The organism is Maridesulfovibrio bastinii DSM 16055, from assembly GCF_000429985.1.
Lineage (GTDB): Bacteria > Desulfobacterota > Desulfovibrionia > Desulfovibrionales > Desulfovibrionaceae > Maridesulfovibrio > Maridesulfovibrio bastinii.
This window is the reverse complement of sequence record NZ_AUCX01000025.1, coordinates 1-50,178: the sequence shown is the minus strand read 5'-3', so window position 1 is coordinate 50,178 and position 50,178 is coordinate 1. Positions and strand designations below refer to the sequence as shown.

At 43.2% G+C, this 50,178-nt stretch carries 44 protein-coding genes and 1 tRNA gene; 16 read left to right on the top strand and 29 right to left on the bottom strand.

The window, feature by feature from the left end:
- Positions 1 to 19 precede the first annotated feature (19 nt).
- Positions 20 to 95: transfer RNA gene (locus G496_RS0112855), tRNA-Ala, on the bottom strand.
- Positions 96 to 108: 13 nt separating this feature from the next.
- On the opposite strand from G496_RS0112855, the gene G496_RS20945 reads away from it, so the two are divergent.
- Positions 109 to 345: a hypothetical protein gene (locus G496_RS20945; protein ID WP_027179632.1), complete on the top strand. Its 237-nt coding sequence runs from the start codon at positions 109 to 111 to the stop codon at positions 343 to 345.
- A gap of 13 nt (positions 346 to 358) precedes the next feature.
- Here the strand turns inward: G496_RS20945 and G496_RS0112845 are convergent, their stop codons facing one another.
- The 9 genes from G496_RS0112845 to G496_RS0112805 all read right to left on the bottom strand — a co-directional run bounded on the left by G496_RS0112845 (position 359) and on the right by G496_RS0112805 (position 13,829).
- On the bottom strand, positions 359 to 3,499 hold the full coding sequence (locus G496_RS0112845) for an HD domain-containing phosphohydrolase (RefSeq protein WP_169725762.1): 3,141 nt from the start codon (positions 3,497 to 3,499) through the stop codon (positions 359 to 361).
- A gap of 272 nt (positions 3,500 to 3,771) precedes the next feature.
- Positions 3,772 to 4,626: an ABC transporter permease gene (locus G496_RS0112840; RefSeq protein ID WP_027179630.1), complete on the bottom strand. Its 855-nt coding sequence runs from the start codon at positions 4,624 to 4,626 to the stop codon at positions 3,772 to 3,774.
- The gene (locus G496_RS0112835) at positions 4,626 to 5,459 is read right to left on the bottom strand and encodes an ABC transporter permease (protein ID WP_034633253.1); all 834 of its coding nucleotides are present in this window, start codon (positions 5,457 to 5,459) and stop codon (positions 4,626 to 4,628) included. The genes G496_RS0112840 and G496_RS0112835 overlap by 1 nt, the downstream gene beginning before the upstream one ends.
- 18 nt (positions 5,460 to 5,477) lie before the next feature.
- Complete coding sequence (locus G496_RS0112830) at positions 5,478 to 6,560, bottom strand: ABC transporter ATP-binding protein (RefSeq protein WP_027179628.1); 1,083 nt, start codon at positions 6,558 to 6,560, stop codon at positions 5,478 to 5,480.
- A gap of 76 nt (positions 6,561 to 6,636) precedes the next feature.
- Positions 6,637 to 7,695, bottom strand: coding sequence for an extracellular solute-binding protein (locus G496_RS0112825; RefSeq protein WP_027179627.1), 1,059 nt, complete (start codon positions 7,693 to 7,695; stop codon positions 6,637 to 6,639).
- 183 nt (positions 7,696 to 7,878) lie between these two features.
- Positions 7,879 to 11,136, bottom strand: a complete 3,258-nt coding sequence (locus G496_RS0112820) for a S8 family serine peptidase (protein ID WP_027179626.1) — start codon at positions 11,134 to 11,136, stop codon at positions 7,879 to 7,881.
- 218 nt (positions 11,137 to 11,354) lie between these two features.
- On the bottom strand, positions 11,355 to 12,125 hold the full coding sequence (locus tag G496_RS19735) for an ATP-binding cassette domain-containing protein (protein WP_051295032.1): 771 nt from the start codon (positions 12,123 to 12,125) through the stop codon (positions 11,355 to 11,357).
- Positions 12,115 to 12,816: a GTP-binding protein gene (locus G496_RS0112810; protein WP_027179625.1), complete on the bottom strand. Its 702-nt coding sequence runs from the start codon at positions 12,814 to 12,816 to the stop codon at positions 12,115 to 12,117. Before G496_RS0112810 ends, G496_RS19735 begins: the two co-directional genes overlap by 11 nt.
- The gene (locus G496_RS0112805; protein WP_027179624.1) at positions 12,813 to 13,829 is read right to left on the bottom strand and encodes an ABC transporter substrate-binding protein; all 1,017 of its coding nucleotides are present in this window, start codon (positions 13,827 to 13,829) and stop codon (positions 12,813 to 12,815) included. The genes G496_RS0112810 and G496_RS0112805 overlap by 4 nt, the downstream gene beginning before the upstream one ends.
- A 403-nt stretch (positions 13,830 to 14,232) precedes the next feature.
- On the opposite strand from G496_RS0112805, the gene G496_RS0112800 reads away from it, so the two are divergent.
- Positions 14,233 to 15,069: a cytidylate kinase-like family protein gene (locus tag G496_RS0112800; RefSeq protein WP_027179623.1), complete on the top strand. Its 837-nt coding sequence runs from the start codon at positions 14,233 to 14,235 to the stop codon at positions 15,067 to 15,069.
- A 2-nt stretch (positions 15,070 to 15,071) separates the two neighbouring features.
- Here G496_RS0112800 and G496_RS19730 read toward each other — a convergent pair whose 3' ends face one another.
- The 10 genes from G496_RS19730 to G496_RS0112750 form a co-directional block, all read right to left on the bottom strand.
- On the bottom strand, positions 15,072 to 16,376 hold the full coding sequence (locus tag G496_RS19730) for an APC family permease (protein ID WP_051295031.1): 1,305 nt from the start codon (positions 16,374 to 16,376) through the stop codon (positions 15,072 to 15,074).
- A gap of 62 nt (positions 16,377 to 16,438) precedes the next feature.
- On the bottom strand, positions 16,439 to 18,931 hold the full coding sequence (ptsP, locus tag G496_RS0112790; RefSeq protein WP_027179622.1) for a phosphoenolpyruvate--protein phosphotransferase: 2,493 nt from the start codon (positions 18,929 to 18,931) through the stop codon (positions 16,439 to 16,441).
- Between the two features lie 51 nt (positions 18,932 to 18,982).
- Positions 18,983 to 19,612, bottom strand: coding sequence for a dihydroxyacetone kinase subunit DhaL (dhaL, locus tag G496_RS0112785; RefSeq protein WP_027179621.1), 630 nt, complete (start codon positions 19,610 to 19,612; stop codon positions 18,983 to 18,985).
- Between the two features lie 168 nt (positions 19,613 to 19,780).
- Positions 19,781 to 20,839 (bottom strand): dihydroxyacetone kinase subunit DhaK, encoded by a 1,059-nt coding sequence (dhaK, locus tag G496_RS0112780; protein WP_027179620.1) that lies wholly within the window; start codon positions 20,837 to 20,839, stop codon positions 19,781 to 19,783.
- 238 nt (positions 20,840 to 21,077) lie between these two features.
- On the bottom strand, positions 21,078 to 21,545 hold the full coding sequence (locus G496_RS0112775; RefSeq protein WP_027179619.1) for a methylglyoxal synthase: 468 nt from the start codon (positions 21,543 to 21,545) through the stop codon (positions 21,078 to 21,080).
- A gap of 388 nt (positions 21,546 to 21,933) precedes the next feature.
- On the bottom strand, positions 21,934 to 22,782 hold the full coding sequence (locus G496_RS19725; protein WP_051295030.1) for a glycerophosphodiester phosphodiesterase: 849 nt from the start codon (positions 22,780 to 22,782) through the stop codon (positions 21,934 to 21,936).
- 58 nt (positions 22,783 to 22,840) lie between these two features.
- A complete protein-coding gene (locus tag G496_RS0112765) occupies positions 22,841 to 23,620 on the bottom strand; it encodes an amino acid ABC transporter ATP-binding protein (protein ID WP_027179618.1) in 780 nt (259 codons plus the stop codon).
- A gap of 32 nt (positions 23,621 to 23,652) precedes the next feature.
- Positions 23,653 to 24,741 carry an amino acid ABC transporter permease gene (locus G496_RS0112760; protein ID WP_034633233.1) on the bottom strand — a complete coding sequence of 363 codons (1,089 nt, stop codon included), beginning with the start codon at positions 24,739 to 24,741 and terminating at the stop codon, positions 23,653 to 23,655.
- Between the two features lie 2 nt (positions 24,742 to 24,743).
- Positions 24,744 to 26,120 (bottom strand): amino acid ABC transporter permease, encoded by a 1,377-nt coding sequence (locus tag G496_RS19720; protein ID WP_027179616.1) that lies wholly within the window; start codon positions 26,118 to 26,120, stop codon positions 24,744 to 24,746.
- Positions 26,121 to 26,249: 129 nt separating this feature from the next.
- Positions 26,250 to 27,263 (bottom strand): amino acid ABC transporter substrate-binding protein, encoded by a 1,014-nt coding sequence (locus G496_RS0112750; protein ID WP_027179615.1) that lies wholly within the window; start codon positions 27,261 to 27,263, stop codon positions 26,250 to 26,252.
- Between the two features lie 299 nt (positions 27,264 to 27,562).
- Here G496_RS0112750 and G496_RS20645 point away from each other — a divergent pair, with 299 nt between their 5' ends.
- Complete coding sequence (locus G496_RS20645; RefSeq protein ID WP_051295029.1) at positions 27,563 to 28,276, top strand: GntR family transcriptional regulator; 714 nt, start codon at positions 27,563 to 27,565, stop codon at positions 28,274 to 28,276.
- Positions 28,277 to 28,338: 62 nt separating this feature from the next.
- Here G496_RS20645 and G496_RS19710 read toward each other — a convergent pair whose 3' ends face one another.
- Both G496_RS19710 and G496_RS21605 read right to left on the bottom strand, forming a co-directional pair.
- Positions 28,339 to 29,646: an acetolactate synthase large subunit gene (locus G496_RS19710; protein ID WP_342665382.1), complete on the bottom strand. Its 1,308-nt coding sequence runs from the start codon at positions 29,644 to 29,646 to the stop codon at positions 28,339 to 28,341.
- Positions 29,601 to 29,921, bottom strand: coding sequence for a thiamine pyrophosphate-binding protein (locus G496_RS21605; RefSeq protein WP_342665381.1), 321 nt, complete (start codon positions 29,919 to 29,921; stop codon positions 29,601 to 29,603). The genes G496_RS19710 and G496_RS21605 overlap by 46 nt, the downstream gene beginning before the upstream one ends.
- 389 nt (positions 29,922 to 30,310) lie before the next feature.
- Here G496_RS21605 and G496_RS0112735 point away from each other — a divergent pair, with 389 nt between their 5' ends.
- Positions 30,311 to 31,252, top strand: a complete 942-nt coding sequence (locus G496_RS0112735) for an ornithine cyclodeaminase family protein (RefSeq protein ID WP_027179614.1) — start codon at positions 30,311 to 30,313, stop codon at positions 31,250 to 31,252.
- Between the two features lie 58 nt (positions 31,253 to 31,310).
- On the opposite strand, the gene G496_RS19705 is transcribed toward G496_RS0112735, so the two are convergent.
- Positions 31,311 to 31,634: an STAS domain-containing protein gene (locus G496_RS19705; RefSeq protein WP_051295028.1), complete on the bottom strand. Its 324-nt coding sequence runs from the start codon at positions 31,632 to 31,634 to the stop codon at positions 31,311 to 31,313.
- A gap of 257 nt (positions 31,635 to 31,891) precedes the next feature.
- Positions 31,892 to 32,881 carry a DUF362 domain-containing protein gene (locus tag G496_RS0112725; protein WP_084407570.1) on the bottom strand — a complete coding sequence of 330 codons (990 nt, stop codon included), beginning with the start codon at positions 32,879 to 32,881 and terminating at the stop codon, positions 31,892 to 31,894.
- A 605-nt stretch (positions 32,882 to 33,486) separates the two neighbouring features.
- On the opposite strand from G496_RS0112725, the gene G496_RS0112720 reads away from it, so the two are divergent.
- From G496_RS0112720 to G496_RS0112705, 4 genes are all read left to right on the top strand, one after another.
- The gene (locus tag G496_RS0112720) at positions 33,487 to 34,362 is read left to right on the top strand and encodes an AraC family transcriptional regulator (protein ID WP_027179612.1); all 876 of its coding nucleotides are present in this window, start codon (positions 33,487 to 33,489) and stop codon (positions 34,360 to 34,362) included.
- Positions 34,363 to 34,676: 314 nt separating this feature from the next.
- Positions 34,677 to 35,807 (top strand): MBL fold metallo-hydrolase, encoded by a 1,131-nt coding sequence (locus G496_RS0112715; RefSeq protein ID WP_051295027.1) that lies wholly within the window; start codon positions 34,677 to 34,679, stop codon positions 35,805 to 35,807.
- A 14-nt stretch (positions 35,808 to 35,821) separates the two neighbouring features.
- Positions 35,822 to 36,970 carry an aldo/keto reductase gene (locus G496_RS0112710; RefSeq protein WP_084407569.1) on the top strand — a complete coding sequence of 383 codons (1,149 nt, stop codon included), beginning with the start codon at positions 35,822 to 35,824 and terminating at the stop codon, positions 36,968 to 36,970.
- Positions 36,971 to 37,017: 47 nt separating this feature from the next.
- Positions 37,018 to 38,151, top strand: coding sequence for a DUF362 domain-containing protein (locus G496_RS0112705; RefSeq protein ID WP_027179609.1), 1,134 nt, complete (start codon positions 37,018 to 37,020; stop codon positions 38,149 to 38,151).
- A gap of 110 nt (positions 38,152 to 38,261) precedes the next feature.
- Here G496_RS0112705 and G496_RS19700 read toward each other — a convergent pair whose 3' ends face one another.
- Positions 38,262 to 39,167, bottom strand: a complete 906-nt coding sequence (locus G496_RS19700; RefSeq protein WP_051295026.1) for a type 2 periplasmic-binding domain-containing protein — start codon at positions 39,165 to 39,167, stop codon at positions 38,262 to 38,264.
- Positions 39,168 to 39,410: 243 nt separating this feature from the next.
- On the opposite strand from G496_RS19700, the gene G496_RS19695 reads away from it, so the two are divergent.
- From G496_RS19695 to G496_RS0112680, 4 genes are read left to right on the top strand one after another with little or no spacing between them, the layout of a single operon-like run.
- On the top strand, positions 39,411 to 39,887 hold the full coding sequence (locus G496_RS19695) for a MarR family winged helix-turn-helix transcriptional regulator (protein ID WP_084407568.1): 477 nt from the start codon (positions 39,411 to 39,413) through the stop codon (positions 39,885 to 39,887).
- Positions 39,888 to 39,897: 10 nt separating this feature from the next.
- A complete protein-coding gene (locus G496_RS0112690) occupies positions 39,898 to 41,931 on the top strand; it encodes an FUSC family protein (protein WP_027179608.1) in 2,034 nt (677 codons plus the stop codon).
- Complete coding sequence (locus G496_RS0112685) at positions 41,918 to 42,124, top strand: DUF1656 domain-containing protein (protein ID WP_027179607.1); 207 nt, start codon at positions 41,918 to 41,920, stop codon at positions 42,122 to 42,124. Before G496_RS0112690 ends, G496_RS0112685 begins: the two co-directional genes overlap by 14 nt.
- Positions 42,121 to 43,026: an efflux RND transporter periplasmic adaptor subunit gene (locus G496_RS0112680; protein ID WP_027179606.1), complete on the top strand. Its 906-nt coding sequence runs from the start codon at positions 42,121 to 42,123 to the stop codon at positions 43,024 to 43,026. Before G496_RS0112685 ends, G496_RS0112680 begins: the two co-directional genes overlap by 4 nt.
- Before the next feature lie 30 nt (positions 43,027 to 43,056).
- Here the strand turns inward: G496_RS0112680 and G496_RS19690 are convergent, their stop codons facing one another.
- Positions 43,057 to 44,121, bottom strand: coding sequence for an acyltransferase family protein (locus tag G496_RS19690; RefSeq protein ID WP_051295024.1), 1,065 nt, complete (start codon positions 44,119 to 44,121; stop codon positions 43,057 to 43,059).
- Positions 44,122 to 44,540: 419 nt separating this feature from the next.
- Between G496_RS19690 and G496_RS0112670 the strand changes: the two genes are divergently transcribed.
- Complete coding sequence (locus G496_RS0112670; protein ID WP_027179605.1) at positions 44,541 to 45,344, top strand: YkgJ family cysteine cluster protein; 804 nt, start codon at positions 44,541 to 44,543, stop codon at positions 45,342 to 45,344.
- Positions 45,345 to 45,909: 565 nt separating this feature from the next.
- Here G496_RS0112670 and G496_RS19685 read toward each other — a convergent pair.
- The 3 genes from G496_RS19685 to G496_RS0112655 form a co-directional block, all read right to left on the bottom strand.
- Positions 45,910 to 47,253 (bottom strand): SH3 domain-containing protein, encoded by a 1,344-nt coding sequence (locus G496_RS19685; protein ID WP_169725761.1) that lies wholly within the window; start codon positions 47,251 to 47,253, stop codon positions 45,910 to 45,912.
- Positions 47,254 to 47,494: 241 nt separating this feature from the next.
- A complete protein-coding gene (locus tag G496_RS0112660; protein ID WP_027179604.1) occupies positions 47,495 to 48,661 on the bottom strand; it encodes an iron-containing alcohol dehydrogenase in 1,167 nt (388 codons plus the stop codon).
- 169 nt (positions 48,662 to 48,830) lie between these two features.
- On the bottom strand, positions 48,831 to 49,061 hold the full coding sequence (locus G496_RS0112655) for a hypothetical protein (protein WP_027179603.1): 231 nt from the start codon (positions 49,059 to 49,061) through the stop codon (positions 48,831 to 48,833).
- Between the two features lie 87 nt (positions 49,062 to 49,148).
- On the opposite strand from G496_RS0112655, the gene G496_RS21505 reads away from it, so the two are divergent.
- The 3 genes from G496_RS21505 to G496_RS21495 all read left to right on the top strand — a co-directional run.
- A complete protein-coding gene (locus G496_RS21505) occupies positions 49,149 to 49,487 on the top strand; it encodes a transposase family protein (protein ID WP_245577922.1) in 339 nt (112 codons plus the stop codon).
- The gene (locus tag G496_RS21500) at positions 49,484 to 50,032 is read left to right on the top strand and encodes a transposase (RefSeq protein WP_245577921.1); all 549 of its coding nucleotides are present in this window, start codon (positions 49,484 to 49,486) and stop codon (positions 50,030 to 50,032) included. The genes G496_RS21505 and G496_RS21500 overlap by 4 nt, the downstream gene beginning before the upstream one ends.
- Positions 49,992 to 50,178 (top strand): transposase (locus G496_RS21495; protein ID WP_245577923.1); only part of this gene is annotated, 187 nt, incomplete at its 3' end. The genes G496_RS21500 and G496_RS21495, both read left to right, overlap by 41 nt.

Below are 50,178 nucleotides of genomic sequence, written 5' to 3'. Positions count from 1 at the left end.
TCTAAGTCCTTGAAATATCTGGTGGAGCTGGAGGGAATTGAACCCACGGCCTCTTGAATGCCATTCAAGCGCTCTCCCAACTGAGCTACAGCCCCGCTTTGTGTGGAAATGGATTTATTAAATACAGCTCAACATGTCAACAATTTTAATTTGATAACCATCAATTTTCTACTTTGGTCCATCAATATATCGAGAGAACTTCTTGAGCAGAGTATTTTTGCCACTTTCAAACAGTCTGATCTGGTGTATCTTAATTTAAAAGATCAGATGCAGGTCCATATCACCGGACCTTCCAAAAGCCATTACGGTTATAACTTCAAGGCAATCTCAACCGGTAATTATTAAAATCGACTATCTATCATAGTTCCTTAAGATATTTATTAATATCTACTTGATCAATCTGTTCCGGCGCAAGAAATTTCATTGTATATTCCTTATAGATTCCCGTTTCAAGGAACAGTCTGAAAACATCAGCATCCAGATGCTGGTCTTTGACCATAAGGATCATAATATCGAGAGCTTCGCTCAATGATTTAGCCTTTTTATATGGACGATCGCTTGCAGTAAGCGCTTCAAAAACATCTGACAAGGCGAGAATCCTTCCCGGCATTGAGATCTGATCGCCTTTCAACTTTCTAGGATAACCAGTTCCGGCAAGAGTTTCATGGTGAGCTCCGGCGTATTCAGGAATTTTGGTTAGATTAGACGGATAAGGAAGCTCCTCAAGCATCACAATAGTGGCAATGATATGTTCATTAATTTTATAGCGGTCTTCCGGTGTCAGTGTACCCTTTTGTATGCACAGGTTATAGACTTCACCAAGATTATACATATTTTCGGGCGGCTTCATCGCAAATCGGCCTTCACTGCCTGTTTTTACAGCAGAATCAAATCTTTCTATAATATGTTCAGGCCTATCGGAAAGTAATTTTTCCTCGTGCGGAAGTTCCGGCTCATCCGCAGGATACCTGAGCTTTTCCAGATGCCCGAGGCCAAGTCTGTCATCAAGATATCTGACCCAAGTTTTCTCGGAAATTTTATGAATACGTTCAATTTTCTCATTATCCATAAACTCGCTGCCTTCATTGCATTCAGCAATGAACGCAAAATCATCCCGTATTTCCTGCTGTTTTTCGAGAAGTGTTTTTCTCAAATCAAGAACATCGGAATCAGTCACGCAACGATCCCGCCAGTAATCTACTTCGGCATCCCTCAGCAGGACTTCAAATCTCATACGAATTTCATGGATACGGTTGTAGATCGTTTCAAGCTTGGTCGCTTTATCAACTATATATTCCGGGGTTGTGACTTTACCACAATCATGCAACCAGGCTGCAACGCGAAATTCACGCCACTCATCATCCGTGGAGAGATTAAAACCGGCAAAAGCCTCATCGGAATTCTCGTTTGCGGCCTTGCCAATCATCATGGCAAGCTCCGGCACACGTTCGCAATGACCTCCTGTATAGGGAGATTTATGGTCAATAGCTGTGGCAATCAGCCGTATAAAAGAATCCATCAGCTCATGTGTAGCGTTTTCATATTCGCTTATGGATTCAGACATGGCTACCATGTGTGCCGACAAATCAACTATTTCAGTAATATTGCTGCTGACAGGTACAACTTCATTATAACGTCTTTCTTTGACCTTTATACTCTCGCCCATCAGAGCTTTTATTGGATTCACAATTAGTCTGGCTATGAACATTACCAGCGGAAGGAAGAATATAAGAAGACACAGGGTAGCTATAACTGAGAAGCGGACTTTTTCCATATAAGGCTTCAGGGTTGAAGACAAAGGAACTATAAATCCAAGATATTCATCATGCCCGTATAAAGATTGAAGGCGGGAAACATAGACAAAATGTTTTTTACCATCCAGCTTTATTGTCTTAAGACGCCCTCTCAACCCGACATCTTTAGTCATTGTCAAAAATTCCGGGTAAGGAACCGAGCCCATCTGAGTGGATAAATTTGATTTTTCCGTCCCCATACTGAAAGACAGCCATTTCTCGTCCAGCTTCTTATAATCTTCATCAGTTAAAAGATTCATGACCTTCGTCAGCAGGCCAGCCAGTACAGCTTTTTCAGGACGAACCAGAAAATGGAGTCCTTCCCCACCATCAACATTAAGCTCAGGAAGTATTGGACCGAGCTTAAGGCTTTTCAAAAAATATGCGGATTGCAGGAACTTGAAGACAGGCGCACTATCAACAGTGGCATAAGCTTTACCAGCCATTACCGCTTTTAAAGCGTCCAGAGATGTCTTTACATAATGCAGCCTGATATCAGGATAATTCTTTTTCAAAAATTTGGCTGTAGCCCAGCCTTTAGGAATGGCAACCTTCTTACCTTTCAGCTCGGCAAGGGATTTAACTGTCACCCCTTTTTTGGTTACAGCAATCTGGGGCATGCGTAGATATTCCGGTGTAAAAATTCCCATTTTCTGCCGCTCAGGTGAATCAAACAGCGAATGCAGAAGGTCCAGTTCTCCTTTCTGAAATAGTTTTACCAGAGTATCCCAGTCAAATCCGTTAACATACTTAACTTTAAGCCCTATTTTACCAGCCAGAAGATTAAGCAGATCAATGGAATATCCTCTTGGGCTGCCACGCATGGCAAAGTCAAATGGAGGCCAGTTTAATTCATTTGAAGCAGTAATCGTTGTTGTTTTTGCAAGGAACTCTTTTTCTTCAGCATTTAAATCGATATTAACTCTGCTTATTTTCTCAGCCTTAATTTTAACTTCGGCTGCTTCAGCGGTAACATCGCCATTTTCTTGAAATAAAAATACTTTACTATTGGGTATAAGCCTCTGATTTTTTAAAAATCTGGTCATGCTGGCTAAAGAAATATCCACAGCAACAACCTTATGACCATTGTTTACAGCTCTGGCATAGGTCACTCCGGGTGAGTGCAGGTAGGAAAACATATACGGGCTGGTTTTGATTATTCCTTTCGATGCGGCAGCCTGAAGAAACCACGGTCTTGTGCTCGGATCATAGATTCCGGCTTCTTTGGTGCTGAATCTGACTTTCATGTCGGCATCAATAAACGATGTGACTTTTATTCTTTTACCATTCTCTTTATAAATTCTGATGGCAACCCAGCGGTCAACAGGAGCAGCCCCAATCTCCCGGCGCACACTTTCAGAACTCTCAAGGTTTATAACTTCAAAAAAATCGCCATTATCACACCCTATGTAAACCGCATAATAATTAGGAGCGTCTTTCATTGCTGACGAAAGCAGAGGGAGAGAAACGCAGTTCTGAAATGAATCAGAAAAATCTTCTATGGAGTCAATACTGCCCAGCATATTGACTATATTAGCACTCTGTCTATCCAGAGCATGAATTCTCTCGCTTACTTTTTCAGAAATACCAAGAAAGGATTTTTCCGCTGCTGTTTTGGCAAGGTCACAACTGAAATAAAACTGCAATCCGAGCACAAGGCTTACGGTAATGCAGACGACAAGCAGAAACATTGACAGGACTGTCACTCGGAGAGAAACCGTTTTATCTCGCAATATATTAAACATTACCGTACCTTACAACTAAAACATACAAGCATTACATAAAAATGAACAAGCAGCCTTTCGAAAAGAAAATTTGTTGTAAAAGCAAAAAAATATCTGGTAATTCATTACATATATAGCAGCTGTATAACAAGAAAATAATAAGATTAATAAAAAGGGAATCCCCACATATACAGTCATAAACAAATCTGCACATGCGGGGAATTTCTCATAAAAATAATAATGATATTTTTTATTCAGTCAGTCTTTCTACAAAGATATAAATTGGCAAGAGCAACAATAGAAGTACCTAAAATCAACATCAGTGAAACTGCATTTATAACAGGAGTACTACCATCTCTAACCTGTAGATACAGATTTATTGGAAGAGTAGGTTCAGAACCGACAAGAAATAAAGTTGTATTAAAATTTTCAAAACTCATCAGAAATGCAACAGCACCTGCTCCTGTAATAGCCGGTCTTAAAAAACGTAAAGTTACATAACGTATCACCTGAAATTCAGTGGCCCCAAGATTAAGAGCTGCTTCTTCATAAGAATGGTCAAATTTACGCAGTCTTGCAGAGACTACAAGCGTTACAAATGTTGTAATAAATGAAAACTGCCCCAAGACAACGAGCCAGAAGCTGGGACGAAAAAGTCCTATATCAAGACCAAGATTATCCTCAAAAAATGTTCCGGCAGTATTTGAAGCAAATAAAAGTGAAATACCAAGAATGACTCCCGGAATAACCAATGGCGCCAGCATCAGAAAATAAAGAATCCCTTTGAATCTGAAATTTTCTTTTTCAAATAAAAAGCTGGCGCAGGTACCTACAACCACACAGAGAATTGAAACACATGCCGCGGTTTCAAAACTCGTCAGGATGGACCTCATCATACTCGAATCCTGAAACAACCCTATCCTTTCAGGACCAGCTGAAACAAACCAGTCTGTGGTGAATCCCTGCCACGGAAGATAGGGAAAATCAGAATTATTAAAAGCAAGTATACAGGTAATTACCAGCGGGGCAAAAAGGAAAACAAAATAAAGAATTATGAAAAAATTAAAAGAGCGGCAATAGGCTTTACTCCGGGGTAAAGAACGAATCATCAGGCAACCTCCCCCAGTTTCTGTCCGGTCAGTTTAAGCCCGACCCAGATAATAAGTGAGCTAAGGAGCAAAAGCAGAAAACCGAAGGCGGCTCCCTGATTCCAGTTGAAGCTGGCAATAAACTGATTGTAAATCTGCTCCGTAAACCACAAGGAGTTCTTACCGCCCATCAGATTCGGGGTCAGGTAATTCCCAAGAGCCAGCATAAAAACAACTATACATCCTGAAGTTATTCCGGGTTTACAGTGTGGAATTATTATCTTTCGCCATATAGCCAGCTTTCCGGCACCAAGATCACACGCCGCTTCAATTAAACTGTTATCAAGGCTTTCCATGACGGAAACCAGCGGGACAATCATAAAAAGCATTGAGGTGTAAACAAGCCCCATAATCATAGTTGCATCATTGTAGAGCATCTCTATAGGAGAATTTATAAGCCCTGCCTTGAGCAATATAAAATTGATGACCCCAGATTCCCGCAAAAGAATCATCCATCCATAAACCCTTACAAGTTCGCTGACCCAGAACGGCAGAAGCAAGAGGACCATCAAAGTTCCCCTGATTCCGGGTCTGGCCAGTTTCGCTATATAAAAGGAAACAGGCAGAGCAAGCACAAGACAGATAACGGTTGTAATAACTGCATAGCCGGCGGTTCGAACAAAGGTAAACCAGTAGATTGGCTCCGTAAAAAAGTTTTTGTAATTCTGGAGAGTCCAGACCATATCTCCGTAATCGTTTTCACCTCTGAAACTCATGGTCAGCAGATCGAGATGAGGTAGGACAATAAGCAGTAACAACCAGCACAGCACAGGAGTTAAAAATACCCAGAACATTATCCTGAAATTCTTCACCTAGACCTCCGCCTTGAAGCACACCCCTGAATCAGGGAGCCAGCCAACTGAAATATTATGACCGGGTTCAATATAATCAAACTGGCGATTCTGGGGCAGGCTTACTATAAGCTCGCGATCATTCCCTGTTACTGTCAGTAAACGACTGTTGGCTCCATCAAAGAGAATACTTTTAACGGTTACCCTGAAAATATTCATTTCCGAGGTTTGATCCGGTTCAATCAGCATTGCTTCCGGCCTCAAGAACAAGTCCGCCTTTTCCCCTTTTATAAAACCGTGCTGCGACCTTATATTAAAGGTGTATCCCTCCGGAGTAGCCACAGTTACTTTATTTTCACAACTGTCTATAATTGTGACTTCCCAGCGGTTATTCTCACCCACAAAACGGGCAACAAATGGAGTTTCCGGGTTTCCATATAAATCTTTAGGTGAACCAACCTGTTCAAAGCATCCTTTATTCATAACAGCAACTTTGTCGGACATAACAAGTGCTTCGGACTGATCATGGGTTATATAAACAAAAGTTGTTCCGACTTTGGACTGCAACTTTTTCAATTCAACTTTCATTTGCTCCCTCAGTTTAAGATCAAGAGCTCCAAGTGGTTCATCCAGAAGCAGAACCGATGGCTCCAGAACCAGACAACGGGCGATAGCTACCCGCTGCCGCTGCCCTCCTGAAAGCTGGCTGACCTGTTTTAAACCGTAACCGGGCAGCCCCACCCTTTCCAGAACAGCTTCAATTTTAGATTTTATAACCGCAGATTTAAATCCGCGACGCTTTAATCCAAAACCGATATTTTCAGCAACATCCATCATTGGGAACAAGGCCAGGTGCTGAAAAACAAGATTGACAGGACGTTTGTTCGGAGGGACTCCAAGCATACTTTTGCCCCGGATTTCAATATCCCCTGAAGTCGGCTCCTCAAATCCGGAAATCATCCTTAGAAGTGTGGTCTTTCCACACCCGGAAGGACCGAGTATTGAAAAGAAAGAACCCTGAGGAACATCAAACGAGACATTATCCACAGCCTGAAACTCACCGAAAGTCTTTAGCAATGCGCGTATTGAGAGATCATTATTCATTTACAGCCGGTCTCTTTAAAAGATTAAGGCCGGAACATAATATTTCCGGCCTATATTACAACATGTGGGAGCCGCTTTAGTCGGCAGCTTTAATTTTATCGAGTACTTTTCCTTCCATGCTTTCAATTTTAGAAGGAACAGGAGGATACCAGTTGATCTGATCAATTACAGACTGGGGGAATGAGCGTGAAAAGTTGGCAGCTACTTTTTTATCAGTATACTTGATAGCTCCGATAGAGGCGGTGGCGCATTTTTCCTGAGAGGTAAAGTATCCTGCATTTTCAGGACGCATCATAAAATTAACCCATTTATAAGCGGCAGAAACATTTTTGGCTTTGGCAGGAATTGCAAAGGTGTCTATCCAGCCTAAAGCACCTTCAACAGGAGCTTTGAAGTCAATATCGCTGTTATCGGCATGAAGTTTCCAGCCGCCATTATCCCAGGCCATGGCTACATAAACTTCACCTGAGCGCATGGACTCAAGAAGGGAGTCACCATTGGCCCAGTAATTTTTAACAAGTGGTTTAGCCTTGATAAGTGTTTCAGCAATGTTATCCAGCATCGACTTGTAAGCTTCCGGACGGCTGTAGAGTTCAAAAGGATTGTATCCGAGAGCAAATCCCATAGCTATCAGGGTAGGTCTTTTAAGGCGGTAACTGATGCGTCCTTTATACTTGGGGTCAATTAGAGATTTAAATGATGCAGCTTCAGGAGCTTTGGAACTGTTGACAACAAGACCGGAGGTTCCCCAGCAAAAAGGCACGGCGTAGGAGCTTCCCTTTACAAGGGTATTCTTTTTAACCGCAGCAAGCATTGAGGGGATAAAAAGTCCTGAATCAATTTTGGAATAATCAAAAGGCTGATAAATTTTATACTTGGCCTGAACAGAAGAAATTCTATCCTGAGAAGGCTGAGCCAGATCAAAACCTGCTCCGCGGGTAGCTCTCAGTTTTGCAATCATTTCTTCATTGTTTGAATATGTAACCTCGACGTTGATACCTGTTTCCTTTTCAAAAGCATCCACAACTTTTTGCGGGGCGTATCCTTTCCATGTCAGCAGTTTTAAAGTTTCGGCCTGAGCTGATCCCGCCCATGCCACCATTACCAGTAGAATAAGAAACATTAACCTTTTCATTGAGAGAAACTCCATAGTGTTATTAGTAAACGGCCGAAATTGATAATTTCATCATTTACTTCTGCCAACTGGTTTAAACAACAGAGCAATGTCACAATAAGGCTACGTTCATGCTACAATTCATAATAAAAAAGGCCGGCGAAAACTTCGCCGGCCTGAATATCCATTAAGTACAATCAAAAATTATAAATTTCTTTTTCTTCTAAAGGCGATTCCACGCAGCAGCAGTGAAACAACCGCTATAATTATAAGCATTGCGGTTCCATAATCATGACCATATCCGATGACACAGCCGCCTGAACTGCCGGATGACGAGCTAAGTCCCAGAATCTGCGGGTCCTCAATGGTTCCAAAAGTTCTATCGGAGTCATACTCACCGTTATCTTTTAAAACTGAAACCACATAATATGTGGAATCCCTGTCGAGAGTTTCAACCGGGTTGATGAATCGTCCGCTAATGTCGGTCAACCACCAGTTGCCGTCAGAATAATCTTCAAACTCGGCATAATTGAACAATTTATTAGTTCCGTTATCAAAAAGTCTGGCGAGTTTTAACCACTTCGGAGTCAGTTCCGGCAGGTCAGTTACTGCATACCTGACACTGATGGTGCTGTTTACCGTTGTCTGAACCTCAAAGTAAGCCTCATCTCCGTAAACAGTTGTCAGAGATGTGCCGTAATTAGAGTTCACTGTGCTGACATCGTTCGGGTAGCAGTTTTCTGTCAGTAAAGTTGCTATCGGAGAATTTACCTGAGAAGGATTCAACTCAACGTCATCACTTATAGAAGGTTCATCTGCCAGAGCACTCACAACAAGAGCATACGGTTGTGGTCCCTTGGGAATATTATGTGCGCTCACTTCAACTGTATAGGTTCCAACTTCCGGCTCAGGTATTTCCACAGAGACAACGTTATTTACACGGTCAAAATCTGATGAAGGTGCGTTTAATCTGAAAAATCCCATAATTGCCGGAGTAATCGGCACCGTGGTCCAGGCATCGGACTCATAAGCTAATCCCTTGCCGCTGTCTGCTCCAACGTAGATTCCAAGATTCTCGTTACTTTTTTCAACTGAGATAAGAATATTTCCTTCATTGATAACGATACCAACCGGAACAGCTGTCTCACCAGTCGGTATATAAGCATAATCTTTTCTAAAGAGTTCTCTGCCGACAGTCCCGTTGGAATAACTATAGACGACAACAGAAACGGGAGAAGCGATACTTTCATCATTACTGAAAGCAAGACCTACTGATTCGAGAGTTACAGGATATGAAGTAAAAGAGGATGGGTCTATGGAAAGGGCAATCTTGTCAGCGGAGTAAAAGCCAGTAGCAGTATTTACATACATCTCCCTGACTATTGTTCCCAGGTCACGGGCATTGTTAGGGTAAACCCAGGTATTGTCAGGTTTCTTAATTCTAAGATCAAGATCATTTACAAGTCCTCCTAACGAGACCTCCGATCCCGGATAGTCTGTCCAGTCAAGCGTGGCTTTAAACGGTTTCTGACTGCTGCCAACAGTAAACTGAAAAGTTTTTGAATAACTGCTATCAGCAGGAGCTTCGGTATCTATGTCGTAATAATAAATCTTAAAATCACTATCAGCATTCACAGATGATTCGAAATCAACCCTACCATGCCCCTGAGAATTATCAGGCATTGAAAGAACTTCCTGCTCATTACTCTCACCATACTGCCCCGGAACCAGAGATTCCGCTCCGTTTAAAAGAGCTGCCTTGACAAGCGCCGCACTGGGATCAGCAAATCCCTCTTCTTTCATTAAATATTCACGCATGATGACCGCTGTTCCGGCAACCAGTGGAGTAGACATGCTGGTTCCTCCCATCCACTGGTAATAGTCATTATATGCGCCCCATCCCTGTCCGGATGTAGCTGAACTCTTTGTAGAAAGTATATTGGTTCCCGGAGCCACAACGTCAGGCTTGAATCTGCCGTCAATTGTCGGACCGCGGGAAGAAAAGGCTGCAATGCCATAAGGTTTGTCTGAAGTAAGGTCAGATTTAACTGGTTCCCCATAAGTTCTGAAAGTTCCCCAGCTGTCACTTGCATAGCCTTCCGATTCCCCCATACGGTAAGATTCGCTGGCACCGACACTGAGACAATTTTTTGCACTGGCAGGAGTGTCACTGCTGTAGGGATCGATTATGCCATTCATGTCTTTATCTCTGCCTGCGTTCCCGGCAGCAAAAAGAACGAGATAATCTTTGTGATTCCACATAAACAGGTCAACGTCTCTGCATTCACTGCTGTATCCGCCCATACCGGAACTTCCCCAGCTGTTGGAGCAAACTCTTGCTCCGGCATCGTAAGAAGGCTGAAATAAATTGGCAAGATTAGCTGGAATACCCGCAAGATTACCGTTTACATCGGCCATTGCAGTAAAATAAAGCTCTGCCTTCGGGGCAGCACCGGCAAAACATGTATCAGGAAAATAGTTGTTGGACGGTTCGGAACCGGAGCGCATTCCATTGCCGACGGCAATACCCGCGACATGGGTTCCATGCCCGGCATAATCGACTGAACTTGCACCACTATTGACATCATATCCGACAACTCTTGACCCACTGTTTCCGTCACTAAAATCCAGATGCATATTAGCTGTGTTACCGGTATCAAGCCCGGTATCACATATAGCCAGAATCTGTCCTTCACCATATAAATTACCGCCGGAAACAGGCCACTCTATCTCCTGAGCTGAACGGAGTCTAATAATCCCGGTTGAAATATTATTATTGATGTGATGCGAGGGCTGTTTTTCAATACTTTTAATTCCGCTTATCGCTTTAAGCCCTTCAATATTTTTCATTGGTATTCTGATGTCTATAACAACACTTCGCTCTGAAGAACTGTCACTATCAACAATTGCTCCACGAGAAATAATTTCATCGACCAATGAATCCACATCGACATCCGGGAAAGCTATTATCCTGAGTTTTGCGTAACTATCCTGTTTCTGAAGTTCCTCGGGGGTAATGTCATATGCATTATTTGTCAGAGTAAGCTCAGGTTCATACTCTCCAATCCAACGGACGAAATCCAGAGTTTCAATTTCACCTTCAGCACTTTCATCGGCGCTGATTATAAACGCATATTGCGGAATATAATCAAAAATAACAGCTCCGATATCGGTTAGAGCCTGCTTCCACTCAGCTTTAACCGGACCTGAAAACTGAACTATATAATATGAATTATCCGAACTACCGGTTTCTTTATTCACAGATTTGGAGGTCTCATTGGCAGGGCTTTTAAAGATAACAGAACCGGATGCGCCATCAAGAGGATCAAAACTTCTGCCATTCAAAAAAAGTCTCGGGGAGCCTGAATCTGCTCCCTGCGCAAAAATGCTGGCGGGGATTATCAGCCCGGCACAAAAAACAACTAAAAAAATAAAATTTTTAATCTTTCCAGCACTGAACATTAAAAACCACCCTTTTTTTATGTTTTAGCTGACTGCCGGGCAGCCACACTTATTACAAAGATATAACCAGCACCATAATTGAATGGAAAACTATATCATCTTTATTAATATTTCAAATAATAAAAACCGGATAGCGGGCCTGTTATCAGGTCTCTGCTATCCGGCGGTTATCAGCCGTACTATATGAAGTACAGAACTAGTTATAAACTATATTAAAATTACTCCAAAGACTCACCTTTCCTGAGTTTAGAACGAATTTTTGAATATTCACTCTCCATTGCTTCAAGCTTTTTCAGGAGGTTCTCTTCAGCTTCGGAACGATGCATGATATCCCTTACCGCTCCGTTTTCAATAACCAGTCTACGGTCGGCTGAAAGGGCAAGGACGGGATCATGAGTGGCAATGACAACAATTTTATCGCTTTTGACAAGCAGCTCCAAGGCCCTGATTTTATCAACACCGGCATTTTCAATTTCATCAATCAGCAGAATAGGAGACCAGCTTAAAAGCGCAGCATCAGCAATCATAAGGGCTCTGGATTGTCCCCCGGAAAGCTGAGTAAGCTGGGTTTCACGTTCAAAATTCTCCCCGGCCAGTTCATTTGCAGCTGCAAGAACTTTGCAGGCGGTCTCCTCAGGATCGTCAACACTTCTGCTTTCCGCATGAGTGCAGATAAAATCATAAACCCCCATATCCAGAACAAAATTCATATTCTGAGTAAGCTGGGCAACAAGCCGGCCCTGCAACTCGAAACGGCTGTCGGGGTCAGGCTTTACTCCATCAAGAAGTACAGTCCTCATTGATGGAGTATCGCAATCAGCAAGGGATTCAATATCATACAGGAACCTACTTTTGCCGGAGCCCGTTGGTCCCAGAAGGGCTGTTATTTCTCCGGGCGAAAAAACAATGTCATTTCCTTCGGCATTACCTGATTTATCCTGCCCGGCAATAACAGTAAGGCTATTGAGACTTAAAAAATCACCGTGCATCAGAACCTCCGAAAACAGCTTTTTTCACATTGCCCTTCTGATATCTGTTACCGATTCTTGTTTCACTAAGACAATAAGAGCAGACCGCAGCAGGCATTGCAAAACGCAGCCGCATTTCAGTTACTGTTTTTATATCCGGAGCCATGCTCAAAACAGTTGCAAGGTCACGGCATCCCTGTCCGGTAAGTCCGTTAATATTTCTTATAACCGCTTTCTTGTTCATCTGACGGATGCGATGCCGATAAACCTCGCGTTCAGCCTGTGAAACAAGATCACCTTTGGTCACCAGTACAAGGTCTGCCAGCTTAAGCATAGGGCCTATTTTTTTAGGAGCCTCAATGCCCATAAGGTTATCAATAACGCAAATTCCCAGCACTCCGCGCATGTGCGGAGAGCAGCGATTGCAGAGTCCTGCAGTCTCGATAATACAGCACTCGGCATTTGTCCCTTCTGCCCAGCTGAAAGCTTCTTCCAGATTAGTGGCAAAAAAATGATCAGGACAAAGACCGCCGGAAAGCACAGCAGTTGAAGGAATACCGGCCCTCGCATAAATATCGTCATCCTTAGTCTGCAGGCAGTCGAATTTGACTACAGCGCATGAAATTCCCTTAGCAAGAAGATCAGAGCAGGCTTTGGTCAATATAGACGTTTTACCGCATGAAGGAGGTCCGGCAACAGTTACAAGTCTCAAAATGTCTCCTTGACAAGCTTTCTGAAAGTTCCGTTCAATTCATCACGCAATACAGTTATATCATTATCATAAATAAAGTCCCATCCAACCCATTTAATTGTATTTTCAGGAGCATGGGTTGGTGGAAGCGGTCCACCTAACGGCAGAAACCATTGCGCGCTGGGAATCTCTCCGAATCCTTTGATGAAAAACTCTAAAATTTTGTCGATCCGGGGCCGGGCGTCCTTTTTGGCCAGAAAATATATGGGACTTGCGGCCGTACCGTCTTTGGGCCAGATAACTTCCATATACTCAGGCTGTTTGGATGTTTCTGCAAAAAAATACGGAAGAATATAGATGCCTCCGCCCTTCTCTGCTCCGCCTGATTTTCCCATTCTTGAAGAGTGCATAAGACCGTTGGCATTGGCGGCAAGCTTTTTGATGCCTTCCATACCAAAATCCTTATAAATCAGCATAAGTACGGCATCAGCCATATCATCACCGTCTCCGCACATGTTGATCTGGCCGCGATACTTGGGGTCCAGCAGATCGGCCCACTTTTCAGGCGGAGGAGTATCACCGAGGCGCTGCTTATCAACCATGAAAATATAAGGGGTCAGGGCATAGACGGTGTAATGACCTTTAGGATCAACTATCCCGGCCTTTTCATGCAGCGGGGTGACTTTTTCAGGCAGAACAGCTTCAAAAAGCCCGGTCTTTACAAATTTATCTGAAAATCCTTTGCGGAAAAAATCACCAAAACCGATTGAAGCAATGATTGAAGGAAGTTTGTCCGGATCACTTTCGTAATGCAGAGGATCAAAAGGGTCCACAGAAGTGCAACCCATGGGGATATGAATTTTTATTGGATCATTCTCCTCTTCATAAGCCTTGATTACAGCGTCAAGCCGTTCTTTAACTGCCAGCTTGACCGGGCATGGAGAATAAAGGAGCAGATCAAGGTCTGCGGGGTCAGGAGTATCCTGTTGCCCGGACTCTATAACCGAAGCCATCAATTTATCGAGAGTCTTCATAATTTTCCCTTTTTTGCGGTGTAGAATCCGACATTTTTGAATTTTAATACAATATTGTAGCAAATTTTCTATAAAAACGTTGACTTTTAAATTAAAAGCAACACTTATGCCATAAAGGCTAAGACTATTTCTGAAAGGAAACAAGCCTCAACAGAATTAAGCTGACACAATAAGCCTGAAACTTAGCATTGTGTTTCATTAAGTCGTGCGATCGAATAAACGATCTGCTACTGTTAATTACAAATGGCGTATTAAGAACATTAATGACGGGCTGTAATCACCACATAAATATTTAATATAAACAAACTTAGACTGTTTTTGATATTTGCCGGTTCTGATTATTATGATATTTTAAAAACATCCTAAACAACAATACACTCAATCATAACCAAAGGATTAAGCTATGGCGATAATAACAATTTCAAGAGGCTCATACAGCAAAGGAAAAGAAATAGCGGAGAAAGTCGCTTCGTGTCTGGGATATTCCTGTACATCAAGAGATATCATTCTGGAATCTTCAGAAGAGTTCAACATACCTGAAATAAAACTTGTCAGGGCTCTGCACGACTCTCCTTCGGTCCTCAACCGTTTTGTCCACGGCAAGGAACGCTATCTTGCCCATATAAGAAGCGCGCTCCTACAGTCGGCAAGAAAAGATAATCTTGTTTATCACGGTCTTGCCGGACACTATTTTCTGATGAATATTCCCAATGTTTTCAAAATAAGGATTACTGCCGACATTAATACCAGAGTCGCAGAAGAAATGACCCGTGAAAACATTTCAGCAGAAAAAGCTGAATATATTCTCAGAAAGGATGATGAAGAACGCCGCAAATGGGGCTTGCAGATTTACGGAATAGACCCATGGGACAGCAGACTCTATGACATGACCCTGCATATCGGGACATTCAAGGTGGAAGATGCTGTAGAAATAATCTGCGAACAGGTCAAAAAGGGAGCTTTCAAAACAACAGAAAAAGCGCAGAAATGGCTTGATGATCTGGCGCTGGCTGCAACCGTAAAAGTCGCCATTATTGATGTGGCTCCGATGGCTGAAGTTACAGCAGACAGTGGCGTCGTAAGCATCAATTCAACAAGGCTCAACACCAGCGTTTCATGTCGGCTTTACGATCAGATTATGGAAAAAGCCGCTAAAGTAGACGGAGTTTCAGAGGTCAAAATCCTCGGCACGGGGAAGATAGCCCAGAGGGTTGTTAATCCTTTTCACCATATTGAATAACATTACTTTTTGCGGAACTCATGCCATGCTCTGATTTTGGATGAGTTCAATTTTCCCATAGCGGCTTCAAATAAGAATGAAGCCGCTATGAAAGCAAAAAATGCCCAGCAGGCTTCAGGATTATCGTATGCTGAACGCCATAACAAAGTTACAAGTGCTCCAAGGCAGACAATAAACCCGACAAGCATGGGAGTCTTGCGGGCTTTTATTTTTTCCGCAAGGAAAAAACCAGCCAGATTCACTCCTGAAAATATCAGCAGAAACCCGGCACTGGCTATGACTGATATAGCCTGAAGATCGAGAAAATTTGCCATAAGTAATGAAAGCGCACCTACAATCAGAACTCCTGAAGGCTGATTCCAGACTTTGCGTTCCATTATTTCCGGCAGTTCTTTTTCCTTTGCCAGAATAAATCCCAGCCGGGCGTTTCCATAAATAGTGGCATTAATAGCTGAAAATGTAGCCAGCATAGCGGAGACACCCACCAACGAGAATCCGAACTGCCCCAGAGCCGGACGGGCGGCTTCCGCAAGAACGTAATCTTTTGCTGAGGCAATCACATCTTCAGGCACCACACCAACGGTTAATACGGCAACAAGCACGTAGAGGGCGATAACCAGCCCCACTGAAAGATAAAATGCCCTAGGAAGATTTACCGCCGGATTTTTTATATCCTCTGCGGAATTAGCAATCAGTTCGAACCCTTCATAAGCGACAAAAATAACCATCCCAGCGGGAATGATGGATGAGACAGGAGCCCAGTTTGAAACTGCGAGCCTGTCCGGTTCAATAAAAGCAATCCCGGAGGCAATCACTACAGCCAGCAGAACAAGCTTCAAAACAACGATGATTGTTTCCGAACGGCTTATGATCTCCGCCCCGACTAGATTGAGCAGTGACGGCAGGATAATGGCTGCACTTATTAAGGTATGATGGAGAAAAAAAGACTGATGTGAAAAAAATGTTTCAGCATACGAGGCAAAAGCCGTGGCATAAAGGGCGAGCGTGACCAGATAACTGAGCCAGAGAACAAAATTAAAGCCGCCAGTAAGGCTGTCTCTGCCGAAGGCCTGATCAAGAAAAACAACAGTTCCGCCCTGACTCGGGAAGACAACGGACAGTTTTGCGTAGGAGTAGGCTGTCAGCATGGAAATTATTCCGGCGATGATAAATGCCAGAGGTGTTGCGCCGTGAGCCATGGAAACAGCAACGCCTAGAACAGCAAAAATTCCTCCGCCGACCATGCCACCGATTCCTATGGAAACTGCCCCAAGCAGACTTATGGAACCTTCATTTTTTTCACTCAACCTTCAATCTCCTTATAAACAAAAAAGCCCGGCTCAATTGAAACCGGGCTTTTGCATCCTAATTATTTTTCCAGCAATTCTCTGACTTCATCACCTGATTCTGCGGACAAAGCCTTTTCGGCAATTAAACGGCAGTCGGCAAGGGCGGCTTTTCTAACGGCCTCTTTGACAGCCGGCACAGCCGGAGCACTCATGCTGAGTTCATTAAGCCCCAATCCAAGCAGCAACGGTGTAGCCAGACTGTTTCCGGCCAGCTCACCGCACATGCCGACTTCAATACCGGCTTTTTCTGCTGCTGCACAGGTCATTTTAATCATTTTAAGTACAGCAGGATTCAGGCTGTCACCAATTTTGGAGACAGAACTGTTTCCACGGTCAGCAGCCATGACATACTGAGTCAGATCATTGGTTCCGATACTGAAAAAGTCGCATATTGAGCTGAGTTTATCAGCCTCGGCAACGGCTGAAGGAACTTCAATCATAATCCCCGTTTTTACTGTTTCAGGGACAACGACTCCTTCACTTTTAAGTTCACTGTGTACCTCTGCCTGAAAGGATTTAACTTCGGCAAGTTCGGCAACACCGGAGATCATCGGATACATGATCCAGATATTATGTTCAGCAGCAGCCCTGATCAAAGCCCGGAGCTGTGTTTTAAAAAGTTCAGGCCTTGCCATGCAGAAGCGGACCCCCCGCTCACCAAGAAAAGGATTATCCTCAACCGGCATATCAAGATATTTGACAGGTTTATCACCACCAATATCCAGAGTGCGGATAATAATGGGATTACCTTGCATAGCCTGAGCAGCTTCGCAGTAGGCTTTAAACTGTTCTTCTTCATCAGGTGCGGAGTCTCTGTCCTGAAAAAGAAATTCCGTTCTGAAAAGGCCTACACCTTCAGCTCCGTATTCAAGAGCAGCAACGGCATCGGCCTGCTTAGCAATGTTAGCCATGACCGCTATGGGAACACCATCGGAAGTGATGGCTGGAGCTTCGCTTCTCGCCTTGATCTCCGCCCGCTCATCAAGCCACTTATTCATTTTTTCAGTAAAATCATTTTGCAGTGCTGAATCCGGCTCCAGATACACTTTCCCGGAAAAACCATCCACAACAGCAACACCGCCATCAGAAAGCCCGTCTACCACGCTTCCGGTTCCTATCACTGCGGGGATACCGAAAGAACGGGATAAAATAGCTGCGTGCGAAGTTGTTCCACCTATCTCGGTAACTATTCCAAGAACCATTTCAGGATTGAATCCCGCAACATCAGAGGGAGCAAGCTCGTGTGCAAAAATAATTGAGGGTTCATCAGGACCTTGAGCAGCACCACCGTCACCAGTCATAATACGCAGAACCCGGCCTCCGGCATCAATTATATCCGAAGCTCTGGCCTGCATAAGGGCATCATCAAGTTCACGGTAGCTTGCAGCCATTGAATCCATCACCTGAAACCATGCATATTCAGAGTTGATGTGTTCACTTGTGATGAGTTCAACTGCTTTATCACGCATTTCATTGTCTTCAAGCATCAGTTTATGAACACCGAAGATAGCAGCTTCGCCTTTACCTGATTTTTTCTCAGTCTGTTCCTCTAATTCGCTGATTTCAACTACTGCGGAGGAAATTGCCTGATCCAATTTTGCAATTTCCTGCCCGGTTTCACTTATTTCAAAGCGCTCGACCTCTGGCAGCACGGTTCTATATACAAAGACTTTTCCTACGGCGTAACCTTCAGAGGCCGGTATTCCGGCAAGAACTCCATCTTCTAAGCTTTGGGTAACAACAACATCATGGGATGAATTATCAACATCTTCATCACGCTCTCCGAAATTATCATCATACAGCTTCTGTAAGGCCGTCACAGCTTCTTCAGCGTCAGCCCCGCTCACAGTAAATTTAACGGTATCACTATTTTTTACAGCAAGCAGCGCAACCTGATTAAAGCTTTTAGCAGAAACAGTTTTATCACCTTTGCTGATCATAATTATGGATTTGAATTTTCCGGCTGCTGAAGCAAGGTTGGCTGCGGGGCGGGCATGCAGACCAAGTTTGTTGCGGATAATCAGTTCAAGCTCCAGTGATTCACCGGAATCATCCGTATCCTGCACAGAATTTTGCGGCCGGACTTCTTCACCGGTAAGAGGAGCAAGCTGGGCTATCTTCGCATCAAGGGCGGAAACAGCTTCGGAAATGACATCATCAATTGACGATCCTCCGGCAGCAAGGACCGCAGCAGCAAGAGTTCCCTCAACAACAGGAGCAGAACAAAGCCTAACCCTTGCTTTAAGATCATCGGATATGAAATCAAGAGCAGCCTCCGCACTCATCAAGGCACTGCCGAGATCCATAATAACCAGTATAGGATCTTCTGTTCTGGAACCGACAGATTCTATGGCTGTCATCACGCTCATAGGATCAGTTCCGATGGGATTTTCCTCATCATCAATTCCGCCTGCGGCTTCCATAGCGACAGCCCCTCTGGTCATCTGTTCAGCAAGTTCCAGAACGCCTTCCGCAAGCTTGCGGCTATGAGAAACAACAACTAATCCGACCATTCTAAACTCCAGATATATTCAAAAACGCCATGTTCAGAATAATTAAAAAATCTACTGTAAAACGTCTTTCAGGGCCTCAAGCATATAAACTGAGGAAGTTGCACCGGGGTCCTGATGACCGATCGAACGTTCACCAAGATAACTGGCGCGGCCTTTTTTGGCCTGCATGGGAATAGTTCCCTCTAAAGCTTTTTCCCCTACCGGAATCACGGCATCCAGTATTTCGGCAACATCTTTACCTTCATCTGAAAGCTTTTTAATTTCTTCCAGGACAGGAGCCCAGACATCATACATGGTTTTGTCGCCCAGTTCAGCCCTGCCGCGCTGTAAAACACCAGCCACCCCGGTCTCAATAAATTCTTCAAACTCAGCTGAATTCAATTCTTCTTTCCCTGCCAGAGCCATCCCGCCCTTCATCCAGAAAGTGCCATAAAGCAGACCGCTTGCTCCACCTACACTGGACATAAGTGTCATTCCTACCGTTTTAAGAATTGTTCCGCAGTCTTTGTCTTCAACAGACGGCAGCTTATCCATAACTTTACGGAAACCGCGATTTAAGTTGATGCCGTGGTCGGCGTCGCCTATAGCCGCATCAAGCTCGGTAAGATATTCTTTTTTCTCAGCATAAACTTCTGCAAGTTTACTGATCCACGATATAAGCTGTGCTTTGCTTATGGGCATTTACATCCTCCAGAAATATTCAGATATGATTAAAATGTGAGTACTTTCATTTTCCTGCCCGGATTATGAACCCCGAGCCGGTAATGGTCAACTTTCCAAAAAAATAACGCAGGTATGAAGACGGAAACTCCATACCTGCGCTGATTGATTTGGTGAATGAAGCCCGTCCTACCAGGTAAGGCTCGGAGTTTTAACGGGAGCATCCCAGAATTTCAAAATTTCTTCATCAGCTTTGCACAGGGTTATTGAAAATCCCTGCATTTCAAGGGAGGTAATATAAGGTCCGATCAGGTTACGGACAATTTTAATACCTTTCTTTTTGCACACAGCATCAAGCTCCCTGAAAATTATATAAAGCTCAGAGAGAGGTGTTCCACCCATGCTGTTTACAAAAGCAATAACTTCATCACCTTCTGCAAACGGGGCATCGGTTATTTCTTTATCATACCAGTCACTGCCTTCCCATTCGCGAACGGTGCGAGTGTATGCGGGATCGTCAATAATCTGTTCCGCTGCATACTTTGTCAGTTCATCAACGGGTTTGATCGGCATCCTGTGCATTCCCGGTTCACCATGAATTCCAATACCCATTTCAACTTCGTCTTCGGCAAGTTCAAAAGTTGGTTTTCCGGCAGCAGGAACGGTGCATGAAGTAAGGGCGACACCAAATGAACGTCCGTTCTGGTTAACTTTGCGGCAGAGGTCAGAGCATTTTTCGAGGTCATAGCCAGCATCAGCCGCAGCACCGACAATCTTTTCGGCGAGAACTGTGTTGCCGACACCACGCCTTCCGGCTGTGTAGAGGCTGTCTTTAACTGCAACGTCATCATCTATAAGAATGTTCTGAACTTTTATTCCTTCTGCTGCCACCATTTCAGAAGCAGCTTCAAAATTCATAACGTCACCGGTATAGTTCTTTACGATGAAGAGAACCCCTTCACCGCTGTCAACGGCCTTGGCGCATTCGTACATCTGATCAGGAGTCGGAGAAGTAAACACAGCTCCGGGGCATGCACCGTCAAGCATACCTTTTCCGACAAATCCTCCGTGCATAGGCTCGTGGCCGGAACCTCCGCCGGAAACAATGGCTACTTTGCCTTTTACTGGAGCGTCAGATCTGTAAATGAAATCCGGCTCATACCTGACTGTCAGCTCAGGGTGAGCAATCTCCATACCTTCAAGCTGTTCCTTAACCACATCGTCAACGTTGTTGATCAACTTTTTCATTACAAAAAAGACCTCCATGAAAAAATTAATGTACACCAGGCCATCTATCGAAAAATGAAAAAAATGTTTTCATTTTTAAAAAACAGTAGTTCTAATTAACAAAAAAATTTCGTTTCCGAAAGGAATTAACACCCTCTTGATTAATCATAGTGACAGATCAGATATTTCATGATCATGAACGAGGCTAAAAATACACTTCCAGACAGCATTCAAAATTTAAAACAAATTCTGATAGATTTTATTTTTGCATTTTGCGGTTTGCGTATTCGAAAAACCTGCCCTTTTTAATTTCAAAACCTTTATCAAAATATGGTGATGAAATTAAAAACTCGGCCGATGAACGATTGCTGGCCGTAGGGATATTATACAACACAGCTAATCGCAGCAGAGCTTTTACATCAACATCATGAGGCTGCGGCTCCATCGGGTCCCAGAAGAAAAACAGCACGTCGACTTTGCCGTCTGAAATTAAGGCTCCGAGCTGCTGATCACCACCCAGAGGTCCTGATTTCAAACGCAGAACTTTTTTACATTCTTCTCCTTCACAATTATCAGCTGAAAGCAGATTTTCAACCAGTCTTCCTGTCGTTCCGGTCGCGACAAGGTTATGTTTAATAATTGTCTCACGATTGCAATCAATGAAATCAAGAAGCTCATTTTTACAATTGTCATGAGCTACCACTGCGATATTTTTAATTCTATCCATACCAGTCTATCCTCTCTGCCTGAATTAAGCTGTTAAAAAACAGTATCACTATTCATATTCAGGATACCTGAAACCCATGCCAGAGCTGCTTTAAAAAAAATTTAAGCTTCAATTCTCAATATCCCGTATAACGTATTAAAATTATTATTCTCATAAAAAAGATAAACTATAAATATACAAATTTTGTTACCGGATTATCCCAAAAACTAAATCTATCCTACAACCGTCAGACTTATTGGTTTAAGAATAACCTATTCTACTTAAAAAGCATAAAAGTTTTAAATGTTCATAAAAGGACGCCCCCGAAGCAACGAATCGCAACGGGGGCATCTATTGGAGGGAGAACTTATTTTTAATAAATATAATTATAAGTAATCAAAACAAACAATTACTCGGAGATTACACCTGCCGCGACAGCCGGGGAATCCGTAACCAGTCCGGTCACACCCCATTTTACAAGCCTGCGCATATCCTCAGCTTCATTAACCGTATAGGGATTAATGGCAAAACCACAGTCTCGAACAGCTCTTACAATGTCTCTTGTAAGAAATCTGAAACCCGGATGCCATGCATCAGCTTTATTCTTGGCAAGCTCCATAACCGGGTCACCACTGAATTTATGCTCGGTCAAAAGACCAGTTAAAATTTCAGGAGCTATTTCCTTACTCCTTTTCATGTAGGAGTGATTAAACGATGATAGTATGACCCTGTCCTGCATAAGATTTTTCCCGACACAGGAGAGGACTCTTTCGACAATATCATCCTTAAGGTCGGCCGGAACCGGACCGGACAGATCTTTTATTTCAATATTCACCCAGAGTCCCAGTTCGTCCGCCAGTTTCAAAATTTCATCAAGAGTAGGGATACAGACTTCATTTGCCACACTTTCAGGAACTTCCAGCCAAGTTTTATCAGGACTCTTCAAAGGGCAAAGCCTCCGGGGAAAAATCCCGGCAAAAAGTTTCTTCAGCTCTTTCAGCGTGAACAACCACGGTAAAGGCAGACCATGCCCTGCAAATGAAGGATGCACTCCGGCATTAGTAGTGCGCAGAAGGTTAAGATCGTGCAGGACAATCAGTTCTTTGTCACGAGTGGTCTGGACATCTATCTCCCAGCCATCGGCCCCTGCTTCAAATCCTCTGCGCATTGCAAGAAGAGTGTTTTCGGGGGCAAGAGCCCGCGCTCCGCGATGTCCCCAGATCAAAGTTTTTTTATTTACAAGTTTTAATTCTGACAAGAATAGCTCCGGCAAACAAGAGTCGGTAAGGACCTGTTGAGTTCAGTATATTGGTTAATCAATGGTTTAAAATCTGATCCAGAAAAAGTCTGCTCCGCTCTTCTTTAGGAGCAGTAAAGAATTCTTTTACCGGGGAGTATTCAACAACCTGCCCCTTATCCATAAAGACCATGGTATCGGAAACCTCTCTGGCAAAACCCATTTCATGAGTCACGCAGATCATGGTCATACCCTGCTGTGCAAGCTCACGCATAACATCAAGAACTTCTTTAATCATTTCAGGGTCAAGGGCCGATGTCGGCTCGTCAAACAGCATAATTTCAGGCTGCATGGCAAGAGCTCTGGCAATTGCAACCCGCTGCTGCTGACCTCCGGAAAGCTGTCCGGGAAATTTAGCGGCCTGCTCGGCTATCCCGACACGCTTCAGATAGGTCATGGCTATTTCTTCTGCCTTTTTGCGGGGCATATTCCTGACATGCACCGGACCGGAAATCACATTTTCCAGTATGGACAGATGGGGAAACAGATTGAATTGCTGGAAAACCATACCGACTTCACGGCGAATCATTTCTATTTTGCGAACATCGTTGGTCAGGATAGTTCCGTTAACTTCAATTATTCCTTCCTGATGTTCCTCAAGCCGGTTTATAGTTCTGATCAAAGTTGATTTACCTGATCCTGAAGGTCCGCAGACCACGACACATTCACCACGGCGGACTTCAAGATCGATATCTTTTAAAACATGGAACTGGCCGTACCATTTGTTCAATCCGGTAATTTTAATTACCGCAGGGCTGTCAGCAAGATGCGGAGCATCATGGGGATGGGTACCTTGCATTCTGATTTCCTCTATTAATATATTTCAGTCCGCTATTTGTCCGCGGAAGGTATTTTCTTTTCAAGATGGCGGCTGTAGCTGGAAAGAGCGAAGCACAGAATCCAGTAACAGACAGCAACAAAAACATAGGCTTCTTCAAGCTTTCCAAACCATTTCGGATTTGAAGTTGTCGCAAAAGCAACCTGAAGAAGATCAACAAGGCCGACAATGCCGACCAGAGAAGTATCTTTTAATATTCCAATAAAATTATTGACCATGGGTGGAATAACGATACGCAAAGCCTGAGGCAGAATAACTACAATTGTTTTTTTCCAGTAGCTCATGCCCAGAGCATCGGCCGCTTCGTACTGTCCTTTGGCAATACCCTGAAGTCCGCCACGAATATTTTCCGCAAGATAAGCGGAAAAAAACATGGTTATTCCGACCATGGCCCGCAGTACTTTATCCAGCTTGACATCTCCGGGAAGAAAAAGTGGCAGGACCACCGAAGCCATAAACAGGATTGTAATGAGGGGAACTCCTCTGACCAGCTCAATGTAGGCAATACAGAAAGGTCTTGCTACCGGCATATCCGAAGTTCTGCCAAGGGCCAGCAGTACAGCTATGGGAAAAGCCGCAATCATGGCCACAACGGCCAGAATAACAGTGAGCATCAGTCCGCCCCAGTAGTGCGATTCCACAAGCGGAAGTCCGGTAAAAGCTCCCCCGTGAACCAGACCGTAGACAACAAAAGGTGAGGCCGTCCAAAGCACTTTCAGCCAGCGGGTTGCACGGAACTTTCCGACCAGACTGACACAGACAAGAATGATTACCAGAGCAAGAGCTGCCAGCGGACGCCAGCGGTCCTCGGCAGGATAAATTCCGGTCATAAAAACAGGCCACATATCACGGATGAATCCCCACGCGGCTCCGCTGGACTGTTTTGCAACTTCAGGATCAAGCGATACGGAAGCATTGACCACAGCCCAGAGCCAGAACGGCTTAACCAGAAAATATACTATCAAAGCCGTAAGCACTGTAAGTACGGCATTATACCACGGACAAAGCAGGTTGTTTCGCAGCCAGCCCAAAAGACCTACATCAGCAGTCGGTGGGAGCCTGTCCGGAATTTCCTGAAACATAATTACCTCTCCACCAGTCTGACTTTATTATTGTACCAGTTCATACCACATGAAATAAGCAGGGAAATACACAGATAAACGCCCATCCATATTCCGACTATTTCAATCGCCTGACCGGACTGGTTCAAAATTGTTCCACCAACGCTCACAAAATCAGGATAGCCGATCGCAACAGCAAGCGAGCTGTTTTTGGCAATGGCAAGATATTCACTGGTAATTGGAGGGACAATCACTCTCATAGCCTGCGGCAGAATGACCACGCGCATAACCTGTTTTTCATTCATAGCCAGCGCTCTTGCTGCTTCACGCTGCCCCTTGGCGACAGACTGGATACCGGAACGAATAATTTCAGCATTAAAAGCGGAGACATAAACACTCAAACCGACAACTAAAGCTGTAAACTCTGGAGTCAGCCCTGTCCCGCCCTGATAGTTGAACCCCTTGAGGACCGGGAAATCCAGTGCAAACGGGCATCCTGAAACAAGCCAAGCCAAAGCAGGGAGGATGACAATCACAGCCAGCCCCGGAAGAAATACTTTTCCGGGAACACCTTCATCGTTGCGCATACGCCTTGAACGTCTGACAAGGACCAGAACAACCATAATAGCCGCGACAACAGCCACACAGAAAAGCCACGCCCCGGACTGGGGTACAAGTGAAGGAATATAAAGTCCGCGCTTATTGAGTATAAGCCATCCGCCGATATCTATGGATCTACGGACCCCCGGAAGCTGCTGGAGCACAATGAAATACCAGAAGAATAATTGAAGTAGTACCGGGAGGTTGCGGTTAAGCTCAACATACCAGCGGCATAGAGTTCTCAGCAGCCAGTTGGGAGAAAGTCTGCCGAGAGCCACAAGAAGACCTAAAACTGTTGAGGCCACACAGCCGATAACCGTGACCTTGAGGGTGTTTATAAGCGAGGTGACCAAAGCCATGGTGTAGCTGGAAGATTCAGAATATTTTACAATTTCAATATCATTTCTGAACAGATACAAGGTAAGTATCGGCAGCCCGACACAGATGACCATACAGACAGAAAACCACAGAGTGTTCAGCGGTTCAGCTGTTTTCTTTTTCAGATATACGGCTATGAGTCTGCTTATGCCCAGCCCGATAACAAGGCTGAGAATAAACCACAGGACACCACCTGTCGGCAGAGGAATCGAGTTGATCTCCCCTATTCTGAACCCGGCTTCATTTGAGAGAAAGCCGAACCCTGAACTGATTCCACGTTTAGCAAGATTTATCAGAGCGTTTCTATAAGCCGAGACAGCCACATATAAAAACGCCAGCATCATACAGATCTGGAATATCCAGGCTCTACCCTGCGGGCTTCGCCATAAGGGAACTTTAGGAGGTGCTGTTTTTACAGACATGAAAAAAATTACTCCACCAAAGGATGCGGTGTTTTAAAAATTGCAGAATATTCAGTTTACACCGTGATCATGGATTTAAAAAAATAAAATCCGCGCCGGAGATAACCGGCGCGGAATAGCTGTATAATTTTAGCGGAAAGGCGGAGCGTAAATAAGGCCGCCTTTTGTCCACTGTGCATTCAGGCCGCGTTCGAGACGCAGAGGGGTATTAGGACCAAGGTTGCGCTCGAAAATCTCACCATAGTTACCAACTGCTTTAATAATGCGTATGGGAGCTTTTTCATCCAGACCGAGGTCTGTCCAGAGTGAACCGGTCTTTCCAAGCATGCGCTGGACTTCAGGGTCCTTGCTCTCGGCATACATTTTTTCAACATTGGCCTGAGTGATGCCCTTTTCTTCAGCAGACATGGTCAGCCATACTGTCCAGCGGACAATATCTTCCCACTGGTCATCACCCTGACGGACATAAGGTCCGAGAGGTTCTTTGGATATAACTTCGGGCAGAATCACATGTTCGGAAGGATCTTTCATAAGTGAACGCTGAGCAGCAAGACCGGAAATATCTGTAGTATGCACATCACAGCGTCCGGCATCATAAGCTTTACGAACATCAGCCTGCTTATCAAAAACAACAGGTGTAAACTTCATTCCGTTTTTGCGGAAATAATCTGAGATATTAAGTTCAGTGGTAGAACCGGTCTGAAGACAAACTGATGCGCCGTCCAGTTCTTTAGCACTCTTTATTCCCAGAGATTTACGAACCATCATGCCCTGACCGTCGTAAAGAGTGGTGACGGTAAAATCGAGTCCGAGTTTTACGTCACGACTCATGGTCAGAGTTGTGGTCCGGGCCAGAAGATCAACTTCCCCGGACTGCAAAGCGGGAAGACGTTCTTTAGAAGTCAGCGGAACAAATTTAATTTCAGGAACATTTACCGCCGCAGCAACCGCACGCATGAAGTCGACATCAAAACCGACCCTTTTGCCGTTGCTGTCCAGTGATGAAAATCCGGGATTTTCAATGTGGGTTCCACATTTTAGAAAACCATCCTTGCGGACATTTTCCAGAGTGCCGGCGGAAGCGGCGGAAGCCAGCAACAGCATGAGCACCAGACTAACTGAAATTGCACGTAAAAATTTCATAATTTTCTCCAGCCCCCCATTAATCCGCTGCGGCAAAGTCACTGTGGGCTTTTTCAGACACACGTCATAAACGTGTTACCATGCCGCAGGTTGAACGGATAAAACTTTTGCCTAAGTCTCAGACAATCACTCCTGAATAGTATTATAACACATTCACGAACTGATTTCTTCCTTACACAATTGCGTAAGCGTTAGCAATTGGGTTAAACCAGTTTGCAATTTTGAATGTTACAAAGCTGTAATGACATTGTTAAAAATTAGTGCCATACCGACTCAGCCCAAAAATATGAGGGGATTTAATGGAAAAACAGCGATTTTATCAGATTGTACGTCAGCTTATTCTTGATAGGCTTAAATCTGGAGAGCTTAAGCATGGAGACAAACTGCCTTCAGAAAGGGAACTCTGTTCGGAGACGGGAATCAACCGTAATACGGTCCGCCATGCTCTGACCATGTTACAGCGTGAAGGTAAAATTTACCGTCTCGACCGCCGGGGATGGTATGTAACTCCCACACGCCTTATTTATGACCCGGCCCATCATGTTAACTTTGCTAAACTGGCCTCCAAACAGGGGAGAACTGCCCGTTGGACGACCAGAGAGACCGGAAGCCTCACAATTGAGGGAAAAATGGTCGGCTCAAACCAGTTTGAAGGCTTCAAACCGGGAACACCCGTTGATATAATGGAAAATATTTTCTTTCTTGATGGTCAGAAAGTAGCCTACACTCAAAACTACCTTCACGCGAAACGGCTTGAAAATATCATTCCCAAAACCCGTGAAGAAGCAATGACTCAGGTTATTGAAAATGAATACGGGATAAAGCTGGAACAACGCGACCTGATCATAAGACCGCAATTTCACTCCCCTGAAATTTCCAATGAACTGGATGTTCCTCCGGGATCTCCGGGAATGTATATCAGACGCATCAAGACTGACGAAAAGAATATAGTGCTCACTGTGGAACATGAATACTGGAGATTTGATGCCATAGAGCTGCGAGTAAAAAGCTGACAATAAAACCCGCTCAGAAAAATTCTGAACGGGTTTTTTCATTAAAAAAATGCTGAATATTTCTAAATAAGAACTTCGATAAGCCGTGGACCATGTGTTTCAAGAGCTGAGGAAAACTCATCAGCAAAACTCTTCATACTGTCCACACTCACAGCTGAGACCCCCATACCTTCTGCCAGTTTTACCCAGTCCAGTGACGGATTATGCAGGTCAAGCAGTGACAGGGCTTTTTCACCCTTAGATACAGCCTGAACAAGCTTTAATTCCTGATTAAGCACCGAGTAGGATTTATTAGCATAGATAACAGTAACCACATCAAGCTTTTCCCTTGCCTGAGTCCATAATGCCTGTAGGGTGTACATGGCACTACCGTCACCGGCAAGGCAGACAACCTTGCGGTCCGGTGCCGCTACAGCCGCCCCGGTGCTGACCGGAAGGATATCACCTATAGCTCCCCCGGTTGTCGGCAGATAATCGTGGGGTGCAGCTTTTGAAAGATATGAAGTGTAAGGCAGAGTTGAAGTAATACCTTCGTCAGCAACAATAGCATTTTCAGGAAGCAGTGCAGCAACGGCTTTCATTACATTTTCAGCTGTTAACGGAGAGTCCGTTGAATATTCAGCTTCTTCTGCCGGACGGTCTGTCCACGGAGCCGCTCCCAAAACTTCAGCTAGGTCACTTAGTGCGGAGCTGCCGTCTTCATGCGGATGTGAAAGAGTGATAATTTTACATTCCGGTGGAGTAAGCCAGCTTTTCTGATCAGGGTAGGCAAAAAAGGAAACAGGAGGTTCAGCCCCCACCAGTAGCAGCTGTTCAAATTCTCCAAGTCTGCTTAAAATATCTTTACCGCGGTAATGCAGTGGTTCTACCTTGGGCAGTCCCCTGCCGAACCTTGCCCGCGGGGTAAAAGTATCACAAAAAAGAGTACTTCCTGTTTCGTTTGCTATTCTCCCGGCAGCAGTCAGCCCCTTTTCACTGTAAAGAGCCTCTCCACGAATGAGAATCGCTGTTTTCTTTCCACTGCTCAAAGCTTTGGCGACCCCCTCAATGGCAGCAGCAGAAACAGCGGCAGGTTTGGGAATTTCAAGCCGGGGAGCAGGACGCTCAGCCTCCAGCCATGCCGTATCAGCAGGGAGAATCAGTGAGGCGATCTTTCCGGGAGTCTGTCTTGAAGCCTGAACAGCTCGGGCAGCATCAGCCGCAACTGTGCGCGCACTTCTGGGACGGCAGACCCAGTCGGAAATAGAGGAACAAAAACCCTGAACATTTGAGGTGAGCGGAGCATTGTAGCGTTCATGGTAAGTGGCATGATCACCGATAATATTTACCAGCGGTGAGCCTGATTTACGGGCGTTATGGATATTGGCCATACTGTTTGCGAAACCGGGCCAAGGTGCAGCAAAGTACAGGCAGGTTTTCCGGTCATCCGGGCATAACCGTCAGCGGCTCCGGTTGTAACCCCTTCAAAGAGGCAGAGGATAGACCTCATGCCGGGTATGCGGTCCAGAGCACTTACAAAATGCATTTCCGATGTTCCGGGATTTGCAAAACAAACCTCTACTCCATTCTCGACCAGAGTAGCGACAAGTGTTTCAGCGCCATTATAAGATTCAGCCTGCTGTTTATTGTTTTTTTCTTGGGTCACGTTTTTACTCCAGTAAATTTCAATTGTTATCCTGCGTAAAACAAAATCTGAAAGATTTAAAAATTATTGATGCAGCCCAGATTCTTTCGCAAATGTTTTATATAACACACTACCAGGACAGCACTTTTTCAAACAAACCCCAAGAATGGAACTATAAAGAAAAACTACTGTTATCCATATTTAAGCAAATCCTGCTGCAAATATAATTAAATTATCCCATCGCACTGAAACGATAGGCTTCTTGAAGTTTAAAATCAAATTTATGAAGATTTTGTGTCCCCCAATAAAATTCACCCTGATTAATCAGGATGAACGCTCGCCACAGCCGTGATCACAGTGATTGATCTCCGAAAAAAGTACGGATACTCTTGATACAAAATGGAGATGATATGAAAACCCCGATGATAACCTATGATGAGACTGCTTCCAAACTAAACTGGCCCGAAGTTGTAGAAGCCCTGCGGGAAGGTCACAAACTTCCTGAAGCCGAGATAAAAGATATATTCCTCGGTCCTGCCGAAGGAACTCTTTTGAGTCGTGGAGCATATATCAAGGGGCTGGGATACGGAGTAAAATCAACTACTGTTTTTTCCGGAAACAGCAGGCAGGGCTTACCTTCTGTACAGGGAGCCATGATGATGTTTGATCCCCTTCACGGGGAACTTAAGGCCATAATTGAAAGCAGACTGATCACTGAATTTAAAACAGCTTCCGATTCAGTGCTCGGAGCTTCCATACTTATGCGTCCTGACAGCAAAAAATTACTGATTATAGGGGCGGGTACAGTCGCCAGAAGTCTGGTTAAAGCCTACGGAGCTGTTTTCAAAAATCTTGATAAAATCACCATCTGGGCCAGAAGAACGGAAAGAGCAGAACAGCTTGCGCTTGAATTTAAAAATTCCAGCCTCAATGTAAATTTTTCAGAAAACCTCCCAGCTTCTGCGGCAGAGGCTGATATAATTTCCTGTGCGACTTTAGCTACATCTCCGGTCCTAAAATATGAATGGCTAAAGCCGGGAACCCATGTTGATCTGATAGGAGCTTACAAAGCTGATATGCGTGAGGCTGATGACTATTTGATATCAAATGGAAGCATTTATGTGGACAGCAGAAAAACCACCATCAATCATATCGGCGAGCTGATGATCCCAATTTCCAAAAGAATTATAACCGAAGATGACGTACGAGGAGACTTTTATGACCTTATTTCTAACCGAAATATCGGCAGAAAAAATAATGACGAGATAACTGTTTTTAAAAACGGTGGAGGTGCTCACCTCGATCTGATGACAGCGGCCTACATTCTGTCTGTGGTTGCTGCTAAAAAATAGCAGCAGAACCTGATTAGACCCGAACAAAAGTTTCTTTAGATTCCTGCAACTGCTGTCTTCACAGCAGATCATCCGGAGAATTCAAAATAGTGATAAAGCTGTCCATTTTGGTTATTGAAAAAAGTTTTCTGATATTCTCTGTAGGTGAAACAAGGACAATTTTTCCGGTGTCTCCAATTATTTTAAAAGCGGAAACCAATACGGCAAGTCCGCTTGAATCCATAAACCTGACATCTGAAAAATCAAGGGCAATCATCTTTTCACCCTGATCAATCAAGCCCATAAGCCAGCTTTTAAAAACAGCTGAATTAGGCGAATCCAGTTTATCTGTTTCAGGCGAAACCAGAAGAAAGTCTCCAATTCTGTCTTCTGAAATTTTCATAAAAGAATCCTCCGGATATAACCGCGGTCAAAACTCAGGAGATATGTAAGATAGGCCGCATAAAATATTATACCAATGCAATTTTATTCACGCAGAATTAAATAGACCGGCCTGAATAAAAAAACAAAATATATTTTTACGTTACCCATGAGTCTGCTATAAAGTCCAGTGGCATCACCCTAATAAGAAAAAGGCACCGCGTCCATTTTCAGAAAACGCGATGCCCTTATGTTGTCGGCAAAAAATTACCAGACAGATTATGAATCAATACTTATAATACGGTATTTACGGCTGCCTAAGCCCATATCCGAAGCATATTCCAGAGTATGGATGCCATTTTTAGATTCAATTCTGTGCCGCAATGAAGCACTTTTACTTGAATCAGCAGCATAGATCATATCCACGCAGGCCTGATCAAGAGCAACAGGGTCACTTGAAGCTAGAATTCCCATATCATCAAGTTCAGGCTCGGCCGGATTGCTGTCGCAATCACAATCTATAGACAAGTTGTTCATCAGGTTGACATAAATAATATTATTACGTCCAAGGCGATTCATAACCGAACCGGAAGCCTCGGCCATTGATTCCAGAAAACTATCCTGATCTGTCTGTATAGCAGGACCGAAACTTGCGAGACTTTTTGTTCCTCCCGCAGTATGAATCCACATTTTACCTTCAGCAGAAGCAATACCGATAGACATATTTTTTATTGCCCCGCCAAAACCTCCCATAGCGTGCCCCTTGAAATGGGAAAGAATCAGAAATGAATCATAATTCGCAAATCCAGCTCCAACCAGATTCTCTTTGAGATGGCGTCCCCTGAGAACAGGCAGAGACATGGAACCGTTTTCATCCATTATTTCTACCGGTGCAATGCCTGTAAAACCATGATCCTTGATAGCTTTCATGTGATCTGCTGTTGAAAAACGTCTGCCATGATAAGCGGTATTGCACTCAACAATTGTTCCATCAACTTTATTCACCAGACCGCCTACAAGTGATGGAGCCGGGAAGTTATGCCCGCCAGGCTCACCGGAATGAAGCTTAACAGCGACTTTACCGGGCAGACTGCGTCCTTTCATTACAGTGCGGTATATTTCAACAAGTGATTCTGCATTGATATTTTTGGTAAAATAGACCGGTACACCGGAACTTTCAGCAGCAAGAACACCGGAGCACGGCATGACTAGAGATCCTGCGGCTACAGCTCCGCCGATCAGAAACTGGCGTCTGGAAATATTGCCCATTATTCTCTCCTGACTTTTAATTCATTATTAGGATAAAAAATAAAAATAGAATTACTATTAAGAAATGATGTCCCAGATAAAATTTCTATTGAAGTGGCAATCCTCTTTTCTTCATGCCTAATCCTCCTCATCTCCCATAACTATTAAAGAAACAATCAGTTTTTAAAAAATTATGAAATACTGACAAAATGCTCCTACTCTGTGGTCTGGATTAAATGCTCACTTTTAGTTGCTATCCAAAATTTAATTAATATTTTAAAGCTATTAATAAAATTAGGATTTAATATATTGACCCTTTAAGCATTGCTTAAAAGCAGTTTACCTTGACACAAGTGGTAAGGGTTACTATTTTTTAAAAATTGTTGAATCTGACTCTTGAGGTTATGCAATTTAAGTTCAGCGACTCAAAAGCAGTCTAACGAATTATGGATTTTTGAATCCATACTTTTCCACTCAAATATTCACTGACTAATTTGTAATACACTGCTGCTTAGAGCAGGCTGTATGATTGGCTGTTTTGCATTATTGCCTGCTCCCGGATAATATTTATTATCGCGGGTTCATTAAAAAAGTAAAACCATCAATGGCAGGATGGAGTAGTTATAATGTCTGATCTCGCAGAAATATTTCATGATTTTTCTCTTATTGATGGCGATGCAACCGAAACATATTTGAAAGGTGTCCGACTTTTTAAAAATTCGAGAACCATAGCCAGAAGGCCCATGCTCTATGATCCGGGCATCTGTATCGTTGCAGCAGGACACAAGAATGGCTACCTCGGAGAAAAGACTTTTCGCTACGATCCTGAAAATTATCTCGTAACATCGGTTTCAATGCCCTTTGAATGTGAAACAAATCCCAGTGAGGATTCACCTCTCTTGGGATTATATATTGATATAGACCTTGCGCAGTTGAATGAGCTGATCAGTCAGATGAATCTTGAAAACAGGATTGATGAAATTAAAAATGGACACTTTCAACTGGCCATAGGCCCGGCTACTCTCGATGAAGAGATGAAAGACGCTGTTGTAAAACTTCTGAAAGCACTGAAATCAGAAACCGAAGCAAAAATACTAGGCCCCGGTATTGTTAAAGAAATATATTACAGGGCTCTTTGCGGAAAGCAGGCTCCGGTTTTATTTTCACTGGCCAGAGGCAGTGGCTCTTTTTCTCAGGTCGCCAGAGTAATCAGCATGATGCAGGGAGAATTTTCCAAAAAATTCGATGTAGAACAACTGGCTACCACCGCCAATATGAGTGTTTCTGCTTTTCACAAAGCTTTCAAGGAAATCACTGAAGACTCTCCGCTGCAATACCTGAAAAAAATAAGGCTGGCTCGGGCCAGAGACCTTATCGTCCAAAAAAAGATGAAGGCTTATCTTGCTGCAGATGCAGTGGGTTATGAAAGTTCATCTCAGTTCAGCAGAGAGTTTAAAAGGCATTTCGGGCAAAGCCCGACAGAAGTGATGAAAACAAACTAAAAATTTGGAAAATATTTTCATCCTTAAATGCAATGCCACTGGCCAGAGCATAAAAGGCTTTTCAGAGATATACTGTTTTCGCTTTTCAATATATTTCAAAACAGGTCGTCACTGATTGATACTGCTTTATAATTTGCATTATCAGGTGATGCTGGTCTCATTTTTCAGCGCATCTCCGCATTTTTCGATAGGATTAGGCAAAAGATTAATACGATCGTATCTTCCACGAAATTAATGTTGAGTTTAAGAATATTTAAATTTCAATACCGTATCAGGAACCAAAATAGTTCCTGCGAACATTATTTTGAGGAAGTATGAACTTCAACACTCGAACTATGCTAACTTTTTTCATTATCGGAGTTTTAGTTTTGACTCTTGCTTCATGCGCTGTCCTCGGGGGTAAAAAATTTGGCAAAAATCCCTCTGGAGAAGAGCTTGCCCGCATTGAATCCTCGCCAAATTATAAAGACGGTGAATTTAAAAACACCGTGCCTACACAGACTCTTGCAGAAGATCAAAGTACCCTCAAAATAATTATTAAGGGGCTGTTCTCCCATACCGATAATCTGCGTCCCGAAGAACCGCTGCCGACAGTCAGACTTGATCTGAAAGATCAGACAGTCATTCCGGCGGATAAAGATGTTGTGATCTGGCTGGGACACTCCGGCTTTTTCATTCAGCTCAACGGCAAAAGGATTCTCATTGACCCGGTTTTCAATGACCACGGGGCTCCTTTTTCTTTTTTCAACAAAATCTTTCCCGGTACAGACATCTACACTGCGGCAGATATGCCTGAAATTGATTACCTTCTTATTTCTCACGACCATTGGGACCACCTTGACTATAAAACAGTTACAGAGCTCCTCCCGAAGGTAAAAAAAGTTATCTGCCCTCTTGGTATAGGTGCTGATTTTAAATACTGGGGTTATCCCGATAAAAAAATCTACGAAGAAGACTGGGGCACATCTCTTGATTTCGGCGATGGAATAAACATTACATTTATCCCGGCCAGACATTACTCCGGAAGGCTTTTTTCAAAAAACAAAACTCTCTGGACAGGATACGTCCTCGAATCACCAAAAATAAGAATGCTTTTCAGTGGAGATTCCGGGTTCGGACCACATTTCAAGGAGATAGCAGGAAAGTTTGGAAAATTTGATCTTGTTGCCCTTGATGGCGGACAGTATGATTCACGCTGGCCACTTATTCACATGACCCCGGAAGAAGCTGTTAAAGCTGCTGAAATTCTGGATACCCACAATATGCTGCTTGCCCATGTCGGCAGATTCGCCATTGCGGCCCACAGCTGGAAAGATCCGTTTCTGCGTGCTGTAAAAGCCGCAAAATCGGCACCTTTTAAACTGCTGACCCCTGAAATAGGGCAGCCGATATGGTTTGACGGCAGAAAACAGAATTTTACGCACTGGTGGGAAGGACTCAAATAGCATCAGCCGGCAGTATGCGGAACAGGTTTGATATGGATTATCGTAAAATCCCAAGCAATGATAAAGAAATCAGCACCATTGGTATAGGCGGATCAAAACTGCACACTATGTCTGTGCAGGAGCTGAAAGAGGTTTTCAGCACCGCATCCGAAAGCGGTATAAATATAATCGATCTGGCAACTGAAAACCGTGAGGTTTTCAAAAGGGTTGGTCAGGCCTTAGGCGATAAACGCGGACAGTTTATGCTGTCACTTCATCTCGGGCTGACCTTTCAGAAAGATGGTCAGTACAAACGAACCCGCAATGTTGATGAAGTTAAGGCTGGTTTTGAACGCCAGTTGGCGGCTCTGGGGACTGATTATGCGGATATAGGCTATATTCATTACGTTGATGACTTCAAAGATTTTGAAAATGTTTACAAATCCGGAACTTATGACTTTGCCTGCGAGCTTAAAGAAAAAGGCATTATCCGCAATCTTGGATTTGCTTCACACCAAGCTGAGATAGCTAAAGCTTTCCTTGATAAAGGCGGCTTTGATCTGTTTATGTTCAGCATAAATCCAGCCTATGATCTTGATCCGGTAAAAAACAACCCGCTTGAAAAAGATCTAAGCTCTCAGGACGCTTTACAGGTTGCACAGGAAAGATCAGACCTTTACCGGCTTGCGCAAAAAAAGGGCGTAGGCATAACGGTGATGAAAGCTCTTGGTGCGGGAAGACTGCTTAGCAAAACAGCATCACCATTTAAAAAGGCCCTAACAACGACTCAGTGCATTCAATACAGCCTTGACCGACCGTCTGTATTGTCATGCATGATCGGGGTTTCTTCAGTAAACGACCTTAACTCACTTTTATGCTACTATACTGCGGATAAAAGCGAGCGGGACTATTCAATGATTGCCGACGGGCAGTTCAAAGAAATGCGTGGAGAATGTGTATACTGCAATCACTGTCTGCCCTGCCCTTCCTCAATCGACATAGCCAGCGTTAATAAATTTTTAGATCTGGCCGAAAGTGGCGATCAGCTTGCCGGACAGCATTACTTGCTTCTCGACCACAAGGCTTCTGAATGTATTGAGTGCGGATCATGTGAAAGGAATTGTCCTTTTGATGTTACCGTCATTAAAAAAATGAAGAAAGCAGTTGAACTTTTCGGAATCTAGCTGTCTCGGATTCAGAAACGGCAACAGCTTAAAAACAGAGGTGAAAAATGGAAAAGGCTAAAGTTTATTTTACTGATTTCCACACAAAAGCTTTCGGTGACGGCCTGCCGACCAAACTTAAAAAAATGATAAAACAAGCCGGAATCGGCGACATTGATATGAATGGCAGATTCGTTGCTATTAAACTGCACTTCGGAGAACTTGGCAACATAAGCTACCTGAGACCGAACTATTCAAAAGCAGTTGCCGATGTTGTTAAAGAATTTGGTGGAAAACCTTTCCTTACAGACTGTAACACCATGTACCCCGGCAGCCGTAAAAACGCCCTTGAGCACCTTGAGTGCGCCTGGGAAAACGGTTTTACCCCCCTTACCGTAGGCTGCCCGGTACTGATAGGTGACGGCCTCAAGGGAACAGATGATGTTGAAGTTCCTGTTGAAGGCGGAGAGCTTGTAAAAAAAGCTAAAATCGGGCGTACCATAATGGACGCTGATGTTTTCATCAGCCTGACCCATTTTAAGGGCCATGAAATGACCGGATTCGGCGGAACAATCAAAAATATCGGCATGGGCTGCGGATCACGCGCCGGTAAGACCGAGCAGCACAGCAACGGTAAGCCGAATATTGACCATGAACTCTGCGTTGGTTGCCGGACCTGTTTCAAAGAGTGTGCTAACAATGCTCTTGAATTTGACAAGGAAACCAAGAAAATGTCCGTCAACCATGACAACTGTGTGGGATGCGGACGCTGCCTCGGTTCATGTAACTTCGATGCAATCGCTTTTGAGCACAATCAGGCAATTGAAAATCTGAACCGTAAAATGGCTGAGTATACCAAAGCAGTTGTTGACGGACGCCCGCAGTTCCATATTTCACTGATTGTGGATGTTTCACCTAACTGTGACTGCCACGGTGAAAACGATGTGCCTATTCTTCCTAACTTAGGCATGTTCGCTTCCTTTGATCCGCTTGCTCTTGATCAGGCTTGTGTTGACGCCTGTATGAAAGCCGAACCGCTTCCGGGAAGCCAGCTTGCAAGAAATCTGGCTGACCCTGATTTTGAAGTGCATCAGGATCACTTTAAAAACTGTAGACCTGAATCAGAATGGCAGACCTGCCTCTCCCATGCTGAAAAAATAGGTCTCGGAACCCGTGAGTATGAACTGATAGTCGTAAAATAGCTTTTCCGATTAAAAATACGCCTTAAAACAGAGTGGCTGCACCGATCTTTTTTATGTTTCAAAAAAAGACCAGTAGCAGCCACTTTGTTTTTATTTTATAAGCGCCCTTTTTACTGGGGACATTCCACGGAGAAAGAATCTGGATCATACCAGAGTGATTTATTATCAAATGGTGACCCCGGTGGCAGCAGCGGATTATCCATTCTGAAAATTTTTCTATCCTTCAGCTTCGCTTTACACAATGAATCTGAATAGTATTCAAGAAAAAGTTTGTCGAATGAACCGTCGGCTATGATTTTTTTGAATCCTGCTTCGAGCCTTACTGCCAGTTTCGGGAACAAGGGACTGACAAAAATATAAACCGGTAGCGGGAAATAAATAGCCAGACTCTCTTCCACCGCACAATCACGTTCAAATACCGGGCGGGATTTTATTTCATCAAATATTTCAGTGACCCCTCTGGGGAAATAATCAAACCTGCCCACGGCAAGCATTCTGAAAAGTCCTTCATAATCGCTTCCGGCAACCAGATTAAAACCGAGTTTCTCCATAGCTCTGGTTGTGGTCCACTGTTTTTCTCCCCCGCCTTTCAGTTCCTTAAGCTCTTCAATTGAATTTAATTTTGAAAATAAATCCCTTTTATCCTTTCTAATCAGGAAGATTTTATAACCGAGTACACCTTTTTTCACCGGTATGCGTATAGGAATGGCATTGTCTTCCCATTCCTTTGTATCAGGAACAATTGATACATTTATTAATTTACCTATCTTGAGCTGTTGCAGCTCCCTTTTTCTTGAACATTTTGGAGCGGAAATTTTAAATTCATAGCTCCCAAAATCAGGTTCTGTAGCTTTTAGAATTGTTTCAATAAGTTCATACCCATATTCACGCCTTATATCATAAGTTGATCTGGGTTTAGCCATAAGGACCTTATCAACGGCATAAGAAAAGTGCGGCTGCCACACTGCTATAAATATGAAAAATTGAATACTTATGATTTTTAGATATGTTTTCATACATCATCCATACAATATACATTATAAAAGCGGAATAGGTATGTATGATCTATGCTTGATTTTATAATATAATACTTGTCTTCAAAACATAAGGTTCCGTATTTTCTTATAAAAAATGAAATAAGTATATTCAGTTAGCAAGTCTGTTAAAACTTTTTAATCACATTTAAAACTTCCATTTTAATTTCTTTTCGCTAATTAACAAATTATTACAATATATTATGCCAATTTGACATAAATTAAATGAAATGTCATCTAATGACAATGAATGAATTAATTTACAAACGCGATTCCCTGATAGGTCCGAATATCATCGCGGTCGGACAATCCCTTAAACGTCTGTTCGGTCAACTGATGAGTGAACATGGAATGAGCGATGTTCCGGTTATGCCGCTGTCAACTCTTCTTCAGGAAGGTGACGGCATAAGGCAGCATGAGCTGGCCGCAAGGCTTGGTGTAGATAACACTGCGGTAGTAAGAGTTCTTCTTCAGCTTGAAAAACAAGGACTTGTAAAACGTGAGGAAGACAGCAGCGACCGCAGAGCCAAACTGCTCAAACTTACAGACAGAGGCCGTGAGCTGGCCAAAAGAATAGTGAAGATCAGAAAAGAAGTACGTCAGGAAATATTTAAAGATGTTCCAGTTGAAGATATGGAAGCAACAGAACGGCTTCTAAAAATTGTCGGAAAATCAATCTCAGAATTTAAAATCCAGTCCTGAAAAATTTCTAATGTCCCGCTTCGATATACCCGCAGACGATGTTGTTTATTCGCTGAAAAATTTCTGTGCGGCAATGCTGGCTTTCGGTATTGCTTTGTACTTCAATCTACCCAGACCATTCTGGGCCATTAGTACTGTTTACGTTGTCAGTAATCCACTTTCAGGGGCAAGTGCCTCAAAAGCCTTATACAGACTTATGGGCACTTTGATCGGTGGAATTGTCACCATAGCCATTATACCGCCCCTTGCACACTCAACAGAGATGCTTTCCGCAGCTATAATCTGCTGGGTATCATTATGCGCATATCTGGGACAGCTGGAACCGGCTCCCCGGAATTATGTATTTCACCTTGCCGGATATACGATTCTGCTGACCGGACTTCCGGTGGTTGATAATCCGGATCAGGTTTTCAGCCTGACCCTTGCCAGAGTTGAAGAAATAAGCATTTCAATTATCTGCGCATCGTTAATACACAATCTGGTGTTTCCAAAGCACGCGGGAACAGTTCTAAACGCTCAAATAAAAAGCTGGATGGAGAAAGTTACAGAGCTGAGTAATGATGTTTTTAACAGGAACTCAGACAGCATTAAAACAAGACCGGAATGGCATAATCTGGCTAGAAGCATCGTAGCCATGCGTCCTCTCACCGTACAAGCTGCTTACGACTCATCGCATCACAGTGATATTTCCAGACTGCTTTGTGCCTTGCAGGACCGTATAGTACGGCTGCCTCCGCTCCTATCAAGCATTGAAGATCATATTATACATCTTAAAAAATCCGGATTCAGGCAGAACAAGGAATTCAACCAGATGCTTGATGAAGTCCGCTTAGCGGTGGTCTCCGGAGTTTTACCTCCAGATACGGTGAACAGACTGAGAAGAATGGCCCGTGATATTGAAAAAGAAAATTACCATCCTGAGAATTCAGAGCTTATCAAAGCAAGCATGGCAAAAAGGACTGACAGATTTATTGAACTCTGGAACGAATGCTCTGTACTATATGAAGATATAAAAAAAACAGAAATTACAGAGCGCTCTAAAAATATCATAAAATCATCAGCCGGATTAAGAATCTTCCGGGATCATAGGCTGGCTGCATTTACAGCCGCAGCAACACTGCTCTCCATAGCCGTTCCCATGCTGTTCTGGGTCGCCACAGGCTGGACATACGGAATGCTGATAACCCAGATATCAGGCATATTCTGCTGCCGCTGGATAGGATTGGATAATCCTTTAATTCTAATGAAAAATACTCTCATATCATTTGTTATCACTGCGATAATCTCGCTGACAATAAACTTTTCCCTACTTCCGCTAGTTGACGGTTTTTTACCGCTGATGCTGATACTTGGAATATTCATGATTCCGGCCGGAGCTATCAGAGCGACCATACCTTTAAGAATCATCGGGACATTGTTCTGTATATTCCTCCCGGTAACCCTAGAGCTTGGAAGCAGAATAACTGTTAATTTCGAAGAAATGGTCAACACTGATCTGGCGCTCATCTTTGCTGTAACCTGCGGCATTGTCATTACAGCCATAGTAAAATCTGCCGGAGCAGAACCACGGGCAAGGGGGCTCCTGCATTCCGGCTGGAGAATCATAGCCGGCATATCTTCAAACGCGGACACTGATCATGAAACCAGACTGCATAATCTTCTGGATCTGGTTTCATTATGGGCTTCGAGACAAATAGCAATTCCGGAGAATTCTAAGCTGCGCAGGCACGACCTTCTGCGCGATCTTCGAGTAGGATATAACATTGCGGAACTACAGAAAATTTCAAAAAACTCTTCCGCTGAAACAAAAAGCATTCTGGCAGAATTATACAGTAACGTTGCCATGTTTTATAAAAAGAAACAGCAGTACTCTGACCTTAGTAAAATCGAGTTCAATATAAGAGATTTGAAATCATTATTATCTACGGATGAAAATTCACTTAACCACCGGATACTGGCCTTACTGGCATCTCTTTCAATCAGCCTGAAGGACCTGCCGGTACACAATGAAATTCAAACCGAGGCAATAAATGCAGGAAATTAATATTTACGGAATGTTTATCCCGGTAATAGCTGTAATTATGCTTATTTCGCTGGTCCAAAACTGGGTCGCCTGCAAAATTCTGGTCCGCATCGGTTTCTACAGGCTGGTATGGCACAAGGCCTTATTTAATCTGGCTCTTTTTGTAACCCTACTCTGCCTAAACGTTATTATCTACAACAGGTACTTGATATGAAACAAATGTTTAAAAAATCAGGCAGTATTCTGCTGACAATGATCATGATATCTTTCGCCGGAATGCTTGGGATGCATATCTGGAATTTTTATATGGAATCACCATGGACAAGAGACGGACGTATCTGTGCGGATGTAGTTCATATAGCCCCCGATGTTTCAGGGCTGATTGATAAAGTTTTTGTAAAAGACAATCAGCAGGTCCATAAGGGAGATCTTCTTTTTCAGGTCGACCCCAAGCGGTATACACTTGCTCTGGAACAGGCCGAAACAGAAGTTGAAAGTACAAAGGCCACACTTGCCCTGACCCAAAAAGACTACAACAGATATAAAGCACTGGCTTCGAGTCAGGCCGTAAGTGCTCAGCGCAGTCAGGTGGCTAAAACAGATCTGGAACAGGCCAGAGCAGCCTATAACAATGCCCGGACAAAACTTAAACTTGCAAGACTCAATTTAAAACGTGCCAGCGTAAAAGCCCCGGTAAACGGTATTATAACCAACTTTTCCCTGCGCCCGGGAAACTATGCTCAGGCAGGACAGCCGGTAGCGGCTCTGGTTGATTCAGAGTCCTTTTATATAGCGGGATATTTTGAAGAAACAAAACTTTCAAATATAATGGAAAATGATCCGGTCAGAATCGACATTATGGGTTCCAGTGAACCCCTGTTCGGTCATGTCACAAGTATTGCCGGAGGCATTCAGGATAATGACAACCACAGCACATCAGGTCTTCTCGCCAATGTTGAACCAACCTTTGCATGGGTCCGGCTGGCACAGAGAATTCCGGTCCGCATCGAAATCGATAAAATTCCCGAAGGAACCAGACTCATAGCAGGAAGAACAGCAACAGTCACAGTACTTGACGACAAAAAAGACGGACTCAGAAAAATATGTTTCTATTAAAATAGAGAACCTTTTTTAAACCAAAAAATTTTACACATTCTGCTTAATCCTCCTGAATCTGCCACCGACTGAACCGAAAGGACTACCGAACCAGGGTTTAAAGACATCAGACTTCAAATTAAAAACGATATAAACAACTATTGCAGCAGAAAGCGAAACAGCAAAAATCTGCCACCCTTCGGGATCATCAGAATACTCTTCAAAAAGACCTATCACCGTATAATGCAGCAGATAGAATGGGTAGGTAATTTTGCCGATAACGCGATCTACAGGCACATTTTTTAACAATCTGAAGATATAAGGCTGCAAAATGATAGTGCTGACCGGGAGTAGAAACGGTTCAACCTTTTTTCCGGCAAGGCCTGCGGTCATAACAAGAACAGTGAGTAGAACAAAAGCCATACAGTCAATCAGGCAAGCCTTATCAGATAAGCTGCGGTGAAACCTGTATGAGAGGATACCGAACCCGAACAACCAGAAGTCTGCCGGGAAAAAACGCAGGAAAAAACTTTGATCGGCCAGAGATGAATTTACAATACTGATTCTGAAAATGAGACTTATGCAGCTTAGAATGAAGATGGACCTGTCACCCCGCAACACCAGAAACGGAGCTATTAAATAAAAAACTGTTTCAAGGGAAAGCGACCAGCCCTGTACAAGAAAAGCAACATTATAGAGGCTGTGCATCTCTTTTGAGATGAAATAAAGATGCCCGGAATTTGAAAAATCAAGACTGAAAAGCAGCTCCTGACCAAGCGTACAGAAAGTTGTCCACATGACCAGAAAAAAACCTGCCGGATCAGCAATAACAGAAAGCATCTCCTTTCTGCTGACAAGCGGATGTATATCCAGTGTAAACAACAGAAAGGCACTTACACCGACAGCGAAAATATATATCGGATACAGTCCATGTAACCTGCTTTTATAAAAATCTCTGGCGCAATAATTTCTGGTATCCAGAATCATAGCCATGTAAAAACCTGAAACTGCAAAAAAGGACAGAACCGCTTCATGTCCATCAACCATAGGTAAGGCAGTTAATTCGAAATGTGAGTTACACACTGCTATAGCAAGTAACAACCTGATGATTCCCAAGTTCCCCTCCACCTGACAAGTCTATATGCTAACTACGCACCCCATAAGACTTTTAGAATCAATAAGACAGATCAAAAACCAATCTACTATACTCAAGATGATGCCTTAAAAAAATATATCATATTTACTATGAATTTAATTTTTAACTTCTGCACAACTTTAAAGATCAAATTACAGTGCCAAAAACATAAAATAGTATTAAATAAATCGTGGTAAATCGTTATGCGATACTAAAGAGCAATGCACTACTCATCATTAATAATGCATATTAATATTTACAGCCTCAATAATGAGCTGTAATAGTTTTTCATACCTTCCTACAGGCAATCCACTTTTACCCAGCCGTATTTATAAATTATTTCCACCTTTTTTCTACTTTTTTTCCACTAATAAAAGATTGCAAATACAAGAGGTTAAAAATGGTACGCCGTAATAAAAACAAACAGGGGAATAAATCCCGGCGATCATCGTCCAAGCGGGCATTCAATAAAAAAGCTGACCAGTTTAAAATTATTTCCCAGAAGATAGAAACAGAACAGCGCAACATTTTTCTGCAGGAACTTTCGGAGGATTCACCGGATTCTAAAATAAAAAATCTATATCAGCTTATCAAAAATTCATACGAAAGCTTATCTGCAATGTTAAAGGAGCTAACTCTCTCCCCGCCTCTGGCCTGCAAACGTGGCTGCACGTACTGTTGTATCAATCAGGTTTCTCTTTCCGAACCGGAAGCACTGTTTCTGGGATTCCATCTGCTTGAGACAAGATCAACAGCTCAGTTGCACGGGCTTCAGGAAAAAACTGAAAATTTGCTGTTGAGTTTAAAGAACAAGAGCCGACATGAAATAGGAATGAACAGACATCTATATCCTTGTTTGTTTCTGGAAAACGGAACCTGCTCTATTTATGAAGCACGTCCACTGGTATGCAGAGGCTGGAACTCCGTAAACTCGGATATGTGCAGACAAAGTAATGAAACCGGTAATGCTATGGCCCCCATAGAAAATCATCCTTTATTAAGAATAATTGCTGAAAGTTATCAGCGTGGTCTTATGAACGGCAGAAGAGATATGGGACTGGAAACAGGATTTCTGCTGTTACCACGGGCAGTGGGGCTGCTTCTTTCTGGCGGTATCGATAAAAAAATTATCGATTATTCTGAAAAATGGCTGGGTGGAAAACCATTTTTTGCAGAATCTGTACAAAAAATCATACCCGAATAAATTTTAGTATTGTGACAATACTCTTATATATCAGCATATTATTAAAATTTTAGAAATATTGCGTAGCTGCATTTAATGTCAAACTTGAACTATATGCCTATTAAATAGTCAAACGGTGACCATGCCTGATAGTAAACAAATCAGGCATCTTACCATAACGGAAGTGGTTTCTTCCGGATATAAACCATACTGTCAGTGAGCGGCAGTCTGTTATGTCAAAGAAACCGGGCTGATATCCTGAAGAAAAAGACAGGAGAATTTCAGCTTCTTTGATAAAAACAGTTAATATTGTTTATATCTCAATTTAAGGGACTGTCTCTGTTAAGAACACAGATTTAAGCAACACCTGCCTATGGTACTGGAATAAACGTGTCAAACTCCGTGTACCTACAGCCTCCTTATACTATAGCCGGACTCTGATCCCAAAGCCGGAGTCCGGCAATAGTATAAAGATAATTTCAAAAAATTTCAGTACTATTCCTATTTCTCTAAAATCTCTCCTGAGCACCTGATCCTGTCATTTAATCATAAAATTTTATCAAAGAGATAATATGCAGCTCCATCATTATGGTTCTGACTTAACCTGTGAACTGCCTCTATCCACAAGAGGAAAAGACATGGTTTTAAGCCCTTTTATAAGCAGGGTCGCCGGAAGATCAGCATGAGGAATGTCTCTGCCGGATTCAAGGCCGGTGATACACGTTTTACCGACAATGAAGCGGCCTTCACTGCCGTCATCAGGGTCAATTGTTTTGATCCCCCACATGGTCTGGAGTACCGCCGGATGACCATTAAATTCACCCAGATAAAGCACGATATGACCTTTCTTTTCCAACAGAGTTCTAAACGGAATGGCTTGCGCAGCAATAACCCCGGTTTTTTCTTCTATCGTTAAACTGCTCAAATCGACAATTTTTCCAACCGCAGCCTGCTGACTTGAGTTTCTGGGAATTCCGACACCAAAAACACTGAAAATATCCATAGTTGTGGCGGAGCAATCCCTGTCCTGATAGAGCCCGCCCCAGCCATACTGTTGTCCCATAATCTGATTGATGAGTCCGGCCATATTATTTTCAGTGAAAGGCAGCGGCCAGTCAGCAATCTGGTCACTTTGAATCCTGACCTCTTTTAATTCCGCCATACCAGCTATATCTCTTTGCGGGATCAGCAGATGATTATCACCACTTCTAGGCAGCAGCATTCCTATCCGCCCTGCGGCAACTGAGAATCCGTTATTACCTCGCAATGGAATATTATCTTTAACAATGGCGGCAAGTTTCAATGACTCATATTTCTTGATGAAACAGCTATCAACAAAGGCAATATCCTGCACCTTTATCCAGCCGAAAGCGAACCGGCATTCCACATGCAGCCAGAGCCCATCTGCGGATATATGGGTCACAAGTAATGGAGTCCCGGCCCAGACAGCACTGTTCTGATTGTAATCAAAGGGGAAACCTTCGCCACCTTTCTTGAAATCATAAAAAATAGGTTTATTTGTCGGGAGAGCTTTTAACGAAGTATTTCTCACTGTGACAGCCGGCAAATGCAGAACAGGATATGCTGAAACGCTGCTTAATTTTTTTAATTTATCAAGCCATTCAGCATTTCTCTTTAAAGTATTTTCACCAAAAATATCATGCCCTGCAAAGGCTTCCAAAGCCCAGAAAGCGTCCTTGCTGTCTATTAGCGGAGAGCTCCGGTGCCACGGATCAAAAAATGACTTTTTATAATCTTCAGCCAATTCAGCAGATTCAGCAGGAGAAACAAGGAGCTTATCCCCCTCGAAAGCAAAGGCGGAAGCGTTTTGCGGAAAGATATCCAGATCAGCAAGATGTATAGCGCTTGTGTCAGGGGTCTTGAACCCTGCACAGGAGCTAAGAAGCACCATTGTGCTAAGAAAAATCATTAAGACTTTGAAAAAATTTATTTTATACTTCATTTAGAGTTTTTTCATTTAAGATTCAGATTATTAAAAATTCTTAAAAACAATATATGAAAAATTCTAACAGATAAATTTATTAAACTCATTAATGAAATATGTAGCTCATCTTTAGCTCGGACAGGCAGGGCTTAAAACTATTACCAGAAAGCCCCCGGCAGTGAATTGTGATCACTGCCGGGGGCTTCATTTTTTTAACAGGTTTAAATTAGAAGCACTTTTTCAAAATTTCAAGAACTTCTTCGGTTGTCAGTTTTTTATATCCGTTTTCAAGTATAAAAGTTGATTCGGCAATTTTAGGAAGCATTTCTTCTGTTGCTCCAAGTTCTTTAATTGAAGTTACCATGCCGCACTCTTTCATAAACTTTTCAAGAGCATCAAGGCCTTCAACAGCGATGGCATCCTTGGATTTACCTTCAGGAGAAACTCCCCAGACTTCTGTCGCAAACCTGACAAATTTATCAAGGCCGTATGAATAGATATAGCGGTAATACGGCAAGGAGATAGCAGCAAGGCCCATTCCATGAGCGCAATCGGTATATGCTCCAAGCTGGTGTTCAATCATATGCACCTGCCAGTCCTGAGCTTTGGAAACACCAGTCACGGTATTGAGTGCCATAGTGGCGTTCCACATAAGATTACTTCTTGAAATATAATCTTCAGGGTCTTTAAGAGCCATTTTTATATTATCGATTGAAGATTTCAAAAGACCTTCAATTATATAGTCTGTGGTATTTATATCCTCACCGGTGAAATACTGCTCCATGAGGTGGGACATGGTATCGAATCCCCCACTGAGCATCTGATATCTGGATACGGAAAAAGTGTATTCCGGATTCAGTATGGAGAACTTGGGATACATATCCGGGGGAAAAACCCTGCCGGATTTAATTTTTGTTTCCTCATGAGTAATAACCGAACCGCCGTTCATTTCGGAGCCTGTTCCAACCATTGTAAGGATAGAAGCTACAGGAACAGTCTTGTTGGAGACTTCTTCAAAATTAAGCCAATACTTCTGGAAGGGTTCTTCTTCGCAATAAGCGGCAGCGGAAATAGCTTTTGCGCAGTCGATAACAGATCCGCCACCAACAGCCAGAATGAGGCTGACATTGTTATCACGTACGAGCTGGCAGCCTTCCATCATTTTGGAATACATGGGGTTAGGCATAACACCTGAAAGCTCGACGACTTTTTTGCCAGAATCTTTCAGTATTTCAATCACCTTATCATAAAGGGCGATTTTTTTAATGGCAGTTTTTCCATAAGCCAGAAGAACTGTGTCCCCATAATTTGACAATTCAGTTTTAAGGTTTTCAAGCGAATCTTTTCCGAAATATATTTTTGTAGGATTGTAAAAAGAAAAATCAAGCAGCATATTAATCTCCTTCTTTGATTTAGTATTTTTAAAATTATGTGTTGCTTACTGTTGATCAAAATCAACTTATATATAGCATAATCTTAAAACAAATCACTGCCTATTCCTACATTACCTTAGCCTGAATCTGTAATTTTTAAACTTAATCACTGGAAAATATTTTTAATCTTTAATTGGCAGCTACCCGTTTTAAAAGTTTTTCCAAACGGTCGCTAAAACATTTATTATCAGCTGCTGCGGTTACAGCTTTTTTAGCCTCACTCAATGCGTAATCTATTTCTCCAAGCTCTTCACAGACAAGGCTCAGCTGAAAATGGGGACCTGCGAGAGCAGAATTGAACTCTACGGCTTTCTCAAAGGCACTTTTTGCACCGGTTAAATCTGATACCTTTTGGTTCATCCGGCCCAAGCGTACTTTTGACAAAATGAAAGGACATGGCGTCCAATCGATATTCACGCCAATGAACGTCGAGAAGGAAGAATCTCCATGTCCACGAGTTCCATCTACCACGCCTTGGGGCTGTCCGGCTATGACTATGTCCGGCAGGATTTCATTTCCGGAAACGTGCTTATTTATGTGAAGCCGAAAGCAAAGCTTGTAAGGTGTTCACGGTGCAAGCACCGCCATGTGATCCATAAAGGAAGAAGTGAGCGTTGGTTACGCACTGTCCCTGTTGGTATCAAGCCGATTTGGATCATTGTCGATGTGCCTCGTGTCCAGTGCCGTAAATGTGGCTGTATCAGACGTATTAAGCTTTCCATAGTGCCCCACGCCGCTTGTATACGCATAAATTCGAACGTTATGTCAGGTCGCTGGTCAAGATGATGACCATGCTTGATGTTGCAACTCTTCTTGGAGTCGGTTGGGATGTGGTTAAGGACATCTTCAAACGTGACCTGAAGCATCGGTTCGGGAAACCCAAGCTTTCGGAGTTAAAATACATTGCAATCGATGAAATCAGCGTACGTAAAGGACATAAGTACCTGACGCTGGTCATGGATTTGAAAAGCGGAGCTGTCGTGTTAGTGGGAGATGGAAAAGGAGCTGAAGCCTTGTTGCCTTTCTGGACAAGATTGAAACGCAACAAAGCCAAAATAAAAGCTGTAGCTACGGATCTCATTCCCGCATATATCGTTGCAGTTCTTGAGAATTTACCGCGAATCCCTCTCGTCTTTGACCATTTCCACGTGGTCAAACTCATGAATGATAAACTCACCGAAGTTCGGCGTAAGCTTCACCGGGAATTGAAAGATACGATGGGCAATGATGTGCTGAAAGGCACAAGATGGCTGCTTTTGAAAAATCCCGAAAATTTAAATGCGGATAGAGATGAACAGCAGCATCTGGAGGAAGACCTGCGTCAGATATGAAGTCAGCCAAACAAGAAAGATGCTGCAACATTTTTGGAAAGCTGGATATCTCGTGCAAGAGCATCCCATCTCATCAGGACCAATGGAAGGAACGAATAACAAAATCAAAACCATGAAAAGACAGGCATATGGATACCGTGATCTGG

Bases quoted from the DNA above. Each gene is read 5' to 3' on its own strand.
- G496_RS0112805 (WP_027179624.1), bottom strand. From the start codon at position 13,829: ATGAAGACTCTCGATAAATTGATGGCTTCGGTTATAGAGTCCGGGCAA.
- G496_RS0112710 (WP_084407569.1), top strand. From the start codon at position 35,822: ATGCGGAACAGGTTTGATATGGATTATCGTAAAATCCCAAGCAATGAT.
- G496_RS0112760 (WP_034633233.1), bottom strand. From the start codon at position 24,741: ATGTTTCAGGAAATTCCGGACAGGCTCCCACCGACTGCTGATGTAGGT.
- G496_RS0112655 (WP_027179603.1), bottom strand. From the start codon at position 49,061: ATGAACCAAAAGGTATCAGATTTAACCGGTGCAAAAAGTGCCTTTGAG.
- dhaL (WP_027179621.1), bottom strand. From the start codon at position 19,612: ATGCCCATAAGCAAAGCACAGCTTATATCGTGGATCAGTAAACTTGCA.
- G496_RS0112765 (WP_027179618.1), bottom strand. From the start codon at position 23,620: ATGCAAGGTACCCATCCCCATGATGCTCCGCATCTTGCTGACAGCCCT.
- G496_RS0112660 (WP_027179604.1), bottom strand. From the start codon at position 48,661: ATGCTGCTTGATTTTTCTTTTTACAATCCTACAAAAATATATTTCGGA.
- G496_RS0112840 (WP_027179630.1), bottom strand. From the start codon at position 4,626: ATGATTCGTTCTTTACCCCGGAGTAAAGCCTATTGCCGCTCTTTTAAT.
- G496_RS20645 (WP_051295029.1), top strand. From the start codon at position 27,563: ATGGAAAAACAGCGATTTTATCAGATTGTACGTCAGCTTATTCTTGAT.
- G496_RS21505 (WP_245577922.1), top strand. From the start codon at position 49,149: ATGTCCACGAGTTCCATCTACCACGCCTTGGGGCTGTCCGGCTATGAC.
- G496_RS0112725 (WP_084407570.1), bottom strand. From the start codon at position 32,881: ATGGGCAATATTTCCAGACGCCAGTTTCTGATCGGCGGAGCTGTAGCC.
- G496_RS0112715 (WP_051295027.1), top strand. From the start codon at position 34,677: ATGAACTTCAACACTCGAACTATGCTAACTTTTTTCATTATCGGAGTT.
- G496_RS0112670 (WP_027179605.1), top strand. From the start codon at position 44,541: ATGGTACGCCGTAATAAAAACAAACAGGGGAATAAATCCCGGCGATCA.
- G496_RS19720 (WP_027179616.1), bottom strand. From the start codon at position 26,120: ATGTCTGTAAAAACAGCACCTCCTAAAGTTCCCTTATGGCGAAGCCCG.
- G496_RS0112820 (WP_027179626.1), bottom strand. From the start codon at position 11,136: ATGTTCAGTGCTGGAAAGATTAAAAATTTTATTTTTTTAGTTGTTTTT.
- G496_RS19705 (WP_051295028.1), bottom strand. From the start codon at position 31,634: ATGAAAATTTCAGAAGACAGAATTGGAGACTTTCTTCTGGTTTCGCCT.
- G496_RS20945 (WP_027179632.1), top strand. From the start codon at position 109: ATGGATTTATTAAATACAGCTCAACATGTCAACAATTTTAATTTGATA.
- G496_RS19735 (WP_051295032.1), bottom strand. From the start codon at position 12,125: ATGCACGGTGATTTTTTAAGTCTCAATAGCCTTACTGTTATTGCCGGG.
- G496_RS19695 (WP_084407568.1), top strand. From the start codon at position 39,411: ATGAAATGTCATCTAATGACAATGAATGAATTAATTTACAAACGCGAT.
- G496_RS0112720 (WP_027179612.1), top strand. From the start codon at position 33,487: ATGTCTGATCTCGCAGAAATATTTCATGATTTTTCTCTTATTGATGGC.
- ptsP (WP_027179622.1), bottom strand. From the start codon at position 18,931: ATGGTCGGATTAGTTGTTGTTTCTCATAGCCGCAAGCTTGCGGAAGGC.
- G496_RS0112685 (WP_027179607.1), top strand. From the start codon at position 41,918: ATGCAGGAAATTAATATTTACGGAATGTTTATCCCGGTAATAGCTGTA.
- G496_RS0112735 (WP_027179614.1), top strand. From the start codon at position 30,311: ATGAAAACCCCGATGATAACCTATGATGAGACTGCTTCCAAACTAAAC.
- G496_RS0112800 (WP_027179623.1), top strand. From the start codon at position 14,233: ATGGCGATAATAACAATTTCAAGAGGCTCATACAGCAAAGGAAAAGAA.
- G496_RS0112830 (WP_027179628.1), bottom strand. From the start codon at position 6,560: ATGAATAATGATCTCTCAATACGCGCATTGCTAAAGACTTTCGGTGAG.
- G496_RS19710 (WP_342665382.1), bottom strand. From the start codon at position 29,646: ATGGCCAATATCCATAACGCCCGTAAATCAGGCTCACCGCTGGTAAAT.
- G496_RS19685 (WP_169725761.1), bottom strand. From the start codon at position 47,253: ATGATTTTTCTTAGCACAATGGTGCTTCTTAGCTCCTGTGCAGGGTTC.
- G496_RS0112690 (WP_027179608.1), top strand. From the start codon at position 39,898: ATGTCCCGCTTCGATATACCCGCAGACGATGTTGTTTATTCGCTGAAA.
- G496_RS0112750 (WP_027179615.1), bottom strand. From the start codon at position 27,263: ATGAAATTTTTACGTGCAATTTCAGTTAGTCTGGTGCTCATGCTGTTG.
- dhaK (WP_027179620.1), bottom strand. From the start codon at position 20,839: ATGAAAAAGTTGATCAACAACGTTGACGATGTGGTTAAGGAACAGCTT.
- G496_RS0112705 (WP_027179609.1), top strand. From the start codon at position 37,018: ATGGAAAAGGCTAAAGTTTATTTTACTGATTTCCACACAAAAGCTTTC.
- G496_RS0112775 (WP_027179619.1), bottom strand. From the start codon at position 21,545: ATGGATAGAATTAAAAATATCGCAGTGGTAGCTCATGACAATTGTAAA.
- G496_RS0112835 (WP_034633253.1), bottom strand. From the start codon at position 5,459: ATGTTCTGGGTATTTTTAACTCCTGTGCTGTGCTGGTTGTTACTGCTT.
- G496_RS19700 (WP_051295026.1), bottom strand. From the start codon at position 39,167: ATGAAAACATATCTAAAAATCATAAGTATTCAATTTTTCATATTTATA.
- G496_RS21500 (WP_245577921.1), top strand. From the start codon at position 49,484: ATGATGACCATGCTTGATGTTGCAACTCTTCTTGGAGTCGGTTGGGAT.
- G496_RS0112680 (WP_027179606.1), top strand. From the start codon at position 42,121: ATGAAACAAATGTTTAAAAAATCAGGCAGTATTCTGCTGACAATGATC.
- G496_RS0112825 (WP_027179627.1), bottom strand. From the start codon at position 7,695: ATGAAAAGGTTAATGTTTCTTATTCTACTGGTAATGGTGGCATGGGCG.